We start from the raw sequence: 49,144 nt of genomic DNA, 5'->3' as shown, positions 1-49,144 counted from the left end.
CATGACAGGTGCAACAAGCATTTGTTTGGTGCGGTAACCAGAACGCTTGTCGACTTCCTGCAAGAAGCTCAGCTTCGGATGGATTGTTTTGAGCGCTACATCGTCATACACGTCGGCTATGTTGACCATCTGTTTCGAGAGGGCAACGTATCCTGCAATACTCTGCGGGCTGATCGGAAGCTTCAAATCGCGGCTGGTGTTCAGCCCTGTTTTCACCTTGGAAACAATAGAGGTGCGGTCTTCGTTCACCGCATACAGAGTCAACCGGTCCGCATTGAACAGCTTGCAGATGTCCTGACTGGCCTCCAGCATGATCTGGTCGATATTTTCCGTCTCATGAATTCGATTGGTGACCAGCTGCAGTTGCCGAAAGTACAAGGCCTCGAACGTTACGCCGCGCTCCTGCGGCGGCAACATCTGTGAGTCAAAAAACTCGTCTTCATGATCGCGTTCGACGACGGCATTCATAGTTCAAACTCCTGCCCCGCACGCAACCACCGGATGTCGTGCGTGACGTTGGGACCAAATGGTGCGGTCTGGTCGAAGCGCTGAATTTCAGCCATGATCATTTCAGTTTCAGCGGGTTTGGTGTGCGTGATGTAGATCGGATAATTGCGGCCCTTGTCAATGCAATCGAGCTCTGTTGCGAGGGCATGTGGCGACAAATGCAGACTGCGCTTCGCCAAGTCACGCTCCCGGTTGCTAAACGCCGTTTCGATCACCAGCATGGCGACATTGAGTTCATTGAGCCGCTCCCAAAGCGCGGGATTGCGTTCGGTGTCCCCCGTAAACACCCAACATCCCGAGCCCGTCGCCACTGCGTAGCCGACAGCAGGCACCGTATGCACGGCGGGAAGCACTTCGACGTACTTGCCCCCAATAAGCAAGGTCTGGCCCATTACAAGCGGATGAAAACTGATGAAAGGCGCTTCGGGAGTAGGGATCCGTGAAAAATCAGGCCATATGGTGTTGTTGAAAATATGTGCCCGCAGTGCATCTATGGTTCCCTGGAGTGCGTGGATCTGCAACGGTGTGGTTCGCCGTGACGCCGTCGCGTCGACCATCAGCGGCAAGGCGGCCACATGGTCAAGGTGGGAGTGCGTCAGCAGGACATGGTCTATGGCGCCCATCTCGTCCAGCGTGAGATCGCCCACACCTGTGCCTGCATCGACAAGAACGTCGTGATCAAGCAAGAACGACGTGGTGCGACAGTCTTTCGCGATGGCCCCTGAGCAACCCAGTACACGTACTTTCATGGAGTTTGCAACCCGTTCTTGAAACTTACTTGGTGACGAAGTTTGTGGCGCCGTCCCACTCAGGGTCAAACGGCAACAGTCTCATGGAGGCTACACGTTCCGCGTAGAGCTGGTAAAGGTATTTTTGTGCATTCATGCGCTGTAAATTGAGCAAATGCACGTCGCACTGGTCCCAGGACTGGTCCCTGTAGGCTTTGATCATCAAAGCCCACTCCTTCAACTCTCCGCTCACCTGCTTGTCGAGTTGCCCGGATAGTCCCACCGGATAGAAAATCGCCACAGCCTGCTCTTTGCCCTTGACCCTAACTTTGTCCAGTTCCTGCCAGGCAAATTCTGGCGAGAGTTTGCGCGTTGATTCGCTGACCACCGTATCAACCCCATACGTCTTGGACAGGCCCTCGAGCCTTGATCCCAGATTGACCGAATCGCCAATGACGGTGTAACTGCGACGGATATCGGAGCCCATGTCGCCCACACACATGGTCCCGGTGTTGAGTCCGATGCCAATGCCGATTTCTGGCAGGCCCTTGGCCTTGTGCTCCTCATTGAGTTTGCGGATGGCCAAAGACATCTCCATGGAGGTTTTGACAGCCAGGGCCGCATGATCGGGTGTGTCTACCGGGGCGCCCCAGAAAGCCATGACGCAATCGCCCATGTATTTGTCAATCGTGCCGCGGTTCCCGCGGATCAGGTCTGTCAGCCTGCTGAAGACGCTGTTGAGCAAGGCCTGCAATTGCGTTGGCTCCATGGTCTCTGACATCTGGGTAAAGCCGCGCATGTCGCAAAACATGACCGTCAACTCCTTGGATGACGCCTTCATGCTGTAGCTGTCCGGGTCCTTCACCATCTCGTCGACAAGCTCAGGGGGAACATAGGTACCAAACAAATGGGCAAGCTCCCGCTTGGACCGGCTCTCCACAAAATAGCCGTAACTCATGTTCAGCGCAAATGCGGTAAATGCCATCACCAGGGCGCTGGCCAGTGGCAACACGAGCCCTTCGGCCAAATACAACCAGAAATTAAGCCCCACCAGAGCAGCCATCACGCCTACGCTTGTGGCCACCGCCTTGGGCGCTGACAACAGTGGCAGCGCAAACGCAAGGGTCAATCCAGACAGCACAAGAACAAGCACCTCATAACCAAGGGCGTAGTCAGGTTTGACAAACACCTTGCCATCAAGAAAGCCCGAGATCACATTGGCGTGAGTTTCCACGCCGGGGTAAGTCTCACCAACCGGGGTAACGCGCAAATCAAGCAGACCCGGCGCCGTTGTGCCGAGCAAAACGATTTTGTCTTTCAGTTCGCCCGGTGCCACGCGTCTTGCGAGCACATCCGAGGCCGAGATATACCTGTACGAACCGCCACTTGCATTGCCGGGCCCACGAAACGGGACCAGTGTGGCAACCCGATGGTCCACCGGGATTGCGAGCGTCTTGCTTCCCTGTTTGAGCAAAATGCTTTCCAGGCCCTGGTAGTTCCGGGTGATGAATCGATCCTGCGGGAAACCTGGTTCAACGGCAGGCAAGCCGAGCAGCAGGCGAAACATGGCCAGCGAGAGCGACTCGTAATACTGCCCCTTGTATTCGGCCAACAAGGGAATGGACCGCACCACACCATCAGCCTCGGTGATGGAATTGAAAAAGCCGCCCATGGGAGCGGCTTTGGCAAGAACATCGATGTTGGAGCCGAAGCCGTTCCAGCTGGTGAAAGCGATGGGTCGGCCTTTCAGGGCATCATTGGTCATGACCGCCGCGGGCAAAGTGCCATTGGTCCGCCCATCGCGGTCACTGGTCATGTAGTACCCCAGGACCACCGGACGCTTCTCGATGGCTTTGGCAAATACGGCGTCGTAATCCAGACTGGACTGCAACTGGGCAAGCTTCTCGCTGAAAGCCGGTTGATCTTTCAGCTCGCCCTGAGCCAGCTGCTTGAGTCGCTTGAGACCTGAGCTGTCGTCGGCTTCTGCAAACACCACGTCAAAGCCCAGCATTGCAGCCTTTTGCCTGTCAATCAACTCCTCGACCAACTCAGCCAGCTTGTTTCGCCCCCATGGCCAGCGGCCCACTTCCGCCAGACTTTTTTCGTCAATATCCACAATGACGATGCGCTCGTCCAGCGTCTTGGGCATGGTGGCCCGAAGGCGTGCGTCATAAATGATGTCGTCAAGCCGCTGCAAGACCCCAATGCGAAGCACGCCACCGGCGTGCAGCAGCGCAAAAACAAGGGGGATCAGCGTGACGGCGATGCGGGGCCAGTGCCTGGAAACAAGTCGCATATGGCCTCTTGAGAGAGTTGCGCTGTTTGGGATTTTCAGGTCAGAGACCCAAAATCACCTGTTCTAGCGCTGCACAAATTGCATTTGGGTCCCCGCCAACTCGAGGACATCGCCATTTTTGAGCGTCACAGGCTCTGCACCGATAGGCACACCGTTAAGAGTTGGCTTGTTATCCCCTTCCACATGCGCCACCACAAAGCCCTGGGGCCGTTTGGTAATCGCCGCGACCGCTACGCCTGGCTTGCCGATGGTGGTCACTACCTTGACCAGCGCCACCTCGCGCCCAGCTGCAGCGCCCGACATAACCTTGATGGCGGCATTGGGGCCCGCGCCACCCGCCACCGGCGCCGCGACGGGCGCTGCACCGGCTGGAGGGACGAGCCCTGCCGAACCGGCCTTGATGATCATCGTTTTTTCAAATCCGGCGCCAACAACCTCGCTCACGTATTTGATTTTGTACTTGCCAATTTCGACGGTGTCGCCATTGCTCAACTGCTGCTTTTTGACGGCCTTGCCGTTGAGGTAGGTGCCATTGGTGCTGTTGAGGTCTTCAACAAAAACGTCGGTGCCCGACATTTGCAGAACGGCATGCTCGCCGCTGACGGCCAGGTTGTCGATGACGATGTCGTTGTAAGGCCTGCGACCCAGGGACGTGCGGTCCTTGGTGAGCTGAACCTCTTTGATCACAACACCGTCAATAGAGACGATCATTTTCGGCATGGCCGACTCCTGTCTGATTTTGTTTTAGCGCTCAATCCGGCTACTTGCCCAACATTTTGGACAGCAGCCCCCGCTTGACCGAGGCTTCCTTCGCTTGCGCCAGCAATACTGAAATGTTATCGCGACCGCCAGCATCGTTGGCCGCAACAGTCAGGCGACCCGCAATTTGTTCAAGCGACTGGGACCCCAATAGAATAGCCGCAATCGCGTCGTCGGTGATCATGTCAGACAGGCCGTCCGAACACATGAGGTAGATATCACCCGCCTCGACCCGATGTTCGTTGACTTCCAGCAACACCGCGTCTTCAACTCCCAGTGCCCGGGTCACCAGGTTTTTGTTCACGGAGGTGAAAGCCTGCTCCGGCGTGATCAACCCGGCGTCGATCTGCTCCTGTAACAAAGAGTGATCTTTGGTGATTTGCTGGAGCTGCCCCTCGCGAAGGCGGTAGCAACGGGAGTCGCCAATGTGGCCCAGCATCAGGCGCGTGTTCTGGAACACGCCCACCACCAGCGTGGTGCCCATTCCCGAATACTGGGGGTTGGAGTTGGCCGCGTTAAAAATGGAATGGTTGGCGTTTTCTACGCAAATCTCCAGCGCCCGCCGTACCTCTTTGGAGTTGGCCTCTTTTCCTGCCTGCGACAGCCAGCGCCCCATCTCCGACTTGATAAAGGCGGTGGCCATGCCACTGGCAATTTCGCCGGCGTTATAGCCGCCCATACCGTCCGCCAGAATACAGAGCCGCGTCGCTGCGTCAAACGTTACCGAGTCTTCGTTGTTATCCCGCGTTAAACCAGGGTCCGTCTGTGTGCAAATCTCGTAAATCATCGTCGGTTCTTATCGCTTCAAATCAGGATCGGAATCGGCTGCGGGCGCAAAAGGCGCACGTGCTGCAATCGTTTTCTCAAAGGCTGGATTGTCGCCCACGGCGAGGACAACGGTTTTTTCGTTCCCGTCTGCCGCGGCGGGGGGCGCTACAGGGGCCGGGGCAGGCGCTGAAACGCCAGCAGGGGCGCCCGCTAAATCCGCAATGACAGCCCGCAGATCGGCCGCAAATTGGTCGCCGTCCTGATACCGCGTTTCAGACCGTTTGCTCAAAGACAAAGCGACTACATCTGCAAGGCGTTCGGACAACTCGGCCCGGATAATTCGGATGTCAGGCGCCGGCTCGTTGGCAATTTTGTACATCAATTCGGCCATCGAGTCACCCCGAAAGGGCAAGACGCCAGCCAGCATCTGAAACAACATCACGCCCAGCGAATACAGGTCAGAACGCCCGTCAACTTTTTTGCCAGCAATCTGTTCAGGGGACATGAAGCTCGGCGTTCCAAGCACCAGCCCGGTTTTGGTCTTGCTTGAATCGGTGATGCGCGCAATACCAAAGTCGGTCACCTTCACGCTGTCACTGTCCAGGTCATACATGATGTTGGCTGGCTTGATGTCACGGTGCACCACGTTTTGTTTGTGCGCGTAAGCCAGCGCTTCTGCAACGCGGGCCACAATCGACAGCACCTTGGGGATGGGAAGCAACTGTCCGTCTTTGGTGACATCGGCCAGATCCTTGCCTTTGAGAAACTCCATCGCGATGTAGGCCAGGTCGTGTTCTTCACCGGCGTCAAAAATCGTCACGATATTCTGGTGCTGCAGGCGACCTGCGGTTTCTGCCTCACGGAAGAAGCGTTCACGTGCGTCAGTCAGCTCCTCGCCCTCAAATTCCTGGCTCAGCGCCATGGTCTTGATGGCGACCACCCGGCCGATTTTGGGATCCTTGCCCAAATACACCACGCCCATGGCGCCTTTGCCCAGCTCTTTTTCCACCTGGTAGCGGCCCAGCATGGGTTTTTCAACCCCGCCGCCGTCCAGCAGCATGGTGCCACCAGGGTGGGCGCCGCCACCGCCCAAAATAACGGTTTCAGACAGGTTTTTGGCGCGGTTAAGTTTGGACTGCAGGTCTTTGTGGTTCTTGTTGTAAGTAGCCATGTATTCATACACGGCCTGGGCCTTGTTGAACTGGCGTTTGCGCTCGAAATCCAGCGCAAGGTTGTTCATGTTGTCCATCAGCGCGTCGGTAAACGGCACGCGGCGGAACCGGTCAAACGCCATATCCAGCTGACCCTGCCCCTGCAGCGCCAGACCCATCATGCGGTTGGTTTCAGCCGACTCTTCATCTGATTTGAGTTTGCCGGCTTCGGTCATCAGGAAGCGCTTGGTGGTCAGCGCCAAATGCCCCATGACCAGCAAGGCCGCCGGAAAGACCAACTTCAGCCATATGGCCGCACTCGAGAGCAATCCGAATTCGATGACAAGCAGCACCACAAACAACGTTAACGTGACGATGGCAGCCTTGCCCGCCGAAAGCCTGGGCAAACCCGCAACAAGATAGCCGGCTACCACCAGCAGCACAGCCAGCGTTGCCCAAATACCCCAAGTGGGCTGCACGATGAAATGTTCGCTCAAAATGCTGGACGTGATATGCGCAATGGTCTCGGCGGGCGACAGCCCCGCCCCGGCCGGCGTGGGAAACTGCGTGCCAACCCCTGCGGCCGTTGCGCCGATGATCACGATTTTCCCGGCATATTTGCTGGCGGGAATCTTGCCGGACAACACGTCGTAAAAAGAGTCCACGGGGAAAGCCGGCCGGCCGTCCTTGCCCTTGTAGAACTGCGGCAACATCAGCGCTGCTTCGTCGGTGCCTATCCGCAGTTTGCCGATCTGCACCGACTCACCGGCATTGAGCTTGATATCAGCTGTGTCGAGGTTGAGACTTTTGGCCGCGACAAGCAGACTCATGGAGGGCACGGCTTTGCCAAAGTAGTTGATCAGTAGCGGTTCCTGCCGCACGGCGCCATCCACATCAGGCAATTGGTTCAAATGTGCAATCCCGACAGCTGCGTTGCCGATGATTTCAATGGGCTGCTGCCCCCGAATGGCAGGCAGCGAAAAATTATTGCGTTCTTCAACGGCACTTTTGAGTGCATAGGCAGGAAGAGGGTTGTCAGGCTTGCCTTGTGGCTCCCCCAGCACGAAGACTGACGGCACCAGCACATTGGCGGCTTTGCTCATGCTCGCGGCCAGCTTGGCGTCCGTATCCAGTGCCACCTCTGCTTCCGCAATCACTTTGCCTAACTGCTCCGGCAGGCCGCCCTGCGCCACTGCCGGGTCTGTCGCGGGACCCAGCGCCTCCTTGATTTTTCGGATAAACACCAACCCACGGTCGGTTTGCGGCTCAAAAAAGAAGGCCGTATGGGCGATGGTTTTGGCCTTAGCCGCCGCCAGCTGGTCAATCAGCTGGGCATGAACATCGCGCGGCCAGGGCCAGCGTCCGATGTTGGCAATACTCTGATCATCAATGGCGATGATGGCAATGCGTTCTGAAGGCTGGCGGGAGGTGCTGGTGCTGGCGAAGTCGTAGTACCGACGCTCCAGGGTTCCGAAAAAATCGGTTGCAGCGTGCAACACGAGGACCGCCAGAACGACCAGTACGCCCACAAACCAGTCGGCTCGCCAGAATTGCCCCCGTTTGCTTGATGATGATGCCACGTCCCGCCCTTTTGTCATGGTTCGCTGAAAACGCAGGCACTTGGCGCACCGGCTTCCTCTTGCGCTCCTGGCTCCTTCTGCCGCATTAGCAGGGAGTTACAAGTTTCACGTTTGTGGACATTACCAGAGGCGCCCAAGCCGGACAAGGGCCTTTTGCACGACCCGGCTGCCTTCTGTTGCAATTTGGTACCTCACGGAGCGGTACCAAATTGCTTTCGGACTATCCGGCTCAGGCCGGGTTGGCGGGAGGGGCCTTACGCGCCTGCAACACCTTGCCAGCCGCCAGCACCAAAAGAGCGCCTGCGGCGGCAGCTGCGTAGCTCCAATACGCGGAGGCTGGCAGATAGGGTTTGAGAGCGGGATCTGTGTAGGCCATCTGACCTGCAATCCAGCCGAGCAACATGGCGCCAGCGGTGATGATGATGGGGAAGCGTCCCATGAGCTTGAGAACGATCTGGCTGCCCCACACGATGATGGGAATGCTGACCAGCAGGCCGAAAATAACCAGTGGCAACTGATGCTGTTGACTGGCGCCCTGTGCCGCCCCAGCAATCGCCAGCACGTTGTCCACGCTCATCACCAGGTCGGCAATGATCACGGTCTTGACGGCACCCCAGAGCTTGTCGCTGGAGCTGATGTTGTGTGCGTCCTCGCCCTCGGGTTGCAGCAGCTTGACACCAATCCACAGCAGCAAAATGGCACCCACGATCTTGAGATAGGGAACGGCGAGAAGGGCCAGAGCAAAGGCAATCAGGATCACCCGCAGGACAATCGCGCCAAGGGTGCCGTAAATAATGCCTTGGGTACGCTGCTTGGGGGGCAGGTTACGGCAAGCCAGGGCAATCACCACCGCGTTATCGCCACCCAGAAGGATGTCGATCATGATGATCTGGCCCACTGCAAGCCAGAAGCTTGCCGTCATGAACTCTTCCATGGAAACCCCTTCGAGAATCAAAAAGACCGATTGTCAGCGATGACAACCGGCCTGTCTGTTGTGGCTAACCGCAATACGTGAAAGTTACAGCAATGCCTTGAGCAGCTTGGCCATTTCAGACGGATTGCGCGTGACGGTAAAGCCGCAGGCTTCCATGATTTCAAGCTTGGCATCGGCCGTATCAGCGCCGCCCGAGATCAAAGCCCCGGCATGACCCATGCGTTTGCCCGCGGGGGCCGTCACACCTGCGATAAAGCCCACGATTGGCTTTTTCATGTTGGCCTTGCACCACTCGGCAGCTTCAGCTTCGTCGGGTCCACCAATTTCGCCAATCATGATCACTGCATCGGTGTCCGGGTCGTCATTGAAGGCACGCATCACGTCGATGTGCTTCAGACCATTGATCGGGTCGCCACCAATACCGACAGCGCTGGACTGACCCAGGCCGATTTCGGTCAACTGTGCAACCGCTTCGTATGTCAGCGTGCCGGAACGGCTGACCACACCAATGCGGCCCTTGCGGTGAATGTGGCCGGGCATGATGCCGATCTTGATTTCTTCAGGCGTGATCAAGCCGGGGCAGTTGGGGCCCAGCAGCAGGGTTTTCTTGCCGCCTGCGGCTTCCTTGGCCTTCATGCGGTTGCGCACTTCCAGCATGTCACGCACGGGAATGCCTTCGGTGATACAGATCGCGAGGTCGAGGTTGGCTTCGACCGCTTCCCAAATGGCTGCAGCAGCGCCGGCTGGCGGCACGTAAATCACCGACACCGTGGCACCGGTGGCCTTGGCGGCTTCCGTCACGTTGGCAAAAATCGGAATGCCTTCGAAGTCTTCGCCGGCTTTTTTCGGATTCACGCCGGCCACAAAGGCTTCTTTGCCGTTCGCGTAGTCACGGCACATCCGGGTGTGGAACTGGCCGGTTTTGCCAGTGATGCCCTGCGTGATGACTTTGGTGTTTTTGTTGATGTAAATAGACATGGTGTGGGTTCCGCCTTATTTGACTGCTGCGACGATTTTTGTAGCCGCATCGGCCATGGTGTCGGCGGCAATGATGGGCAGGCCTGACTCGGCCAGCATCTTTTTACCCAGGTCTTCGTTGGTGCCCTTCATGCGGACCACCAGCGGAACTGACAGATTCGTAGCCTTGCAAGCCGTGATCACGCCTTCAGCAATCGTGTCGCACTTCATGATGCCGCCGAAGATATTGACCAGGATGCCTTTGACTTCCGGGTTCTTCAGCATGATCTTGAAGGCTTCAGTCACTTTTTCTGCAGTCGCGCCGCCGCCCACGTCCAAAAAGTTGGCTGGCTCGCCGCCGAACAACTTGATGGTGTCCATGGTGGCCATCGCCAGACCGGCGCCATTGACCAGGCAACCGATGTTGCCGTCCAGGCTGATGTAGGCAAGGTCAAACTTGCTGGCTTCGACTTCGGCCGGGTCTTCTTCGTCCAGATCGCGGAAGGCGACGATCTCGGGATGGCGGAACAAGGCATTCGCGTCGAAGTTGAACTTCGCATCGAGGGCGACAACTTCGCCCTTGCTGTTGCGGTTCAGCGGGTTGATTTCAACCAGCGATGCGTCGGTTTCCATATAGCACTTGTAGAGCTTTTGCAGGATGTCGACGGTCTGCGCAACAGAGTCGGCAGGCATGCCGATTCCGGAGCATATTTCCTTGGCCTGCGCGTCGGTCAAGCCGACCAGGGGATCAACAAACACCTTGATGATCTTTTCGGGATTTGTATGCGCCACCTCTTCGATGTCCATACCGCCTTCGCTGGAAGCAATGAAGGCAACCTTTTGGGACTCGCGGTCGGTCACGGCAGAGACGTAATACTCCTGCTGGATGTCTGCGCCGTCTTCAATATAGAGGCGGCGAACTTTCTGGCCTTCAGGCCCGGTCTGGTGCGTCTTGAGCTGCATGCCCAGAATCTCGCCAGCGATGCGTTTGACATCGTCAATGGTTTTGGCGACCTTGACACCGCCACCTTTGCCACGTCCACCGGCGTGAATCTGCGCCTTGACCACCCACACCGGGCCGCCAAGTTTCTGGGCAGCTTCCACCGCCTCTTGCACTGTGAACGCGGGGATGCCGCGCGGCGTCGGGACACCAAAGTTGCGCAAGATTTCCTTGCCTTGGTATTCGTGAATTTTCATGAAATTACTTCCAGGAGTCGGTAAAAAGGGGCGCCAGCATCAGCCTGATGTTTGTCTGCAACAGTGCGGCAGATTCACCAAAATGTAACGCCTTCGTTCACTGCAGGCAGCAGCGCAGAACTGTATCATGTTGCGATGCACAATTCTTGTGCGTGACTTACAACACAGTTATAAGCACCCTCCTCAGGATAAATACATGCCCAAGGTCTTTATTGACGGCGAAGCCGGAACCACAGGACTGCAGATTCGTGAGCGGCTGCAAGCCATGCCGGCGATTGAACTGGTCAGCATTGCGCCTGAGCTGCGCAAAGACGCCGCGGCCAAGCGCGAGCTGATGGGTACGGTCGACCTGGTGGTGCTGTGCCTGCATGACGACGCGGCACGCGAGTCTGTGGCCATGATCGACGACCTGGCGCGAACCAGCGGCAAAAAGGGTCCCAAGATCATTGATGCGTCGACAGCCCACCGCACCGCGCCGGACTGGGTCTTTGGTTTTCCGGAACTGGTAGCTGGGCAAAGCGAGGCTGTCGCCAGGGCCGATCGCGTATCCAACCCGGGCTGCTATTCCACCGGCGCCATCGCCTTGATTCGCCCATTGATCGATGCTGGCATCGTTCCGAAAGACCACCCCTTGGTCATTCCCGCAGTCAGTGGTTACTCCGGCGGCGGTCGCAGCATGATTGAGGCTCATGAGGCTGGCACGGCTGCGCTGTATGAAATCTACGGCCTCAAGCTTGAGCACAAGCACGTGCCCGAAATCATGAAATACACCGGTTTGACACGCCGCCCGGTGTTCACGCCTTCGGTTGGAAATTTCAAACAGGGCATGCTGGTGCAACTGCCCCTTCATCTGGATTTGCTGCCGGGCAAGCCGCAAGCCACCGAATTGCTTGAGGCTTTGAGCAAGCACTATGCAGGCAGCCCATGGGTCACCGTTGAAGCTGCTACCGACAACGGCACCCTGGATGCCCTCGCCTTGAATGACACCAACAAGATGGAGTTGCGTGTGTTCGCCAACGAGACCTATCGCCACGCGGTGTTGATTGCACGTCTGGACAACCTGGGCAAGGGCGCCTCGGGCGCTGCCGTGCAAAACATGAAATTGATGCTGGGGCTGTAACCAGCAGCGCAGCCACAAAAAAAAACCGCCCCTAGGGGCGGTTTTTTATTGAGCGTCACCAGACCTGATTAACGTCCATCACGATCTGCATCGCCAGGCAGGGCTCGCTCAACACGATGCCAGGCATCACGCGTAGCGTCACGGGCCTGGTCCCAGGTCAGACGCGACGAACCACGCGAGCGCTCCCAGTCACTTTGCAGCGCGCCTTCCACTTCGCCGAACTGTCGCTCGCCATAACGGCTGCGGCCCTCATAACCCAAACGATAAGCAGGCGAATAATCATCGGCGTAGGTATAGCCATTGATGTAGCCTGGGCGCGCCGTGTAGGTGTTGCTCCAGTAGGCATCTTCCACAGCAGGGTTGACCGCACTCGCCACCCCATTCCCTGCTGCGGCGCCAGCCAATCCGCCGACAGCAGCGCCTACCGCCATGCCGACTGGGCCGCCCACGGTGCCGAGCACGGCGCCTGTCGCAGCACCCGCACCAGCGCCTACGCCCGTGCCGAGGTTGTGATCACCAAGCTCATCCTGGCGTTTGGGGTTTACAACTTCACCGGCACCCTTGCCGGCCATATGGCCAGCAGCGGCGCCAACCGTCGCGCCCACAATAGCGCCAACCGGACCGGCCACGGAGCCGACTGCCGCGCCAGCAAGCGCACCGCCGCCCGTACCGGTGCCAGAGGCGAGATGATGTTCTGCGAGGTCATCACCGCGCTTGGGGTTGACCACTTCACCAGCGCCTTCCCCTGCTTTGCCGCCGGCGATCGCTCCTATTGCAGCACCCGCCGCCATGCCCACAGGGCCAGCCACTGCACCGAGGGCAGCACCCGCGACTGCACCGCTGCCAGCGCCAACGCCAGTAGCCAAATTATGATTTTCGAGGTCGTCGGTCCGCTTTGGATTGACCACTTCACCAGCACCTTCACCGGCTCTGCCGCCAGCCAGCGCACCTATGGCCGCACCGGCCACTATGCCTACAGGGCCACCCACTGCGCCGACTGCCGCGCCCGCCATGGCACCGCCCCCAGCGCCTACTCCAGATGCCAGGTTATGGTCACCAAGCCGATCCGTGGGGTCTGGATTGACGACTTCAGCCACGCCCTGGCCAGCCATCCCACCCGTCACTGCTCCGATGGCCGCGCCTGCGGCCATGCCGATTGGTCCGCCTACTGCGCCAATTGCTGCGCCTGCCACTGCACCGCCCGAGGCACCCACTGTCGTACCGATGGCGTGCTCTTCAGGCGCGCCGCCTTCTGTTGGATTCACGTTTTCGGCAACACCTTTACCGGCGAGTCCGCCAGCAACGGCCCCAATGGCTGCGCCGACGATGGTGCCCACTGGACCTGCGACCACCGTACCGATGGTTGCTCCGCTAACTGCGCCGCCCGCAGCGCCAAGTCCTGTACCGACGGGATGAGAGCCTGGTTCGCCAGTGAGTACGTCTTTATTACGTGGGTTGGAATCGCTCATTGTTATCTCCTTGGATGTACTGTTGATGGATACGGCCGACCACCTGGCTGGCTGCAAGCCGGCCAACAAAGCTGTTTAGATTTGGCTAAATGGCTGTGCGGACTCGGACACTTGCACTGTCGAGCTGCGCAAACAACTGCCATGTCAGACAGACGCTGATGCGCCTGTCGGCGATGCGGCTCGCCACCCGAAAGGCCGTACAGCGCACGGTCTGTCGCCCGCATGAGCGGAAATTTGGGGTGGGTTCAGCTGTCCTGATCCGACTCGCGCGCGTTGCGAAGAACCGCGTGTACCGCATCTCCTGAAAACCCGCGTGTCAGCAAAAATCGCATTTGTTTGCCATGCGCTGCAGCGTCTGTTGCAGCTTCGCCAAATTTCTTGCGCCAGACTTCACGGGCGCGATCAACTTCGGTGGCTTTGAGTGTGCTCACGGCCTCGGCCACTGCCTCGACGGCAAGCCCCTTGCCCATCAACTCCTGACGGATGCGCGTTGTACCGAAGCGCTGGGCACGCCGGTTGATCACGGATTCCACCACCCGCGCTTCGCTGATGAAATCTTTGGCCTGAAGCTCGTCCAGTACTTGCGCCAGTTGCTCGGGCGACTCAGCGTGCCCGGCAAGTTTGCGCTCCAGTTCGGCCCGGGAATGCTCGCGCTGCGCGAGGAAACGCAAAGCCCGACCTTTCAGTGAAAGGCCGGGGCCGGGGCCGGGGGGGCGGCGGCCACCGCTATTGTTTTGATAGCTACTCACGCTTGTAAAACAAGGGCAGGAGGCCGATTTGATACTAAACCGGCCATGCCTGCGTGCTTATTTAGACAGCTGCAACCTTGGGGGCTTTTTCGGCCTTTTCTGCTTTGTCCGCCTTCTCGGCTTTGTCCGGCTTGCCACCCACAGCGTCCTGAATCAGCGGAATGCCCAGTGACTCTCGCACCTTGTTCTCGATCTCGATGGCGAGCTCGGGGTTTTCTTTGAGGAATTCACGCGAGTTGTCGCGGCCCTGGCCGATTTTTTCGCCGTTGAAGGCGTACCAGGCGCCGGCTTTTTCAACAATATGTCCTGCCACGCCGAGGTCCAGCACCTCGCCAAGCCGGCTGATGCCCTCCCCATAGAGGATGTCGAACTCCGCCATCTTGAACGGCGACGCCACTTTGTTCTTGACCACCTTGACGCGGGTTTCGTTGCCGACCACTTCCTCGCCCTTCTTGATGGAGCCGATGCGGCGGATGTCCAGGCGCACCGAGGCGTAAAACTTCAGCGCATTGCCGCCGGTGGTGGTTTCGGGGCTGCCGAACATCACGCCAATCTTCATGCGGATCTGGTTAATAAAGATGACCATGCAGTTGGCCTTCTTGATGTGAGCAGTCAGCTTGCGCAGGGCCTGGCTCATCAAGCGGGCCTGCAGGCCGGGGAGCGAATCGCCCATTTCGCCTTCCAGCTCGGCCTTGGGCGTCAGCGCCGCCACCGAGTCAACCACGATCAAATCAACCGCGCCGGAGCGCGTGAGGGAATCAACAATTTCCAGGGCCTGCTCGCCGGTGTCAGGCTGGCTGATCAGCAGGTCTTGCAGATTGACGCCCAGTTTTTGCGCGTACTGGATGTCCAGCGCGTGCTCGGCATCCACGAAAGCGCAGGTGCCGCCCAGTTTTTGCATCTCGGCAATCACCTGCAGGGTCAGCGTGGTTTTACCGGACGACTCCGGGCCGTAGATTTCAACGACACGGCCGCGCGGCAGGCCGCCAACGCCCAGGGCAATGTCCAGACCCAGCGAACCGGTAGACACCACCTGGATGTCCTCGATCACCTCGCCGGCGCCCAGCTTCATGATGGTGCCTTTGCCGAACTGCTTTTCGATCTGGGCCAGCGCGGCCTGCAGCGCCTTGGCTTTTTCGGTGTTCAGTGCGGGGTTGGTGCGGTTTGGCATGTCCATGGAAAAACTCCTTGAATGTCAGTGAGGGAAAACTTTGGCTTTGGTTTCCAGCTCTGCTTTTAATCACAGTACTGGGTGCATGACCAGTACTTTATGGGTGCCATATAAATAAGTAAACCCCATATTTAGTCAGTTTGCCTGATCAATTGGCCGTATCATTTTGCGCATGGATTCCAAGCCCGCTGATCACGAAAACTGGCGCCTCACGCACTTGGGACGCCTGCTGGGCCACGCCCTGCGCCGCTTTGACGAGCGGGTTCTGGTGCTGATGGCGCGCAACATCGACGTGCCGCTGGCGCTTTCCAACCTTGCCGCCCGCGCCCAGGTTGGCGCTGCACACATTCACATCACCCGGCACTTGGCCGTTGGCGGCTCGCGCCTGACTGATCTGGCGCAAAGCGCCGGCATGAGCAAGCAGGCCATGGGCGACCTGGTGGACCAGTGCGAGGCCTGGGGTTTGGTGACGCGCGAGCCCGACCCGCATGACAAACGCGCCCGCACCGTGGTGTTTACGGCGTCCGGCTTGCTGTGGCTTCAGGCTTTTCGTGATGCGGTGAAGCAAGCCGAGGTGGAGTTTCAGCGTGCTGTGGGTGCTGATGTAGCCACCGTCGTCGCGCTAGGCCTCGAAGCTTATGCCGGTGCTTGAGTGCTGGAACCGTCGCGCGGCTGGTCCCCGACTTTTTCAGCAGGGGCCGCGGAACCGGCTTCGCCGGGCCGCAGGCGCAGCGGCCCCCTCGGGGGGCAGCGCATTACACGCAGTGAAAAGCGTGGGGGCGAGTCAGTCAGCAAACCAGAGGGGATAAAAGCCTAGAATTTGAAAAACAAGCCAAGAGCCGCGCCACCGGCCCGCCCATGGATCAGACACCGATCCTCATCAGGAGACAGCCATGCGTATATTGATTGCTGAAGACGACCAGGTTCTGGCCGACGGTTTGTTGCGGACCCTGCGCAACTCCGGCGCGGCTGCGGACCATGTGGCCAGCGGCACCGAAGCCGACGCCGCCTTGATGACCAACACCGAATTTGACTTGTTGATTCTGGACCTGGGCCTGCCGAAAATGCACGGGCTGGAGGTGCTCAAGCGCCTGCGTGCACGCGGCTCATCAATGCCGGTGCTGATTCTCACCGCCGCCGACAGCGTGGAAGAGCGCGTCAAAGGGCTGGACTACGGCGCTGACGATTACATGGCCAAACCGTTCTCGCTGCAAGAGCTGGAAGCCCGCGTCCGGGCTCTCACCCGCCGTGGCATGGGCGGTGCCAGCAGCACCATCAAACATGGCCCGCTGGTGTATGACCAGGCCGGCAGAGTCGCCACGATTGACGGCCAGATGGTGGAGTTGTCTGCGCGTGAATTGGGTCTGCTCGAAGTGTTGCTGCAGCGCGCCGGCCGCCTCGTCAGCAAGGACCAGCTGGTTGAACGCCTGTGCGAATGGGGCGAAGAGGTGAGCAATAACGCGATCGAGGTTTACATCCACCGGCTGCGCAAGAAGATTGAAAAAGGGCCGGTGCGCATTGCCACCGTTCGCGGACTGGGCTACTGCCTTGAGAAAATCCCCGGCTGACCGATTCCTCTCCGTTCGGGCTGAGCCTGTCGAAGCCTTCACCGGGACCCTTCGAAAAGCTCAGGGCGAACGGGCTCCCTTGACGCAGCCAGCGGAATAACCGATGGCCTTAAGACTCTTCCAGCGCGAACGCCGAAGCCTTTTCGGTGAAATCCTCGACTGGATGCTCACGCCGCTGCTGTTGCTGTGGCCCATCAGTCTGGCGCTGACCTGGCTGGTGGGGCAAAACATTGCGGGCAAACCTTTTGACCGCGCGCTTGAATACAACGTCCAGGCGCTGGCCAAGCTGATTGTGGTCAAGAACAAGCAGGTGCAGTTCAACCTGACTGCGCCGGCGCGCGAGATTTTGCGCGCTGACGATACCGACCTGGTCTACTACCAGGTGCGCGGCACCCACGGTGAACACCTCAGCGGCGAAGCGGATCTGCCCATGCCGCCCGAGGAAGACATGCCCACGAATGGCGAGGTGCGCCTGCGAGAAGACGTCATGCAGGGCGAAGACGTGCGCGTGGCCTACACCTGGGTCAAGGTGGATGTGCCCGGTGCATCACCGATGCTGGTGCAGGTGGCCGAGACGCTGGAGAAACGCAAAACCCTGGCAACCGAAATTGTCAAAGGCGTGATGGTGCCGCAGTTTGTCACCCTGCCACTGGCCGTGTTGCTGGTGTGGCTGGCGCTGGTGCGCGGCATCAAGCCGCTCGATCAACTCGAAAAGCGCATCCGCGCGCGCAAGTCTGATGACATGAGCCCTCTGGATGAAACCGTGGTGCCAGAAGAAGTCGCGCCACTGGTCTCGTCCATTAATGATTTGCTGAGCCGGCTCAAGGTGTCGCTCACGACTCAAAAACGGTTTCTTGCGGATGCTGCGCATCAACTCAAAACCCCGCTTGCGGGATTGCGCATGCAGGCCGACCTGGCCCAGCGCGAAACTGATGCGGAAGAGTTGAAGAAGTCGCTGAAGCACATTGGCCGCGCCAGCATCCGCGCGACGCACACGGTTAACCAGCTGCTGGCCCTGGCCCGCGCCGAGACCACGGGCCGCAGTCTGCCCAAGCAACCGCTTGATCTGGTGCAGGTGCTGTCTGAAGCGATTCAGGACTCACTGCCGCGCGCGCTCGAAAAACGCATTGACCTGGGTTACGAAGGCCCGCCGCCCGGCGAGCCGGCCAGCGTGCTGGAAGCCAACCCGACCCTGCTGAAAGAGCTGGCACGCAACCTCATCGACAACGCCCTGAACTACACACCCGAAGGCGGGCAGGTCACTGCTCGGCTGCTGACGGATCGCTTCAGTGGTGTGCTGGTGTTGCTGGTGGAAGACTCGGGCCCCGGCATCCCGGCGTCTGAACGGGAGCTGGTGTTTCAACCTTTCTACCGCGCGCTCGGCACCAACGTTGACGGCTCAGGCCTGGGGCTGGCTATTGTTCTGGAGATCGCCAAGCAGCACAACGCCACCGTAAGCATCGAAGACGCCAACCTGCCGGGCCATCCCGAGTCACCGGGCGCCCGGGTCACCGTTCGATTTGTCGGCATGGATACACCGTTTGATGCAGAACAAGACCTCAGAAGTGGAACCGACACGCAGGTTTGAGATCATTCAGGCATGAAATTACCATCCATGCCTTTCTCCTTTCCATTTGTCGCTGGAGCCGCCTGATGCCCAGCGCCCACCGCCTCAAGATTGGTTTGTCGGCCTGCTTTTCGCATGCCGATCCAACGCGTTCGCTGTTCACCGGCAAAACGCTTCAATACGTTGAGCAAACCATCGCCCACTGGCTGATGTCCACCGGCGCCATGGTGGTCATGGTGCCGTGCCCGACGGGCAGCACCCAGCGCGGCGACGTGACCTATGCGCACTATGCGCACTGGCTGGACGGCCTGGTGCTGCACGGCGGCGCGGACGTCTGGCCCGGCAGTTACGGCGAGGCGCCACTGGAAGAGCAATGGTCTGGCGATCGCGTGCGCGACGAGTACGACAAGGCACTGGTGGCAGCCTTTGAGTCCGTGGGCAAACCCATCTTTGGCGTGTGCCGCGGCCTGCAACTACTCAATGTTGCTTTTGGCGGAACACTTTTCCAGGACATTCAGACCCAGGTGCCTGACTCTTTTATCCACCGCGACGCCACGACGTATGAGCAGAACTTTCACAGCGTGGACATCGTGCCAGGCACGCAGCTCTCGCGCCTTTACCCTGGCGTAGAGCGGGTTCGCGTCAACAGCATTCACCACCAGGCGATCAAGGACCTGTCGCCCGAATTTGAGGCCGAGGCCTTCAGTGTGAGCGACGGCATTGTGGAAGCCATTCGCCGCAAGGACAGATCCAAGAGTTACATCGCGGCGCTGCAATGGCATCCGGAGTTTCACAAGCCCGATTCGGACACGATTGATGATGCGGCGGTGCTGGATGATTTTTTAGCGGCAGTGGCGGCTGCAAAAGGGGTTTCGTCTTAGGCTTTTGAATGAAATCGCCTGTTTGCCCTTTATTGACGGGGATAGTTTGCTATTAATACAGTAGCAATCTTGCCATTTTGTCTGTCATCCCGGACTTGATCCGGGATCCATGCCGGCTTCCTACTGTCTTGACTTCAGTTTTTATGGTCCGCCTGCTAGCCGGGTCTCGCCCCGGCAGGCGACTCACTTTCTCTTGCTTCGCCAAGAGAAAGTAAGCAAAGAGAAGGCGACCCGATGGTCCGGGTCCCTCCGCTTCGCTACGGGCAGCCTGTGGTGCTCGGTAAAAGCGGGGTCTCGCAGAACTCGCCTTCGGCTCAGACAGCTGCGAGCCCTGATCCGCTTTGACCTGCGCTCCTCGGCCCGGCCCGACGGGCTTGGGGTAGAAAGACAAACTCAATGACCATTCGGGAAGGCAAAGGACGCGCCAAGCGCGTCCTTGCCGGAGCCCGCTCCCGATTCCCTCCCTGCTCCCCACCCCTTCTGTATGCGCCGAGGAGCGGAGGTTCAGACGGATCAGGGCTGACACTTGTTTGAGCCGAAGGCGAGTTTGTGTCAGACCCCGGCTGAACCGAGCACCGCAGGTTGCCCCGCAGCGCAGCGCAGGGGACGCAGACAGCAGGGTCGCCTTTTCTTTTGCTTACTTTTCTTTTGGCGACGCAAAAGAAAAGTAAGTTGCCGCCGGGCAACCCCGGCTAGCTGGCACGCTACAAACGCAAAAAGCAAAGATGGCTTCGACAAGCTCAGCCCGAACGGTGGACAGTAGAAGATGAACATGGATCCCGGATCAAGTCCGGGATGACGAGTCCAGTAGGACAAGAGCCCCGGCAACTACTCCGCAGTCAAATGCTTTCCAACAATCCCGGCCAACTCAAACATCGTTACCTGCGGCTTGCCGAACACAGCAAGCAGCTTGGCGTCTGCATTGATAGCCCGTTTGTTGGCCGCATCCTGCAGACCTTCAGCCTTGATGTAATCCCACAGCTTTTTGATCACCTGCGTACGAGCCACCGGTTCGGCGCCGATCACCGCAGCCAAGGCGTCGCTGGGCTTTAAACCGCTGCCGGGCTTGGCCACGCGCGGGGTTTTCGGCTTGGCGGTTTTCGCAGCGGGCGCTTTCTTCGCCGCAACTTTTTTGGCAGCAGGAGCCGCCTTCTTCGCTGCCACGGTTTTGCCGAAGGGCGTTTTCACCGCGCCTGTTTTGGGAGGGCCAGCCGTTTTGCGCGGAGGAAATTTGGATGGCGCAAATTCAAAGTTGACCTTGCCAGCCTCAGCGTCCCAGGCCAGCATGGCTTTGAACGGCCTACGCGTGCGCATGGAGACAAACTTGTCGAGCAAATCGGTTTTGCCGGCCGTCAGCAACTTGACCATCTGCTCGCGCTCCACCGGCTGCTGCAGGATCACCTGGCCGGTCTTGAAGTCGCAGCTTGGCGTGGGCTGCGCATTCGTGGGCACGGATTTGTCGCACACATAATTTTTGCCGTGCTCGAAAACACCGCCGCCGCATTTGGGGCAGGCACCCAATGACTGCTGCGCACTGAAGTCGACAATCTCGCCGGTTTCGGCATTTTTGTCTTCGCCAAAGTCAAACTCGAGCTTGTAGTTTTTGGTTTCTTCATCAAACTTGATGACCATTTCGGCAGTGAAAGGCCAGCCAGCCTTTGAGCGGAAGCCGTCAAGCGGGCCAATCTTTTTGTCGCGCAGAAACTGCTCAACCTCCGCCACCTCAAACGTGCGGCCTGCCGGTGTTTTGCCAAACGAGAAACCGCAGCCTTCGCCTTTTTTGCCGGTACAGGTGTAGCGGCGGTAGTTTTCCTTGATGACGCCGCCGCAGTTAGGGCAGGGTGCGCTCAGGGTGGCGTAGTCTCCGGGGATGGTGTCCTTGTCATAACCCTTGGCCTTGGCGACCAGGTTTTTTGTCATGTCGGCAATCTCGGCCATGAAGGTCTCGCGGCTGAGCTTGCCCTTTTCCATTTGCGCGAGCTTGTGTTCCCAGTCGCCGGTCAGATCGGCGCGTGAAAGCTCTTCCACACCCAGGCCGCGCAACAGGGTCATCAACTGAAATGCCTTGGCGGTCGGGATCAGCTCGCGGCCTTCGCGCAGCATGTACTTTTCGTTGATCAAACCTTCAATAGTGGCCGCACGGGTGGCTGGCGTGCCCAGGCCTTTTTCCTGCATGGCTTCGCGCAGCTCGTCGTCGTCAATCGTCTTGCCGGCGCCTTCCATCGCGCCCAGCAAAGTCGCCTCGCTGTAGCGGGCCGGTGGCCGGGTCTTCAGGCCTTTGGCTTCCACCACTTCGGCGCGCACCATCTCACCCGGTTTGACGGCGACCAGAATCTTGCTGTCTTTCTCGTCGGTGTTCTCGTCTTCGGCTTCCTTGCCGTAGATGGCCAGCCAGCCCGGCTTGACCAGCACCTTGCCTTCGGTCTTGAAGCTGTGGGCCACAGCCTGGGAGATTCGCGTGGTGACCAGGTATTCAGCGCTCGGGAAAAACACCGCCATGAAGCGGCGCACCACCAGGTCGTACAGCTTTTGCTCGGCGTCGCTCAGGCCACTGGGCGCCTGCAGTGTTGGGATGATCGCAAAGTGATCACTCACCTTGGCGTTGTCAAAAATGCGTTTGCTGGGCTTGATGTAGTTACCCTTGATCGCCGTGGCCGCGTGCGGGGCCAGGTGCTTCATGGGGCTGCCGGCCAGCATTTCAAAGGTCTGCTTCACCACCGGCAAATAGTCTTCCGGCAGCGCGCGCGAATCGGTACGCGGGTAAGTCAGGGCCTTGTGCCGCTCGTACAGGCTTTGCGCAATCGACAGCGTGGTCTTGGCAGAAAAGCCAAACTTGCCGTTGGCCTCGCGCTGCAGGGAAGTCAAGTCAAACAACAAACCCGATGCCTGCGTGGTGGGTTTGCTTTCTTCCGTCACCGTGGCGGCCTTGCCGCGCACGGCCTCGGCAATGGCCAGCGCTTCACGCTCGGACCAGACGCGGTCTGCCTTCAGCTCGGCATCAGGTTCTGCGTTGTCCGCATTGGCAGCGGCTTTTTTCCACTTGGGGTCAAACCACTTGGCCGGGTACTCGCCGGCCTCGGCCAAAAAGGTGGCATGGATTTCCCAGTAGTCACGGCTGACAAACTTGCGGATTTTTTCCTCGCGCTCCACCACCACCGACAGCGTCGGCGTTTGCACCCGGCCCACAGTGGTCAAAAAGAAACCGCCGTCACGCGAGTTGAACGCCGTCATGGCGCGTGTGCCGTTGATGCCGACCATCCAGTCGGCCTCTGACCTGCAGCGCGCCGCGTCGGCCAGCGGCAGCATTTGTGCGTCGGTGCGCAGCGAGTCAAAGCCCTCGCGAATCGCGGCGGGTGTCATGGACTGGAGCCACAGGCGCTGGACCGGGTGTTTGCTCTTGGCGTACTGCTGGATCAGACGAAAAATCAGCTCGCCCTCGCGGCCCGCGTCACAGGCGTTAACCAAAGCGCCCACGTCCTTGCGTTTGGTCAGCTTGACGATGGCATTAAGCCGCGTCTTGGTCTTGTCCATCGGCTTCAGGTCAAAGTATGGCGGAATCACCGGCAGGTTGGCAAAACTCCATTTGCCGCGCTTGACGTCAAACTCCTCCGGCGCCTGGATCTCAACCAGGTGGCCCACGGCTGAAGTGATGACCCAGTCATCGCTCTCAAAATATTCGTCGTGCTTTTCAAACTTGCCCGCGCTGGGCGTGATGGCGCGGACGATGTCCTGTGCCACCGAGGGTTTTTCTGCAATCACCAGTGTTTTCATAAAAACTTCTTCAAACCTTGAACATCGTCGGGAAACATCTCCCCGGCTTCTGCAAACAATACTTTTCCGTCGCGACCATCGCGCGGGTTAACTTTCAAAACCACCACCACCGGCAAGCCGCGCGGCTTGGCCAGCAGCTGGGCGCCTTCCGGCAGAATCGCCGCCGGAAAGCTGTAGCCCTTGGTCTTCATATAGGTCTCTGCCGCGCCCGGCACGCGGTCAATTGACAGCGCCAGCACTTCCAGCCCCGATGCCTTGTGCGCCTGCCACAGTGCTTCTATATGGGGCGACTGCACCGCGCAAAAGGGGCACCAACTTGCCCACCAGTACACCACAAGCGTCTTTCCGCGTACTGAGGCAGGGGTCCAGACGCGTCCATCCAGCAAGGTCAGCGCCGGCAGTTTGAGCGTGCTTCCCACCTCAGGCAAGGGAGCCAGCGCGCCCTGAGCCCAGGCATGCGCAGCCAGGCCAGGCGCGGTGAGCGCTGGCACAAGCTGAATGACTTTTCTTCGGTTGAACATGGTCTGGGAGTCCCGGGGCATCACTACAATAGCGGCTCGCGCGCACATACGCGCGCACATGCATGAATTAACCATACCAAAAAAATTCGACGTGTCAAAAACCCAGGTCCCAGAACCCCTTTCCAGCGTGCCCGCCGACAGCCTGGCCGCCAATGGCCGACGCATCCAGACCCGCCGCTCCGGCGTGCATGGCAAGGGCATGTTTGCCGTGCAAGACCTGGCCGAGGGCGAGACCCTGATCGAGTACGTCGGCGAAGTTGTCACCTGGAAAGAAGCGCTGCGCCGCCACCCGCACGACCCCAAAGACCCCAACCACACGTTTTACTTTCACATCGACGAAAAGCATGTGATCGACGCCAAGTACGGCGGCAACTCCTCGCGGTGGATCAACCACAGCTGCGACCCGAACTGCGAAGCTGACGAAGACGGCGGACGCGTGGTTATCAAGGCGCTGCGCAACATCCCGGCCGGGCAAGAGCTGTTTTACGACTACGGCCTGATCATTGACGCCAAGTACACCAAAAAGCTCAAAGCCGAATACCCCTGCTGGTGTGGCGCGCCCAACTGCCGCGGCACTTTGCTGGCGCCCAAGGACAAAGACGACAAGAAGAAGAAAGACAAAAAGTCGAAGAAATCCAAAAAAGCAAAGAAGAGCAAGAAGGACTGAGGCTCTCCTGCATGGATCCCGGATCAAGTCCGGGATGACAAACCAAAAGACCGGGACCACGCAAACCCCATCGACATGAGTGCCACCCCGACCACCCCCATCCCCTGGCCCGCTGAGGCCATCTGGGAGGCTGTTGCGCCTGTGCTGCCAGGTTTCACGGTGGAGGTGTTGCCGCAAATCGATTCGAGCAACACGGAGCTGATGCGGCGCTTTCGTGCAACCGGCTCGCCTGATCCCGTCCTGCTGGTGGCCGAGCAACAAAGCGCTGGCCGGGGTCGCATGGGACGCAGCTGGCAAAGCCAGCGCGGCGACAGTCTCACTTTTTCATTAGGTATGCCCCTGCAGCCTGCCAGCTGGTCGGGCCTGTCCATGGCGGTGGGCATCAGCCTGGCCGAGAGCCTGGAGCCCAGCCCTGGCGCAGCACCGGCCATACGCCTGAAGTGGCCCAACGACTTGTGGCTGACCGACGCGCAGGGCGAGCGCAAGCTGGCGGGTATTTTGGTAGAGACCGCGAGCTGGGGATTTCTGCGCTACGTGGTGATTGGTGTGGGCATCAACGTGCGGCCGCTGCCCGCCCCGCTGCCCGAGAAACTTGTAGACCAGCCAAGCCCCCTGGCCCCTGCTTGCCTGCAAGACCTGCTGCCCGGGACCGATGTGGCGGATGCGCTGCTGCGGGTGGCTGCTCCTCTGGTTCAGACCGTTCAGGCCTTTGGCATGTTTGGTTTTGCGCCGTTTCAGGCGCGTTTTGCCCTGCGTGATGCGCTGGCCGGTCGGGCCGTGCAACTGTCTGACGGCACCCACGGCGTAGCCCATGGTGTGGGCGAAAACGGCGCGCTGCTGGTGCATACTCCGGCTGGCATGAAAGAAATCACCAGCTCCGAAGTCAGCGTCCGGCCCCTGCCATCCGCCGGTGCGCGCCCATGTTAAGGCTGCTGGTCCTGGTGCTGGTACTGGCCAACGCCGGTTACTGGGCCTGGTCAAACGGTGTGCTTGCTGACCTCGGCTTCACGCCTGCCGTGCAGTCCGAACCACAGCGCATGACCACCCAAATCAGGCCCGAGGCGATTGTGTTGCTGACCGCAGCCGAAGCCAGCAAGATTGAAAGCGGAGGCGCCACCAGCAGCGCAGCAGCCGCAGCAGCTGAGGCTTCCGAATGCCTGCAGGCGGGTCTTTTCAACGAGCAACAAACCGCCGCTTTGCGCACCGCGCTGGAAACCGGCTTGCCAGCGGGCAGCTGGCAGATCGAAAGCGCGATTGAGCCAGGTCGGTGGCTTGTTTATATGGGCAAATACGCTGGTGAAGAAGCGCTGGCGAAGAAACGCAGCGAGCTGCGCCAGCTTGGCGTGTCTTTTCGCCCTGTCACCAACCCGGCCCTGGCACCAGGGCTGTCGCTGGGCACCTTTGCATCCCAGGCCGAGGCTGATGCCGAGCTGGCCCGGGTGGCCACCAGAGGCGTGCGCACCGCCAGGGTGATGCAAGAGCGTGCCGAGGCACGCGGCCAGATTGTCAAGCTCGCTGCGGTAGACGCTGCCCTGCGCACGCGGCTGGATGTGCTGACCGCGCCACTCGAAGGCAAGCCCCTGCGGTCGTGCGCCTGAGCCCGGCCCTGCATTAGCCCTTGCGCCCAGGATGGCGTAGCTTTTATCGGCGACATCCTACGTTCAGCCGCGGATTCGGCGATAGGCGATTCCTTCCGCCTTCTCTATGCTCAAGTCGTCAGGCGGTCTGCGCCTGAAGGACCGGCATTTTGATCATCAACACCTTTCTCGTCGAAGACCAGCCCGACATTCGCACCACTGTGGTTGAAGCGATGGAAAGAGTGGCGCCCGTCAAGTTTGTGGGTCAGGCTGAGGGCGAAAAGGCTGCGCGTACCTGGCTGCGCGAGCACACCAGTGACTGGCAGCTGGCCATCGTTGACCTGGGCCTGGCGGACGGGTCCGGCTTTGGCGTGCTCAAGGAGTGTCAGGCACGCAAACCCGATCAAATGGTTGTGGTGCTAACCGCAAACGATGAAATTGACATTGCCCTCAGATGCCACCAGCTTGGCGCTGACAAGGTCTTCAACAAATGCTCTGAGCTGCTGAAGCTGGTTGATTTTTGCAAGCTGCATGCGGATAACCTCAGCCACGACTGCCCCGAGCCAGCCTATGCCTAGCTGCACGGCGTTCAACATCCCCCACTTTTAAGTTTCTGAATAGGGTCAGCCCCATGATTCTTCGTGCTTTTTTGGTTGAGGACCAACCCGACATTCGCGACACAGTCATTGACGCCATGGAAAACATAGCGCCGCTGAAATTTATTGGTTTTGCAGATGGCGAAACCGCCGCACGCAAGTGGCTCAAGGCCAACCAAAGCGAGTGGCAACTTGCCATCGTCGATCTGCGCCTGAAAGAAGGCACGGGCTTTGGTGTGCTGAAAAGCTGTCAGGCCCGCAAGCCAGAGCAAAAAGTGGTGGTGCTGACCGGGCATGAACAACAGCAAATTGCCGAGCGCTGCCTGGAGCTGGGTGCAGACATGGTGTTTAACAAATCGTCTGAGCTGGACCGCCTGGTTGAGTACTGCAAGATGCATGCAGAAGACCTGGACGCGGGCACGCTGTCCCTGCATTAGCGCGATACGCGCCCGGTTACGTGCTGCCGGCCTTACGCCACGCTATCGTTCTTATAGCAGGTGGCGCCCGGCGTCATTGGGCAAAAGGCCGTTTTTGCTCATAACTCCTTCCCCCTCAACCCTTCAGGGCGCCAAAACGTACACGCGTCATGCAATATCTGCCTGGTCCTACAGCAGCGGGGCAGGCTCTCCGATAGGGTGCCCCTAAAGCGCTGGATATGGTTGCTCTGTGCCTGGCGCTAATGGGAGCGTGGCTCAAATGAACTATCAACATCCACTATTGAAGGAAGCATCATGGGCATTATCTGGACCATTCTTATCGGTTTCATCGTCGGCATCGTTGCCAAATTTCTGATGCCAGGCCGCGATCCTGCTGGCTTCATCATCACCGTTCTGATTGGTATCGTCGGCTCCGTCGTTGCTACCTACCTGGGCCGCGCTCTGGGCTTTTACCAAGTCGGCGAATCTGCAGGCTTTATTGCTGCCGTCCTCGGCGCCATCATCCTGCTGTTTATCTACCGCATGGTCACAGGCCGCAAGGCGTAATGCCACAGTAGATTACTGAACGCAAAAAAGCCGCGCCGGTTACCCGGCGCGGCTTTTTTTATGGGCCTGGCTCATCTGGACGATTTCAGATACTTCTCAACCGCGTCGGCACGGCTGCCCGCGGCCTTGACAGCAGCGGCCAGCCCCCCCACGTATCAAGCTTTCGCAGGCACCGGCGTGCGCTGCGCCGGGTCATAGAAAAACGTTTCCTCGGCAATGCGCTCACCTTCCCAGCGCTGCCAGGCCATCTCTTCCATGCGGGTGGTGCTGCCATCTGCCCACACAAAATTGAAAATCCACCGGATGGCGACATGGTCACCGTTGATAAACACCGGACGCACGCATTCAGAAGTCAGCGATTTGGCGCGCGCCATGACCTTGCTTTCATGCGCCACCAGCGTGTCGCGCCCACGGCGCGGCGGTGACTGGTTCTCCTGCATCGTGGCGCCATCGGTATAAAACTCGGCGATAGCTTCGGTATGTGCGTTTTCTTCTACCCGGGCAATGAAGCGTTGAACGGTCTCAGCGGTTGGCATGTTGGGTATCTTCGGTTGAGAGCAACTGAACAGGGTTTGCAGTTTGCTCATGTTTTGATAGCTTCTACCGCACGTCAAATAAGGGCCAGACGCTGATTTGGCTTACAAATCACTCAGCATCAGCTTGGTCCTTGATGCGGCGGCGCTCCACAGCGCGCCTTTTGCGCTGCCGGTCCAGAAACCACGCCAGAAAAGGCAGCAACACCATGGAGCCCGGAATCGCCCAGACGAACAGGTAGGGGCTGACCGATGACGCCGAGCGCACCATGGACTTGAGCTGCACCTTTTCTTCCGGCGTCCAGGTGCCGCCCTTGCGCTGCTTCATCAGCAGCGGCCAAGCCCCCTTCATATGCGCCAGCTCTTCGCGAAAGCGGCGCGTCTCACGGTGGTTGCTGGCCACAATCGAGGCAACCCAAACCGGCGCCCGGCTCATCTTCGTCTGGAAATGCGCGGTGCTGTCAGGGTCAAACACCTGCTGCTCGGTGACCACCGTCATCTCCACAACCGTCACCTCCACCGTTGTCACGCCGGGCTCGTCCGGAAGCACGATGTCGGGGGCGGGGGTGGCGGGAAGCATCTGGGTCATGAGGCAATTATCGGGCCGGGTCATGTCAGCGCGTGTGGGAGAAAAGCTAGTCGTCGAAATTTGAAGGTTACCGAGGCGGGCGGATGACACAAACAGGTGCGCCACGAAAGTTCCGGCATTCCCGTTTGATTCGGCCCGCCGAAGCCTCCTCTGCATCGTTTGATTTATTTACCCCGCGCTTTAGCCCATCAACGTTGGTCACACACGTCAGACCAGCCCAAAGCCGCTGGCCTTGTGCAGCGTTAACAGCGAAGATCCGTGTGACAAAGTGTTAACGAACTGTGACTCCCCGGATGGCGACCCTTATCCCCTCATTTGGAACTTCTGCGTTTGACTCAACAGGCGAGCGGCGCCTGGCTGAACGGCTGGAGCAGAAACTCGACCCTGACTACCTGCTCTGGCACAACGTGCCCATTGGCCCCAAGCAAACCTACCCGGACTTTGTGGTGCTGCACCCCCGCCACGGCCTGCTGGTGCTGGAAACCAAAGACTGGCATCTGGACACCATTCGCGAGGCCACCCGGCAGTACTGGACGATTCTGGTCAATGGCCAGCTCAAGCCGGTCAAGAATCCGCTGGAGCAAGCGCGCCACTGCGCCATTCAGGTAGTGAACGCACTCGAGCGCGACTCCCAGCTCGTACACGCCGGCGGCCCGCACCAAGGCAAGCTGGCATTTCCCTGGGGCCACGGCGTGGTGTTCACCCGCATCACGCGCAAGCAGTTCGATCAAGCGGGCCTGGGCGAAACCATTGCCGCCAACTACGTTATCTGCAAAGACGAGATGGAAGAGTCTGCCGACCCCGAAGCGTTTCAAGAACGGCTTTGGAACATGTTTGCGCACCGCTTTGGCGGTGTCATGAGCCTGCCGCAGCTCGACCGCGTACGCTGGATCATGTTTCCCCAAGTGCGCGTACAAACCACCGGCAACTTGTTTGACGACAGTGACGAACAGGCCGAGCTGCCCGACATCATGCGTGTGATGGACATCCAGCAAGAGCAGCTGGCGCGCAGCCTGGGCGACGGCCACCGCGTGATTCACGGCGTGGCAGGCTCAGGCAAAACCATGATCCTGGGCTACCGCGCCGAGTATCTGGCCAAAGCCAGCACCCCCACCAGCAAACCCATCCTCATCCTCTGCTTCAACGAGCCGCTGGGCGTGAAGCTCGCCAGCGTGATGGAAGCCAAGGGCCTGAGCGACCGCGTGCATGTGCGCCACTTTCACAAATGGTGTCGCGACCAGCTCAAGACATATAACTTGCTGCCAACGGAAAAGATGGGCACAGACAAGCTTATGGAAGAGTTTGTTCTACGCGTCATCAAAGGCATTGACCAAAAGCAAATTCCATCCGGCCAGTACCAGGCCATCCTGATCGACGAAGGCCACGACTTCGCGCCCGAATGGCTGAAGCTCGTTACGCAAATGGTGGACCCGACCACCAATAGCCTGCTGCTGCTTTATGACGATGCGCAAAGCATTTACGAGCGCAGCCGCAAGAAAGATTTCAGCTTCAAGAGCGTGGGCGTGCAGGCGCAGGGCCGCACCACCATCCTGAAGATCAACTACCGCAACACCAAACAAATTCTGCAAACCGCCAATCTGATTGCGGCAGACCTGCTGACCGCCGACGATAAAGACGATGACGGCATACCGATGGTGAAACCCATCAGTTGCGGCCGTGAAGGGCAGGCGCCCATCATCATCAAACTGCCCAGCCTGCGCGACGAAGCGTTCGCCATTGCCGACCACCTGACCAGCGCTCACAAAGAAGGCTTCGCGTGGGGCGACATGGCGATCCTGTGCGCGGACTACGACACCATGTACCTGATGGGCCGCACGCTGACGCAACGCAAACTGCCACATCGCTTACGTGAACGGTCTGGAGACTACAACCCCGCTGCCAACGCCATTCAGGTGATGACCATGAAGGTCAGTAAAGGCTTGGAGTTTCCGGTGGTGGCGCTACCAGGGGTGGGGCACATGCCCGGGCCCGGAGAAGACGAGCAGGAGGCTGCGCGGGTGTTTTATGTGGCGGCAACGCGGGCGACGCAGAGGTTAGTGATGGGAGTAGGTGGGGGCGGGGTTTTTGGGGGCCGGTTAGACAAGTGATAGCGCATCCAACTGCGTACAGACAGCCATGCCAATCTCAAAAAAGTATCGCCAAATGAGTACATAGGAATAAACCATGCTCAAAAATATTCAGAAGATCAAAGGGCTGGGTGTCTACAGTGACTACACAAAGCCAGCCGGAACCCAAGACTTTGCAGTCAAAAATTTAATTTATGGTTGGAACTACTCGGGGAAAACTAGCCTTTCCCGCCTCTTTTCCCTTATCGAAGCCAAACAAAGTAACCCAGACCTTGCTGGCTGTGCGTTTACGTTTGAAACTACGAGTGGCTTAGTCACAGAGGCCAACTTTGACAAATCCCCCCTCATTGTTCGGGTCTTCAATTCAGACTTCATCGCCAAAAACTTGAACTTCGCAGGTGGTGGCTTTGAACCGATTCTGCTGCTCGGCGCTGATTCTGAGACCGCTCAAAAAGAAATTGATCGTTGCGAGGCGATGACTAAACGAGCTATACAGCGATCGCAAGAATCCAAAGTTCAGTCAGATTCGTTAGAAAAGTCATTACGCGATGCCAAGACCTCAGAGGCAGCCAAAATCAAGAAGAACCTCGCCTTAGTTGCCGCTTATACGGCAACTCACTTCCAAGCGGACATCGTGACAGTTCAACTCTTCGATGAGTCGCAACTCCTCTCTGCTGATTCCTATCAGGCAGATCTAAAGCTGGCGCTGACGTCAGACCAAGACCGACCAACAAAAGTCGACGAAGTTTCACTGTCCCTTGAATTAAATTCACTATATGCCGACATCAAGGCAGTCATGGCAAAAACACCAAGCCTTGCAACCACTATCGATAACTTGGTGAAGAACCCTCTAATAGAACGCTGGGTGGAGAGTGGCCTTCCAATTCATAAAGATAAAGAAATCTGCGAGTTTTGTGGGAACACTTTGGATGAGCATCGGCTGGCCGAACTGAAAGCCCACTTCTCAAAAGACCTGAGCGATCACAAAAAAATGATCGATGCGCTACTTGTCCGTGTTCAAAATGCAATCATTAATTTTTCGATGCCAACGGAGGCTGAGCTCAACGCAAAGTTCCGTGCCCGCTTCAAAGCCGGTCAAAACATCGCGAAGGCGGCAATTAGCGAATATAACGACGCGATTAAGGCCCTCGCAGCAGACTTGAAAAGAAAAATGGATTCGCCCTTCGTCGTCGCGGATCCTGGACCCATTACCGATACTTTAGAGCTCAACGTTCGCGAATCACTTAACGAAATCAATCAAGCAATAAGGAGCCACAACCTAATCGTTGACAACTTTCTCACGGAAAAGAATGCTTCGATTGCACGTCTCAAAAAGCACTTCGTCCAGCAGTTCCTTGACGCATTCAACATGGAAAGTCAGAACGCAAAACTTGCGCGCCTTGAGCGGAACATTAAAAAATTCGACTGGTGCAGTCAAAAGTTACAGGCGGAAGTTCTGAAGCTAAAAGCAATTATCAGCAAAGCGCAGCAGGGTCGCGAAGAGATCAATCAACGTCTTGAAACCCTTATGGGCGCGGAGGGAGTGCAGATCAATGTAATAAAGGTGGGGGATCAAGAGCGATTCCAACTCGTTCGTCGCGACGGCGCGATTGCGAAACACCTTAGCGAGGGCGAAAAGACCGCGATCGCATTTGCTTTTTTCCTGACAAAACTTAAGGAGCTCAAACCAGAGGAGCTGAAAGTTGCAATAGTTTATATAGATGACCCCATATCCAGTCTCGACAGCAATCACATCTTTCAAGTCACGGCGATGATCAAGGAAGCTTTTTTTCATCAAGAAAGGGAAGGCGGGCCTTGGACCACCCGCTGCGGCCAGACATTCTTTTCGACCCACAACTTTGAATTCTTCTCGCTACTTCGTGAGCTCAACCCTCAAAAGGAAAATTTAGCCAAGCATTTCTTGGTCAGGCGCATTGCGCCGAACAAATCGAGTTTTGGAAATATGCCTAACTCCATGTTCCGCTACTCGTCCGAATACCATTTTCTATTCGACGTTCTTCACCAGTTTCAAAAAGCGCCAGACAAAACTGAATTTAATGTTTTGATGTTGCTTCCAAATGCAGTTAGACGATTCGTTGAGCTCTATACGTTTTCCAAATACCCCGGCGCTCGCGGTCTAACTGTCGACCAGCGTGCCGACCGAATTTTTGGGCCTGAGAAATCCAAACGAATTTTGAAAGTACTTCACTACTTCAGTCATGCAAACAATATTGAGAGACTGGCCGAGAACAACGAGTTGATTTTCGACATAGAAGCGGCAGTGAACGAGCTGATTAACACCATCAGGACTACCGACCCGCTTCACATGGAAGCGCTGGAGGCCGCTGTGGCTCAGGCTTAGCAGAGCTACGCGCATTTCTCGCTACCAGTCCAACCAAAAAGAAGAGGTCTCGTCGCCATGCATGAAATCATCTGCCCACACTGCAGCAAAGCCTTCAAGATCGACGAAGCGGGGTACGCCGACATCCTCAAGCAGGTGCGCGATAGCGATTTTGACAAGCAGTTGCACGAGCGGCTGGAGCTGGCCGGGCGGGAAAAGCGCGATGCGATTGCCTTGGCTGAGGCCAAGGTCGCCAATGAGCTGCAAAAAGCTGCGGCCGTCAAAGACTCGGAGATTCAGGCGCTGAAAGCCCAGCTAGACGCGGGCGAAGTGGCAAGCAAGCTCGCGTTGGCAGAGGCCTTGGGCACGGTGGAAAAGCAGCGCGATGCCATCGCTAACGAACTGGCGCAGGCCAAGCTGGACCAGCAGGCGGCGCTCAAGCTGGCCGAGTCCCAGCTGGCCTGTGAACTGCAAGGGGCTACGGCGAGCAAAGTTGCCGAGATTCAGGCCTTGCAGGCCCAGCTTGCTGCCGGTGAGGTAGCCCGGAAGCTGGCGGTGACGGAGGCTTTGGGCGCGGTCTGCAAGGAGCGCGACGGGCTAGTGAACGAGCTGGAGCAAGCGCGCAACGCGCGCAGCAAGCAGCTGCTCAATTGGCCGAGGCCAAGCTGACCCAAGAGCTGCAAGGGGCTGCCGCCAAAAAAGATGCCGAAATTCAGAGGCTGCAAGCCAAGCTGGAGGCCGCTGAAGTGACGCGCCAGCTGGCCGTGAATGAAGCCGTGGGTGTGATCGCCCAGGAGCGCGATGGGTTAAAGAATGACCTCAACCTCATCACCGTAAAAAATCAGCTGGAAGAGAAGGCCATCAAGGAAAAATACGAGGTGCAGATCAAGGAGCGCGAGGGAGAGATTGTGCGCCTGCGGGACTTTAAGGCGAAGTTATTGACCAAGATGGTCGGTGAAACCCTGGAGCAGCACTGCGAAATCGAGTTCAACCGCATCCGTGCTGCCGCCTTTCAACGGGCGCATTTTGAGAAAGACAACGACACCCGCAATGGCAGCAAGGGCGACTACATTTTTCGCGACTCGGACGAGTCGGGCGCCGAGATTGTCTCCATCATGTTTGAGATGAAGAACGAGAGCGATGAAACGGCGACCAAGAAGAGGAACGAAGATTTTCTGAAAGAGTTGGACAGGGACCGCACTGAAAAGGCGTGCGAATACGCGGTGCTGGTGTCTCTGCTGGAACCGGAGAGCGAGTTGTACAACAGCGGCATCGTCGACGTCTCGCACCGCTATCCAAAGATGTACGTGGTGCGGCCGCAGTTCTTTGTGCCCCTGATCACGCTCTTACGCAATGCCGCTTTGAACGCGATGAAGTACAAGTCCGAGCTGGCGCTGGTGCGCTCGCAGAACGTGGACATCACGAAGTTTGAAACCCAGCTCGACGAATTCAAGACGGCGTTTGGGCGCAACTGGCGCCTGGCATCCGAAGGCTTTGAAGAAGCCATCAAGCGCATCGACGAGGCGATAAAAGACCTGGAAAAAACCAAGGAAGCGCTGCACAAGTCGGCGAACAACTTGCGTCTGGCCAACGACAAGGCCGACGACCTGACGATCAAGAAACTGACACGGGGCAACCCTACGATGGCGGCAAAGTTTGCGGAGCTGCCGGGCACCATGACCTCGGCTGAGACGGAGTAGGATCCGCTGGATTGCCCATCGTTTCAGCGATCGGCCGGGTAGATAACTCGGCCAGGGCGTTGAAGACCGGGCCTGGGTCATGTAGTCGCGCAGGTCCTGGCTGCTCAGGCCGTGCGCTTACGCTACAACCGCAGCTACGAGCGGTTAATCGAAATGCCTCCATCCACCAACAAGGCCGAGCCGGTAGTGAATGATGAAGCGTCTGATGCAAGGTACAGGGCTGACTTGGCCATTTCCTCCGGCGTAGCAAGGCGCTTCATTGCGTACAGACCTTCGATGAAAGCTTTGGCCTCGGGCGTGCTGGCAAACTCTTTGCCCATCGGCGTATCCGTGCCACCCGGCAGCAAGGCATTGACACGAACACCCTGCGTGCCAAACTCCACAGCAAGTGCCTGCGTCAGGCCGATCACTCCGGCCTTGCTGGCGGCGTAGGCGGCCACACCCGGGAAACCGACCGTGTAGCCGACAAATGAAGACGTGAAGATAAGCGAGCCGCCGCCCCGGGCCACCATGGCGGGTAGCTGGTGCTTGGCACCGAGAAATGCGCTCGTCAAGTTGGTGCTGACGGTCTTCTCCCATCCCTCCAAGGTCACCTCGGGCGTGGCACCCATGGCGCCGAGAGTACCGGCGTTGTTGAACGCCACGTCCAGTCCACCAAAGCGCGCCACGGCAGCGTTGACAAGGGCGCGAGCGAAGCCCTCTTCGCAGACATCGCCGTCCATCGCTAACGCCTCACCACCGGTGGCATGGATCTCTGCGACCAAGTCGTCCAGTTCAGCGCGGCGTCTGGCAGCAAGGACCAGCCTTGCCCCTTCGCGTGCAAACAACTTGGCGGTTGCATGACCAATGCCGGAGCTAGCCCCGGTGACGATCGCAATCTTGCCTCTCAACGCTCCCATACGAGTCCTCGATGTAATAGAAGAAGGGAGTGTTGCCCAGGCTGCACCTGCCGTCTGGCCACATTCGGACATCTGGGTCGCCGGTCTTGCTTGAGCGGGAACGCCATCGGGGCGCGCATTTTCAACATGGCGAATCCTGCTTCTTAGACAGTATTCAGCATCTAGCTATGGAATGCCAATGCTATGTTATTAATAGCTATCTGCGCCCATGGTTATGGGGCCAACGCCCTATTTGATCACTAGCCGGCGTGTGCCTGGCCCGTCATCCCGGTTTGCGCCACAGCAGCTCCTGCAGGTCGTTGATGCCCCGCAGCGTGTCGGGCCGAGAGCTGCTCAAGTACCATGCCAAAGTTACTTTCCCCCGATACCCGGGTACAACACGGAGACAAAAAAATGTTCAGCCACGTCATGGTCGGTGTCAACGACCTCGAAGCCTCGAGAAAGTTTTACGACGCACTGCTCGGCACGATGGGCGTTCGTCCCGGCGTCGCCAACAAGAACCGCTATTTCTACCGCAGCAAGACGGGCACCTTTGGCATCACCACGCCCATCAATGGCGAGCCTGCTTGCCGGGGCAATGGCAGCACCATCGGGTTTGACATGCAGTCGCCGGAGCAGGTTGACGCTTTTCATGCGGCGGGCATCGCCAATGGCGGCACCACATGCGAAGACCCACCCGGCTGGCGCGATGGCTCAGTGGGCAGGCTTTACCTGGCCTATCTGCGCGACCCGGACGGCAACAAGATTTGCGCGCTGCACCGGCCTGCTGCCTAGGCAGAGCCAAGGGGCGCGGCGAGTAGCTTGCGCGTGGCGGGACGGCCGGGCCGCGCCTGATTGTTGTTGAAAGTGGAATTCACTTACGCTTTACGCGAGCTTTCAAAGCAAGCATGGCGGCCTTACCTTCGTTGCACATCATCAACCGAGGACCCGTCAATGACCACTTCTGCCACCCTTACCGCCCCAACTACCCTTACAGCACCGCCGGGGGATATGGCATCAGACCCGCTGATGGAGCGCCTGCAGTGGCGTTATGCCGCCAAAAAACTGGACCCGGCCCGCGCGGTGCCGCAGGACAAGGTGGATCGGATTCTGGAAGCAGCGCGGCTGGCGCCCACCTCCAGTGGCTTGCAACCCTACGAGATCATTGTGGTGAGCAACAAGGACGTGCGTGAGCGGATCAAACCGATTGCCTGGAACCAGGGCCAGATCACCGATGGCTCGCACCTGCTGGTGTTTGCTGCCTGGGACAACTACACGGCTGAGCGCATCAACATGATGTTTGACCTGACGAACACCGTGCGCGGCACAAAAAACGAGGGCTGGGAAAACTACCGCAACATGCTGCTGGGTATGTACCCGCAGCGCGAAGCAGGGGTGAACCATCAGCACGCTGCGCGCCAGGCTTACATCGGCCTGAGTGCCGCGATGATGGCTGCCGCCTTTGAAGAGGTGGACTGCACGCCAATGGAAGGTTTTGATCCGGATGCGCTGGACGAGATTTTGAATCTGCGCGCAAGAGGCCTGCGCAGCGTGGCCATTTTGCCGCTGGGCTACCGCGAAGCCGACAAGGACTGGCTGGTGAACCTGACCAAGGTGCGCCGCCCACGCGAACAGTTCATCACGGAAGTCTGACCGGCGGGGAGCATGACGAGGCAGTGGGCCTGAGCGGCGCGGCTGCGGGGGCCCGCTGCTACAGTCCCCTGCATGCGCCCCCTTCACAATCCGCACGCGCAACCTCATGCGGTCAGCCGCCTGCGCAGCGCACGCCTGGCGCGCAGCTCAAAGCCGTTCCTCGCGCGCGGCGGCCCGCGCGGTGAGCGCTGCCCCGGTTGCCGGCTGCTGCCCAGCCACTGCCTGTGCGCACTGCGCCCGCAGTTGGCCGTGCGTGCGGGCGTGTGCCTGCTGATGGCGGACATTGAGCCACTTAAACCCAGCAACACCGGCTGGCTGGTGGCTGATGTGGTGGCCGACACCTTCGCCTTCGGTTGGGCACGCACCGAGGTTGATCCTGCGCTGCTGGCGCTGCTGCTTGACCCGCAGTGGCAGCCGTTTCTGGTGTTTCCCGGAGAGTTTGTGGCGGCTGAGCGCGTGGTGACAGATGTGCAAGCTTGTGATGCCAGCGGCGGCAAACGTCCATTGTTTGTACTGCTCGACGCTACCTGGCCCGAAGCGCGCAAGATGTTCCGCAAAAGCCCCTACCTGGACCAGCTACCTGTGCTCAGCCTGCAAAGCGATCAACTCTCCAGCTACAAGCTGCGCCGCTCGCAGCGTGACGAGCACTTTTGCACGTCCGAAGTAGCAGCGCTATGCCTGGCGCTCGCAGGCGAGGCACATGCGGCGCAAACGCTGGAGGCTTATCTGGATGTGTTTACCAGCCACTACCTGCTGGCCAAGCAGCAGTTGCCGGTGGATGTGGAAGACGCTGCGCATGTGCGGCTTCGCAGTTTGCGTATGCAGGCGCAAGGAGATGGTGCCGCTTAGGGTTCGCGGTAAGCGGGCGTTGATGGCCCGCCGTTAGCGCTTCGACTTGACGAGGGGCTTGCCTCACAGCGCTAGAGGCAGCCAATGCCGAATTTGTGATCCTAGAACTACAAGACCAACCACATTGAAAAGAACGGTTGCCCGGAACACCTGCCGGAATTTTTGTTTGGTCGATTTGTGGCGAAGAAACTGCTGCGCCAACAGTGCGCCCGGCCAACCACCTGCAAGTGCCATCGCGTGCAGTGTGCTTTCAGGTGTGCGCCATGAGGCACTTGCCGCCGCGGACTTGTCGATGGCATATGCCACAAAGGTGGCTGCGCTAAGCGCGACGTAGAAGCCAGCAACCCACAGAGGCAGCCGCCACACCGCTGCGACGATGGCATAAACAACCAGGAACGCTGGTATGACAAAGAGTGTGGCAGTGCCCCATTGCGCCTGGCCGGCGCGCTCACTCTGTCTGCTTGGGCCACGCGCCTGCTTGATCTGAACGTTGCGTGCTCTTTTGCCCTTGTGCCCCAGTTCGACTTCGAAAGTTACGGGCTGGTTTAGCTGCGGGCGTCCACCTCCGCGCGGCCATGCAGAGACGTGTACGAATATTGGCTCGCCTCCCTGGCTCGACTCGATACGTCCAAAGCCGCGTTCGTCGTTCCAGGAGGTGAGGGTGCCTTCGAATCTCATGTCTCAACTCACTTGGCGATCAAATGAAAGTGCAGGTACGTGACATGTTGGAGCGCGGGGCCGTTCGTTACGAGGCGCCAGTTGTGTACGTTCCCTTCCCGAACTAGTTCGCGCGCAAGAGCAAAGCAAGCAATCACAAACGGTTGATCCTCGAGAGTCAGTTCGAGAATGTTCTTCGAGTCGCGCTTCGGAAACAAGACAAAGTGCATTCGACCCTCTGGTTGAGGGTGACGGATGGCAAGACACTCATTCGACTCGCGCTCGACTCCCGGAAGAGCCGACGAAAGAGTTTGTATGCCGGCTGAAGCAAGCAGGCCTGCGATTTCATTCGGCTTGTAACAAGTACCGCCGCAGCTTGAAACCGCAAGAAACGACCTGGGGATTGAACGTGAGAAGAGGTAGCCCCCGAGGAGGAGGCCCACGATGAGGAATGTGATCGGCAAAAGGAAACGTCGCATGCTCGTTGAGATCTAACGTGAAGATGACAGGCTCACAACACCTTGCGGCAATGCGGCAGTCAGCTGTTGTGGGGCCGTGTCAATTGGCAAGCCAAGGCTCACTGCCGCTCCAGCCAGGGCAGACCTTGGTCCACCAATGCCTTTGTCACCTTCTCAAGGCTTCGGCGGGTAATTTGCTCCGCGCCCGAGATTGGCCACCAACGGTCAACAGAGCCAAACAAGACGCCGAGGACTGGCACTTGCCTCAGACCTGCAAAAGCGGGAGCACGTAGCTCACCAAGGCGCTTTCGCCTTTCGCTTGGGCAGTGGTGCTCCATGACCTTACCAAGTTCGACCTTGGTGTCATGGATGGGGTCACCAGGTCGATATACGCCCAGATTCACCGTGAACTGTCCCTCCATCGAACGCTCGCCCACCTGAAAGTTCACAATCTGAATTGCACCATCTGGCCCGGCCCGACGAAAAGTCCGCCGGCGATCGAACTCGAATCCTTGCTCCTTCAGAGCAGGGAGCACGACCAAGCGAAGTTGCTGATCAAGAGCGCGCGTCGCATCAGACATGATGCTTCAACGCTGGAGGCCAAGCGGGTCCGCAGGCCGTCGCCCTTGGGCCGACCTGTTCGCCCTGCTTGAGAGACGACATTTGGAAAGACGTTTCACGTGCGCGACCTCCGACCGATAACCACCAAAATGACAGCAAGCAAGAAGCTAGCGAGGCCAAGGAACCCCGCGAGAGACGGCTGTCGGCACCGTGCATTCTCCGCAGGAAGCGAGTAGGCGCCATTGCAATCCGCGAACGCCATGCTGCTCGAAGAAACTAACCAGAGCAAAAAGTAGAGCCCCGCAAGGATGAACAGCACTGCCAGCGAGTAGCAACTTATGCGAACCAGCTGCGCTTGTTTCATGCGGGCTAACGCAATGTAGCCCGCAAAACTTGCGGGATATTCTGGCGTCTGCGGGATAAGCTGGACATGACAATTGGTCTGAAGTGGCGCTGGTGTTGGTTTCCGGGGTAGGTGACTATAAATCTATACAGGTATAAAAATCCGCCAGCCCCCGCAGCTGATTGCTTGGAGTTTAAACATTTCAGTGACAACGGGCACCCAGAGTTGCTGGTTGCAGCGCGATGCCGACGCCGTACTGCATACGCGATTGGACGCTACTAATTAAATAGCAAACTTTGCCCGTCATCACTGGGTTCAACTGCCTTCTCATCACTGACGACACGCAAAAAACCATCGACCTGCGTGCTTTCAGACAAGGTGCGATTAAACAATGGCGTAGATCGCCCGACCCGCCCTTCCCATCAACCCTACGCGTTCACCGACCCCAAAAATGCTTCCGGGTAGCGCAGACCAGCGGCCGCGTCTCGCGGGAAGGCCTTGTCAAGATCAGCCAGCTCTACGGCGCTCAGCACCACGTCAATGGCGGCGATGTTCTGGTCCAGATAGGTACGGCGTTTGGTGCCAGGGATGGGAATGATGTCGTCCCCCTGAGCCAGTACCCAGGCCAGCGCAACTTGTGAGGCGGTGACGCCCCTGGCCTGCGCCATCTCCTTCACCGCATCCACCAAAGAAAGATTGCGGGCGAAATTTTCTTCGGCAAACCGTGGCGAGAAATTGCGGCGGTAGTCATCGGCCGGCAGATCTTCAGGCTTGCTGAAGGTGCCGGTTAAAAAGCCGCGGCCCAAGGGGGAATAGGCCACGAGGCTCACGCCGTGCTCGCGGCAGGCGGCCAGCGTGCCAGTGGCTTCTGGGTCTCGCGTCCACAACGAATACTCGCTTTGCAGTGCAGCGATGGGGTGCACTTTGCAGGCGCGCGCAATGGTGGCGGCAGACGCTTCAGACAGGCCCAGATAACGCACCTTGCCGGCTTTCACCAGCTCGGCCATCGCTCCCACGGTGCCTTCAATCGGCACCGTCTTGTCTACCCGGTGCTGGTAGTACAGGTCTATTTGCTCAATGCCAAGACGCTTGAGGCTGGCCTCGCAACTTGCCCGCACGTAGTCCGGGCTGCCATTGACGCCACGCATGGCAGCGTTGGCCGGGTCACGCATGATGCCGAACTTGGTGGCGATGAACACGTCTTTGCGGCGCGAGGCTATGGCCTTGCCAATCAACAGCTCGTTGGTGTACGGGCCATAAATGTCAGAGGTGTCGAGGAAGTTGATGCCGCGGTCCAGCGCATGGTGAAGGGTGGCGATGGATTCCGTGTCATCGCGGTTGCTGTAGAACTCGCTCATGCCCATGCAGCCGAGGCCGATGGCGGAGATAGCGGGGCCGTTGCGGCCAAGGGTGCGGGTTTTCATGATTTGCCTTGAGAGATGGGTTGGGGAGTGGGTTGGGAATGGGTTGAGAGAAAAAGGGGATGCGGGCGGGCTTGAGGAAAGGCTTTCACGCGCGCTTGGGCACGGCGCGCAGTTCTTCGTATAGAGCGATCTTCTTGCGGATGTATTGCAGGGTTTCACGCTGGGCGCGCAGGCCGGCTTCAAGGCGATCGGCGTGTTCCTCCAGCAAGGTTTGCCGCTCAGCCAGGCTGCTGGTGGTGTTGCCTTCACGCAGCAACTGCGCGTAGTTCTGCATGCTCTGCATAGACATACCCGTCGCACGCAGGCGCACCAGAAATTCCAGCCAGCGCATGTCGGTGTCGCTGTATCGGCGCGCACCGCTGCGCCGGTCAATCGGGGCGATAAGGCCAATCTGCTCGTAATAGCGCAGGGTGTAGGCGCTAAGCCCCGATGCTTTTGCGGCTTGGGCAATGCTTAAAGAGACGGTAGGGGCGTTGGTCATGGCTTGACTGTAAAACTTCGAGCGCGCTCGAAGTCAAGCCCCTTTTTGCGCAGGGTGGTGCGCGGCAGCGGCGTTGCGAGAGGCGCGTGCCGCGGAGAAGCTGGAGGCTTGGCTGGATGTGTCCACCAGCCTCCACCTCCTGACCAGCAGCAGAGCCGGTGGCCTCACTGCGGCCCGCCGGATTTACGCCTGCGGCAGCGGATGCGCTTTGTCGTACTCGGCCGCAAAGCGCGCGCCGGGGCGGTCCATGCAGCGGTCAACCCAGGCGTCAATCACCGGATTGCCCGGTTTGCCAAACCAGGCATAGGGCGAATGCAGCAGCAGGTCGGCTGCGGTGAACTGATCGCCCAGCAGATACGGCTGGCGCGCCAGGACGCCCTCCAGCCTCGCGATGACTTCTGCGCTGCTGCGAAAGGTCGACGTGATGTACGGATGCTTCAGCCCGGCGGCCTCGAGCGTCAGGATGGGCTCGACGACACCGGAATACCAGGCGAACCAGCTGAGATAGGCGCCGCGCTGCGCATGCCCTTGCGGTATGTGCAGCCCGGCCTGGGGATACAGCTCTGCCACGTACAGCAGAATGGCGCTGGACTCCCACACGGCGACGCCGTCGTGCACAAGCAGCGGGACCTTGCCCTCGGGGTGCGGGTTGCGCGCGTCACGGGCGCCGGCGCCGTCCACGCGGGGGATGGTCACGATTTCGATCTTCACGTCGTCAAGCGCGTCAAGCTCCTTGAGCAGGGCAAGGACCCGGGTTGAACGGCTGTTGGGGGAATGGAAAAGGGTAAGCATGAGGGTTCCTTCAAGTGGTTGATGGTGGCCGGTTTGCGAAAAAACCGATGAATGACAGGTGTTACTCTAGCCAACCCTCCTGCCAGTTTTTGTCAGTTGCCCAATGTCGCGATCCGATCGCCTTTTCCGTCTGCTGCAAGCGCTTCGTTCCCTGCCTGCGCCGGTGACGGCCGCGCGGCTGGCAGACGAGACGGGGGTATCCGTGCGATCAATCTACCGGGACATTGAAAGCCTGCGCGCCGCCGGCGCCGAGATTGGCGGTGAGCGCGGCTACGGTTATTGCCTGATTGAAGACGGTACGCTGCCGCCGCAGATGTTCAGCCGCATCGAGATTGAGGCGCTGGCGCTGGGGATGGCCGAAGTCAGCCACATGGGCGACCCGGCCTTGGCCAGGGCGGCTGCCGCAGTGCTGGGCAAAGTCACCGCGACGCTGCCCTCGGTGGGGCAGCAGCACCTGCTGCATGCGGTCACCCAGGTGTACCGGTTTGAAGAGCGCTTTCCCGAGCTGCCAGACATGCACCTTATTCGCGAGGGGTGCTGGCGCGAAGAGGCTGTGCAGATTCGTTATGCGGACGGGAAGGGTGCGGTCACAGACCGGCAGATCTTGCCGCTCGCCATCGTCTATGCAAACAACATGCTGGTCGTGCTGGCGTGGTGCTGCCTGCGTGAAGACTTCCGCATGTTCCGCGTCGAGCGCATCAAGCAGATGGGGGCTGCAGGCGTGAGCTTCCGGCCGCGGCGGGTCGCGCTGCTGCGCACCTATCTGGCCCAGCTTGCAGGGGGACGGGATGCGCCCGCGACATAACTGAACGCAGGCGAAGCGGCGAAGGCGGTGGTGGGGCGCTAGCGCATGCCAGCGCAGCGACGGGTCGGCGCGCCCTCGAAGCGCTCATAAAAAAAGACAGGTCTGGCCTGTCTTTTTTGTTCGGTAGCCGGGGGATCAGCGCATTACTTGCTGTCGGCAGCCTTCACGTCGGCTTTGGCTTCGGCTTTCACCGCGTTGGTTTCAATCTTGGCCGCGGCCTTGTCGGCTGCCGCGTCGACCTTGGTGGTGTCGAGCTTGGCGTTGGCCTTGAGGATGTACTTGTCTGCCGCGGCGTCTGCCTTCAGGCCAGTTTTTTCGGCCTTGGCCGTGGCCTGGGTTTTGTCCGCTGCGTCAGCGCTGGCGGCCTTGGCGTTTGCCTTGGCTTTGGCGTTGGCCCGCCAAGCGTGGGCCTTGGTGGTCTTGGCGGCCGCTTTGACTTGTGCTTTTTGAACCTGCTCGTCGGCCTTGGCATCAACCTTGGCTTCACTCTTCACGGCGGCGGCGACGGATTTGTCTGCCTTGGCTTCTGCCTTGACCACCGCCGGCGTGGCAGGTGCCACGGGCGCCGGAGCTTGCGCAGAGACAGCGCCCACAAACAGGGTGGCGAGCAGGGTAGCGAGCAGTTTGTTCATGAGAGTCCTTTGAGGCGGTTGGTGAAAGCGCGCAATGTCACGAGAGGTTAATGTTTAACGACCTGCGCCGCCCGACCGTTGACGCGCCACATGCCGTTGCAAGACCCTGGCAGACTGAATCAATGAAATTCACCGATTGAGCTTACCAGGGGCACTTTACACGCCGTCGCAACTGCAGCGCACATGCGCGCCGGGGGTTTGCCCGCAATAAAAAGGCATCACGCCGATTTTCTTCACCCATTGGCGCAAGCACGGCCGTGGGGGACAATGGGCCACCCACCCACAAGATCTGACCGATGACCGAAGACACCAGCCCACCCAAAGTCGCCCAAAAATCAACGCTGTGCGAATCGTGCGCAGGCGTTCAGCAAAACTGGCGCAAGGCTCCGGGCCATCCGGAACTGGTGCAGGGCGACAGCCGGCCCGAAAAGCGGCGCGGCCATCTGGCCACCGTGACGCGCTACAGCTGCGCGCGCTGCGGCACCAACTGGGACTATGAAAACGACAAAGCCAACCTCAAAGCGGGTTGGTCGGTGGTGGGGCGGGCGCGCAACTGAGCGGAATAGGCAAAAGGTAGCGCAGCGAGCGGCCAATCAGGGCAGGCATGAGAGGCTTCCATTCTGTGGATATCTGCATGGTCGCCCTTCGGCCGCGGGGTGTCGATTACCCGTGAGGTCATGCGCGCGGCCCACCCACCGTACTTTGCGTCGCCCATAAAAAAGAGGACAGGTTTCCCTGTCCTCTAAAAGGCGTCACAGATGGTCTGTGATTCCTTGGAGCAATTACTTGGTGGCAGCAGCTTTCACGTCGGTCTTTGCTTCTGCCTTGACTGCATTGGTTTCAACTTTGGCAGTGGCCTTGTCAGCAGCAGCTTCGGTTTTGACAGTAGCTACGTTGGCATCAGCCTTGATAACGGCCTTGTCTGCTTTGGCTTCAGCCTTGACGCCTGCGGTGTCGGCTTTGGCTTGTGCCTTGGCTTTGTCTTCAGGGTCAGCCTTGGCGACTTTTGCTTTTGCATCGGCTTTGGCCTTGGCGGACTTTTTGACGGCCTTGGTTTTCTTTTCAACGGCATTGGCTTCAGCCTTGGCAACGCTGGCATCGGCCTTGGCGTCTACCTTGGCTTCGCTTTTGACAGCGGCCGCCACTGATTTTTCAGCCTTGGCTTCTGCTTTCACGACAGCCGGTGTGGCGGTCACTGCTGGAGTGGCAGGGGTAGCAGGTGTGGCGGGTGCAGTCGCTGTTTGAGCGAAAGCGGCGCCGGTAACCAGGGTGGCGATCAGTGTGGCGAGGAGTTTGTTCATGGATGTCCTTTGAATTCGGTATGGTTGTCACTTGAATGGCGCATGGCCAGGTGTTTAACGGGCCGCCTCGCGGGTTGTTGACCGGTTAACAAATCTTTGCAGATTGCCATGCCCGCTTTACATGAATTTTCAACGCCATACCGCCAGCTCAGCGGCGATGTGGATGTCACGCGCACGGGAAGAAACAGTACGCCACAAGGCTGAATGTTGCAGCACCATGGCGGTCTGACATGCTGGCTTTTATAAGGAATTCGATGAAACGCAGACAGTGGATCACGATGCTTGCCGGCGCGCTGGCACTTGCCACAACGCCAGCGCAGGCGCAGCCCAGCTACACCGTCACCACGGCTCAACTCCAGGAGGCCGTGGTCAAAAAATTTCCGATGCGTTACCCCGTGGGCGGTCTGATTGAGCTGACATTGCAGCCGCCCAACCTGCGCCTGCTGCCCGAGCAGAACCGTCTGCGCACACAGATGGTGGTAGATGCCAATGGCCCGGCGCTGTCACGCAGCACCACCGGCAACTTCGATGTGGACTTTGCGCTGCGTTACGAGCCGAGGGACCAGTCGATACGCGCGCACATGCTAAAGGTCAACAGTCTGAGCCTCTCGGAGCTGGCGCCGGTCCCGGCGGCCCTGCTGCAAGCCTACGGCCCGTCGCTGGCCGAGCAATCGCTGCTGGAGGTGGAGCTGCACAAGCTGGAGCCCAAAGACCTGATGCTGGCCGACGGCCTGGGGCTGGAGCCCGGCAAGATCACGGTCACCGCGCGCGGGCTGGTAATTGGGTTTGTGGCGAAGAAGGTGCTCTGAGTGCCTCGGAGCCTGTCGGACTTGGGAGTCATCAGCGGCAACCTTCGCTCGTCATCCCGGACTCGATCCGGGATCCATGCACGCGATCTACCATTGCTACGCTATTTATAGCTGTGCGCGCTCGTCCGACGTGGGCTAGAGGCCGATTTGACCTATAGATTCCCACGCAGACGCCTACAGTCCCTTTTCCACCATGTCGAGCAGGCGCTGGCCTATTTGCGGGAGTTGCGGGCCGATCACCGGTCCAAGCGGGCCGTCTACCACCAGCATGGCCAGGCCATGCACCGCTGACCATGCCAGAAATTCTGCACCTGGCCGGCGTTCGGCCGGCATCACCCCCGCCTCAACCAGCCTGTCCAGCGCGGCGCCCAACAGCTCAAACGGATTGAGCCCACCGGGACCGGCAGTTGGCGCCTCCGGGGTGGCCTGAATCAAAACGTCCGAACGGGCAAACGCCGTGCGAAACAGCCCCGGCTCTGCCTGGGCAAAGCGCAGGTAGCCGGTGCCCACAGCCCGAACGCTCGCACGCGCCATGTCTGCTGGTTTGAGGCCAGCGGGCACGGCGGCCAGTTCGGCCTCCATGGCGGCGGCGACTGCAGACAACGCGGCCGCGCGCACCGCGTGCAGCAGCGCCTCGCGGCTGGCGAAGTGGCGATACGCAGCATTGGGCGCCACGCCGGCCCGGCGTGTGGCTTCACGCAACACCACGGCGTCCGGACCACCCGTGCGCGCCAAACCAATACCGGCGTCCAGCAGGGCACGCCGCAAATCGCCGTGGCGATACGTGGCGCGGGCCGGCGGGGTGATCGCGGGGAAAGTCATGTCTTGTTACTCTTTATGTGGACAGCATCCATTATCTTTGCTATTCTCTTGTGGACGCCGTACACAATATCCTTGATTCGCGGCTTTGGCAATTTATTCAACAAGCCCTCAAGGAGTGCCCCATGCAGAAAATCACCACCTTCCTGACCTTCAAGGACCAGGCCGAAGACGCATTGAAGTTCTACACGTCGGTGTTCAGCAATACCAAAACCGGCGAAACCCAGCGCTACGGCGAGGGTGCACCGTGCCCCAAGGGGATGTTCATGACTGGCAGCTTCGAGATTGCTGGGCAGACCTTCTTTGTGCTGAATGCTGGCCAGGACTTCGGCTTTGCGCCGGGCATGTCGCTATTTGTCGACTGCCCGACCCAAGAGGAGGTGGACCACCTCTGGGAAAAACTATCCGAAGGCGGCAGCGTGCAGGCCTGCGGCTGGCTGACGGACAAATTTGGCGTGTCCTGGCAAATCGTCCCTAGCGTGTTGCGCAAGGTGCTGGCGGACAAGGACCCGGCCAAGGTCGAACATGTCATGAAAGCCATGATGCAAATGGTCAAGCTCGACGGCCCCAAACTGCAGCAAGCCTACGAGGCCTACGAAAAGGCCGGAGGCCCGGCATGAAGCTTTATTACTTCGACGTACTCAACCCGCGCAAGGCGTGCGCGCTGGCACGCCACCTGGGGCTGCCGGTCGAGTTTGTTCATGTGAACCTGGGCAAGAGTGAACACAAGACGCCGGCCTTCCTTGCGATGAACCCGAATGGCAAGGTGCCGGTGCTGGTGGACGGCGACACCACGCTGTGGGAATCGAACGCCATCATGTGTTATCTGGCGCGCAAGGCGGGCTCGGACCTGTGGCCGCAGGACGCGCGCCAGTTCGACGTGCTGCGCTGGCTGATGTGGGACGCCACCGAATTTGCGCCCAAGGCCGGCACGCTGTACTTCGAACACGTCATCAAGGCGCGGTTCGGCATGGGCCCACCTGACGCCGCCGAAGTGCAAAAGGCCACCGAAGGTTTTCTGCGTTTTGCCGCCGTGCTGGAGGCGCATCTGCGCGGCCGCCGCTACCTGGTGGGCGAAGCCCTGAGTGTTGCGGACTTTGCCGTGGCTATCACGCTGCCCTATGCGCAGCAGGCGCAGCTGCCGCTGCAGACCTTTCCCGAAATCCGACGCTGGCATGCGCAGATGAATGAACTTCCGGCCTGGCGCGAGCCCTTCCCTGAACTGGCCGGGACGCCTGCTATGACCAAGGCTGCATGAACCCATGGCGCCGGAGACTTTGCGCCTTTATGCCTGCCTGCGGCGCCACCTTGATTTTTCCACCCCCATCCACCACCAGGAGAATTTGATGCAAGTACAACCCTATCTTTCCTTTGAAGGCCGCTGCGAAGAGGCGCTGGAGTTCTACAAAAAGAACGCAGGCGCGGAAGTGACCACGCTGATGCGCTGGAGTGACAGCCCAGACCCGGACATGAAGGCCCCGCCGGGCTACGAAAACAAGATCATGCATGCCGCCTTCAAGATAGGCGACACCACCCTCATGGCGGACGACGGCATGGGGCCAGGAACCGCAGAATTCAAAGGCGTCACGCTGGCGCTGACCGCAGGCGACGACGCGGAAACAAAACGGCTGTTTGACGCGCTCTCCAAAGGCGGCAGCGTACAGATGCCCTTGAGCAAAACCTTCTGGACCTCATCGTTTGGCATGCTGCGCGACAAGTTTGGCGTGCCATGGATGGTCATGACTGAACAGTCGACCTAAGTGTGAAAGCACCGCTGTGATTCAGACCCGACACGGAAGTTGCCATTGCGGCGCGGTCCGGTTTTCGTGCGAGATTGACCTTGCACCCGAAGGCCAACGCTCACCTCAGATCCGGCCCGGCCCGTGGTTCGCATCCACGTTGCGCTGCAATTGCT

General features: G+C 59.0%; 48 protein-coding genes and 1 pseudogene. 23 read left to right on the top strand and 26 right to left on the bottom strand.

Going from position 1 to position 49,144, the window contains the following annotated elements; translation table 11 throughout:
- The 9 genes from VE934_RS03055 to sucC form a co-directional block, all read right to left on the bottom strand.
- Positions 1-468, bottom strand: a 468-nt coding sequence (locus tag VE934_RS03055; protein ID WP_414693803.1) for a GAF domain-containing protein, incomplete at its 3' end; no start/stop codon positions are given.
- Complete coding sequence (locus VE934_RS03050; RefSeq protein ID WP_324884204.1) at positions 465-1,256, bottom strand: 3',5'-cyclic-nucleotide phosphodiesterase; 792 nt, start codon at positions 1,254-1,256, stop codon at positions 465-467. The genes VE934_RS03050 and VE934_RS03055, both read right to left, overlap by 4 nt.
- Before the next feature lie 25 nt (positions 1,257-1,281).
- Positions 1,282-3,531, bottom strand: a complete 2,250-nt coding sequence (locus tag VE934_RS03045; RefSeq protein WP_324884202.1) for an adenylate/guanylate cyclase domain-containing protein — start codon at positions 3,529-3,531, stop codon at positions 1,282-1,284.
- A 63-nt stretch (positions 3,532-3,594) separates the two neighbouring features.
- Complete coding sequence (locus VE934_RS03040; RefSeq protein WP_324884200.1) at positions 3,595-4,251, bottom strand: FHA domain-containing protein; 657 nt, start codon at positions 4,249-4,251, stop codon at positions 3,595-3,597.
- A 40-nt stretch (positions 4,252-4,291) separates the two neighbouring features.
- Positions 4,292-5,077: a Stp1/IreP family PP2C-type Ser/Thr phosphatase gene (locus tag VE934_RS03035; protein WP_324884198.1), complete on the bottom strand. Its 786-nt coding sequence runs from the start codon at positions 5,075-5,077 to the stop codon at positions 4,292-4,294.
- Between the two features lie 9 nt (positions 5,078-5,086).
- The gene (locus tag VE934_RS03030) at positions 5,087-7,789 is read right to left on the bottom strand and encodes a serine/threonine-protein kinase (protein WP_324884196.1); all 2,703 of its coding nucleotides are present in this window, start codon (positions 7,787-7,789) and stop codon (positions 5,087-5,089) included.
- 229 nt (positions 7,790-8,018) lie between these two features.
- Entirely contained in the window at positions 8,019-8,723 is a 705-nt protein-coding gene (locus VE934_RS03025; RefSeq protein WP_324884194.1) for a TerC family protein, read from the bottom strand.
- An 84-nt stretch (positions 8,724-8,807) separates the two neighbouring features.
- Positions 8,808-9,701 carry a succinate--CoA ligase subunit alpha gene (sucD, locus tag VE934_RS03020; protein WP_324884192.1) on the bottom strand — a complete coding sequence of 298 codons (894 nt, stop codon included), beginning with the start codon at positions 9,699-9,701 and terminating at the stop codon, positions 8,808-8,810.
- A gap of 15 nt (positions 9,702-9,716) precedes the next feature.
- Positions 9,717-10,877: an ADP-forming succinate--CoA ligase subunit beta gene (gene sucC / locus VE934_RS03015; RefSeq protein ID WP_324884190.1), complete on the bottom strand. Its 1,161-nt coding sequence runs from the start codon at positions 10,875-10,877 to the stop codon at positions 9,717-9,719.
- Between the two features lie 196 nt (positions 10,878-11,073).
- Here sucC and argC point away from each other — a divergent pair, with 196 nt between their 5' ends.
- The gene (gene argC / locus VE934_RS03010; RefSeq protein ID WP_324884188.1) at positions 11,074-11,997 is read left to right on the top strand and encodes an N-acetyl-gamma-glutamyl-phosphate reductase; all 924 of its coding nucleotides are present in this window, start codon (positions 11,074-11,076) and stop codon (positions 11,995-11,997) included.
- A gap of 68 nt (positions 11,998-12,065) precedes the next feature.
- Here argC and VE934_RS03005 read toward each other — a convergent pair whose 3' ends face one another.
- From VE934_RS03005 to recA, 3 genes are all read right to left on the bottom strand, one after another.
- Positions 12,066-13,466: a hypothetical protein gene (locus VE934_RS03005; protein ID WP_324884186.1), complete on the bottom strand. Its 1,401-nt coding sequence runs from the start codon at positions 13,464-13,466 to the stop codon at positions 12,066-12,068.
- Positions 13,467-13,711: 245 nt separating this feature from the next.
- Positions 13,712-14,215, bottom strand: coding sequence for a recombination regulator RecX (gene recX, locus VE934_RS03000; protein ID WP_324884184.1), 504 nt, complete (start codon positions 14,213-14,215; stop codon positions 13,712-13,714).
- Between the two features lie 61 nt (positions 14,216-14,276).
- Positions 14,277-15,392, bottom strand: coding sequence for a recombinase RecA (recA, locus tag VE934_RS02995; protein WP_324884182.1), 1,116 nt, complete (start codon positions 15,390-15,392; stop codon positions 14,277-14,279).
- A 166-nt stretch (positions 15,393-15,558) separates the two neighbouring features.
- On the opposite strand from recA, the gene VE934_RS02990 reads away from it, so the two are divergent.
- From VE934_RS02990 to VE934_RS02975, 4 genes are all read left to right on the top strand, one after another.
- Positions 15,559-16,038 (top strand): helix-turn-helix domain-containing protein, encoded by a 480-nt coding sequence (locus tag VE934_RS02990; protein WP_324884181.1) that lies wholly within the window; start codon positions 15,559-15,561, stop codon positions 16,036-16,038.
- A gap of 241 nt (positions 16,039-16,279) precedes the next feature.
- Positions 16,280-16,954 carry a response regulator transcription factor gene (locus tag VE934_RS02985; RefSeq protein WP_324884179.1) on the top strand — a complete coding sequence of 225 codons (675 nt, stop codon included), beginning with the start codon at positions 16,280-16,282 and terminating at the stop codon, positions 16,952-16,954.
- 103 nt (positions 16,955-17,057) lie between these two features.
- Positions 17,058-18,542: a sensor histidine kinase gene (locus tag VE934_RS02980; RefSeq protein WP_324884177.1), complete on the top strand. Its 1,485-nt coding sequence runs from the start codon at positions 17,058-17,060 to the stop codon at positions 18,540-18,542.
- 65 nt (positions 18,543-18,607) lie between these two features.
- Positions 18,608-19,402: a type 1 glutamine amidotransferase gene (locus tag VE934_RS02975; protein ID WP_324884175.1), complete on the top strand. Its 795-nt coding sequence runs from the start codon at positions 18,608-18,610 to the stop codon at positions 19,400-19,402.
- An 828-nt stretch (positions 19,403-20,230) separates the two neighbouring features.
- On the opposite strand, the gene VE934_RS02970 is transcribed toward VE934_RS02975, so the two are convergent.
- Positions 20,231-23,173, bottom strand: a complete 2,943-nt coding sequence (locus tag VE934_RS02970; RefSeq protein WP_324884173.1) for a DNA topoisomerase III — start codon at positions 23,171-23,173, stop codon at positions 20,231-20,233.
- Positions 23,170-23,694 carry a TlpA disulfide reductase family protein gene (locus VE934_RS02965; protein WP_324884171.1) on the bottom strand — a complete coding sequence of 175 codons (525 nt, stop codon included), beginning with the start codon at positions 23,692-23,694 and terminating at the stop codon, positions 23,170-23,172. The genes VE934_RS02970 and VE934_RS02965 overlap by 4 nt, the downstream gene beginning before the upstream one ends.
- Before the next feature lie 127 nt (positions 23,695-23,821).
- Here VE934_RS02965 and VE934_RS02960 point away from each other — a divergent pair, with 127 nt between their 5' ends.
- The 6 genes from VE934_RS02960 to VE934_RS02935 all read left to right on the top strand — a co-directional run bounded on the left by VE934_RS02960 (position 23,822) and on the right by VE934_RS02935 (position 27,517).
- Positions 23,822-24,361, top strand: a complete 540-nt coding sequence (locus tag VE934_RS02960; protein WP_414693804.1) for an SET domain-containing protein — start codon at positions 23,822-23,824, stop codon at positions 24,359-24,361.
- Positions 24,362-24,436: 75 nt separating this feature from the next.
- On the top strand, positions 24,437-25,288 hold the full coding sequence (locus tag VE934_RS02955) for a biotin--[acetyl-CoA-carboxylase] ligase (protein ID WP_324884167.1): 852 nt from the start codon (positions 24,437-24,439) through the stop codon (positions 25,286-25,288).
- Positions 25,282-25,959, top strand: coding sequence for an SPOR domain-containing protein (locus VE934_RS02950; RefSeq protein ID WP_324884165.1), 678 nt, complete (start codon positions 25,282-25,284; stop codon positions 25,957-25,959). Before VE934_RS02955 ends, VE934_RS02950 begins: the two co-directional genes overlap by 7 nt.
- A gap of 149 nt (positions 25,960-26,108) precedes the next feature.
- Complete coding sequence (locus VE934_RS02945) at positions 26,109-26,516, top strand: response regulator (RefSeq protein ID WP_324884163.1); 408 nt, start codon at positions 26,109-26,111, stop codon at positions 26,514-26,516.
- 53 nt (positions 26,517-26,569) lie between these two features.
- Entirely contained in the window at positions 26,570-26,971 is a 402-nt protein-coding gene (locus VE934_RS02940; protein ID WP_324884161.1) for a response regulator, read from the top strand.
- A gap of 294 nt (positions 26,972-27,265) precedes the next feature.
- Positions 27,266-27,517, top strand: a complete 252-nt coding sequence (locus VE934_RS02935) for a GlsB/YeaQ/YmgE family stress response membrane protein (RefSeq protein ID WP_324884159.1) — start codon at positions 27,266-27,268, stop codon at positions 27,515-27,517.
- A gap of 155 nt (positions 27,518-27,672) precedes the next feature.
- Here the strand turns inward: VE934_RS02935 and VE934_RS02930 are convergent, their stop codons facing one another.
- Together VE934_RS02930 and VE934_RS02925 are read right to left on the bottom strand one after the other, a co-directional pair.
- The gene (locus VE934_RS02930) at positions 27,673-28,053 is read right to left on the bottom strand and encodes a nuclear transport factor 2 family protein (RefSeq protein WP_324884157.1); all 381 of its coding nucleotides are present in this window, start codon (positions 28,051-28,053) and stop codon (positions 27,673-27,675) included.
- 109 nt (positions 28,054-28,162) lie between these two features.
- Positions 28,163-28,639, bottom strand: coding sequence for a hypothetical protein (locus tag VE934_RS02925; RefSeq protein ID WP_324884155.1), 477 nt, complete (start codon positions 28,637-28,639; stop codon positions 28,163-28,165).
- Positions 28,640-28,932: 293 nt separating this feature from the next.
- On the opposite strand from VE934_RS02925, the gene VE934_RS02920 reads away from it, so the two are divergent.
- The 3 genes and pseudogenes from VE934_RS02920 (at position 28,933) to VE934_RS02910 (ending at position 34,767) form a co-directional block, all read left to right on the top strand.
- A complete protein-coding gene (locus tag VE934_RS02920; protein WP_324884153.1) occupies positions 28,933-30,747 on the top strand; it encodes an NERD domain-containing protein/DEAD/DEAH box helicase in 1,815 nt (604 codons plus the stop codon).
- Between the two features lie 76 nt (positions 30,748-30,823).
- Positions 30,824-33,088: an AAA family ATPase gene (locus tag VE934_RS02915; RefSeq protein ID WP_324884151.1), complete on the top strand. Its 2,265-nt coding sequence runs from the start codon at positions 30,824-30,826 to the stop codon at positions 33,086-33,088.
- 57 nt (positions 33,089-33,145) lie between these two features.
- Positions 33,146-34,767 (top strand): annotated as a pseudogene (locus VE934_RS02910) (DUF2130 domain-containing protein).
- Positions 34,768-34,901: 134 nt separating this feature from the next.
- On the opposite strand, the gene VE934_RS02905 reads toward VE934_RS02910, so the two are convergent.
- Complete coding sequence (locus VE934_RS02905; protein WP_324884149.1) at positions 34,902-35,666, bottom strand: SDR family oxidoreductase; 765 nt, start codon at positions 35,664-35,666, stop codon at positions 34,902-34,904.
- A 393-nt stretch (positions 35,667-36,059) separates the two neighbouring features.
- Here VE934_RS02905 and VE934_RS02900 point away from each other — a divergent pair, with 393 nt between their 5' ends.
- The 3 genes from VE934_RS02900 (at position 36,060) to VE934_RS02890 (ending at position 38,147) form a co-directional block, all read left to right on the top strand.
- Entirely contained in the window at positions 36,060-36,440 is a 381-nt protein-coding gene (locus tag VE934_RS02900) for a VOC family protein (RefSeq protein WP_324884147.1), read from the top strand.
- A gap of 216 nt (positions 36,441-36,656) precedes the next feature.
- Positions 36,657-37,298 (top strand): nitroreductase family protein, encoded by a 642-nt coding sequence (locus VE934_RS02895; protein WP_324884206.1) that lies wholly within the window; start codon positions 36,657-36,659, stop codon positions 37,296-37,298.
- 72 nt (positions 37,299-37,370) lie between these two features.
- Complete coding sequence (locus tag VE934_RS02890; protein ID WP_324884145.1) at positions 37,371-38,147, top strand: tRNA-uridine aminocarboxypropyltransferase; 777 nt, start codon at positions 37,371-37,373, stop codon at positions 38,145-38,147.
- 63 nt (positions 38,148-38,210) lie between these two features.
- Here VE934_RS02890 and VE934_RS02885 read toward each other — a convergent pair whose 3' ends face one another.
- From VE934_RS02885 to VE934_RS02860, 6 genes are all read right to left on the bottom strand, one after another.
- Complete coding sequence (locus VE934_RS02885; protein WP_324884143.1) at positions 38,211-38,825, bottom strand: cold shock and DUF1294 domain-containing protein; 615 nt, start codon at positions 38,823-38,825, stop codon at positions 38,211-38,213.
- Positions 38,826-38,833: 8 nt separating this feature from the next.
- Positions 38,834-39,283, bottom strand: a complete 450-nt coding sequence (locus tag VE934_RS02880; protein WP_324884141.1) for an HIT domain-containing protein — start codon at positions 39,281-39,283, stop codon at positions 38,834-38,836.
- A 98-nt stretch (positions 39,284-39,381) separates the two neighbouring features.
- On the bottom strand, positions 39,382-39,843 hold the full coding sequence (locus tag VE934_RS02875) for a DUF4304 domain-containing protein (protein WP_324884140.1): 462 nt from the start codon (positions 39,841-39,843) through the stop codon (positions 39,382-39,384).
- Positions 39,844-40,594: 751 nt separating this feature from the next.
- A complete protein-coding gene (locus VE934_RS02870; protein ID WP_324884138.1) occupies positions 40,595-41,590 on the bottom strand; it encodes an aldo/keto reductase in 996 nt (331 codons plus the stop codon).
- An 85-nt stretch (positions 41,591-41,675) separates the two neighbouring features.
- Positions 41,676-42,071 (bottom strand): MerR family transcriptional regulator, encoded by a 396-nt coding sequence (locus tag VE934_RS02865; protein ID WP_324884136.1) that lies wholly within the window; start codon positions 42,069-42,071, stop codon positions 41,676-41,678.
- Between the two features lie 183 nt (positions 42,072-42,254).
- Positions 42,255-42,863 carry a glutathione S-transferase family protein gene (locus VE934_RS02860; RefSeq protein ID WP_324884134.1) on the bottom strand — a complete coding sequence of 203 codons (609 nt, stop codon included), beginning with the start codon at positions 42,861-42,863 and terminating at the stop codon, positions 42,255-42,257.
- Between the two features lie 103 nt (positions 42,864-42,966).
- Here VE934_RS02860 and VE934_RS02855 point away from each other — a divergent pair, with 103 nt between their 5' ends.
- A complete protein-coding gene (locus VE934_RS02855) occupies positions 42,967-43,668 on the top strand; it encodes a YafY family protein (RefSeq protein ID WP_324884132.1) in 702 nt (233 codons plus the stop codon).
- Positions 43,669-43,811: 143 nt separating this feature from the next.
- Here the strand turns inward: VE934_RS02855 and VE934_RS02850 are convergent, their stop codons facing one another.
- Positions 43,812-44,300, bottom strand: a complete 489-nt coding sequence (locus tag VE934_RS02850) for a hypothetical protein (protein WP_324884130.1) — start codon at positions 44,298-44,300, stop codon at positions 43,812-43,814.
- 296 nt (positions 44,301-44,596) lie between these two features.
- On the opposite strand from VE934_RS02850, the gene VE934_RS02845 reads away from it, so the two are divergent.
- Positions 44,597-44,857: a hypothetical protein gene (locus VE934_RS02845; protein ID WP_324884128.1), complete on the top strand. Its 261-nt coding sequence runs from the start codon at positions 44,597-44,599 to the stop codon at positions 44,855-44,857.
- A gap of 225 nt (positions 44,858-45,082) precedes the next feature.
- On the opposite strand, the gene VE934_RS02840 is transcribed toward VE934_RS02845, so the two are convergent.
- Entirely contained in the window at positions 45,083-45,601 is a 519-nt protein-coding gene (locus VE934_RS02840; RefSeq protein ID WP_324884126.1) for a hypothetical protein, read from the bottom strand.
- Positions 45,602-45,855: 254 nt separating this feature from the next.
- On the opposite strand from VE934_RS02840, the gene VE934_RS02835 reads away from it, so the two are divergent.
- Positions 45,856-46,410 carry a DUF1439 domain-containing protein gene (locus VE934_RS02835; RefSeq protein ID WP_324884124.1) on the top strand — a complete coding sequence of 185 codons (555 nt, stop codon included), beginning with the start codon at positions 45,856-45,858 and terminating at the stop codon, positions 46,408-46,410.
- Positions 46,411-46,584: 174 nt separating this feature from the next.
- Here VE934_RS02835 and VE934_RS02830 read toward each other — a convergent pair whose 3' ends face one another.
- A complete protein-coding gene (locus VE934_RS02830; protein WP_324884122.1) occupies positions 46,585-47,232 on the bottom strand; it encodes a TetR/AcrR family transcriptional regulator in 648 nt (215 codons plus the stop codon).
- Between the two features lie 122 nt (positions 47,233-47,354).
- Between VE934_RS02830 and VE934_RS02825 the strand changes: the two genes are divergently transcribed.
- The 3 genes from VE934_RS02825 to VE934_RS02815 all read left to right on the top strand — a co-directional run bounded on the left by VE934_RS02825 (position 47,355) and on the right by VE934_RS02815 (position 48,989).
- Complete coding sequence (locus tag VE934_RS02825) at positions 47,355-47,849, top strand: VOC family protein (RefSeq protein ID WP_324884120.1); 495 nt, start codon at positions 47,355-47,357, stop codon at positions 47,847-47,849.
- Positions 47,846-48,487, top strand: coding sequence for a glutathione S-transferase family protein (locus VE934_RS02820; RefSeq protein WP_324884118.1), 642 nt, complete (start codon positions 47,846-47,848; stop codon positions 48,485-48,487). Before VE934_RS02825 ends, VE934_RS02820 begins: the two co-directional genes overlap by 4 nt.
- Before the next feature lie 88 nt (positions 48,488-48,575).
- Entirely contained in the window at positions 48,576-48,989 is a 414-nt protein-coding gene (locus VE934_RS02815; RefSeq protein WP_324884116.1) for a VOC family protein, read from the top strand.
- Positions 48,990-49,144: the final 155 nt, after the last annotated feature.

It is taken from the genome of Polaromonas sp., from assembly GCF_035638815.1.
Classification (GTDB): domain Bacteria; phylum Pseudomonadota; class Gammaproteobacteria; order Burkholderiales; family Burkholderiaceae_C; genus Polaromonas.
This window is presented reverse-complemented; position numbering and strand designations above follow the sequence as displayed.

Coding starts and splice junctions, on each gene's coding strand:
- VE934_RS02855 (WP_324884132.1), top strand. CDS start 42,967: ATGTCGCGATCCGATCGCCTTTTCCGTCTGCTGCAAGCGCTTCGTTCC.
- VE934_RS02920 (WP_324884153.1), top strand. CDS start 28,933: ATGGCGACCCTTATCCCCTCATTTGGAACTTCTGCGTTTGACTCAACA.
- VE934_RS02830 (WP_324884122.1), bottom strand. CDS start 47,232: ATGACTTTCCCCGCGATCACCCCGCCGGCCCGCGCCACGTATCGCCAC.
- VE934_RS02885 (WP_324884143.1), bottom strand. CDS start 38,825: ATGAGATTCGAAGGCACCCTCACCTCCTGGAACGACGAACGCGGCTTT.
- VE934_RS02930 (WP_324884157.1), bottom strand. CDS start 28,053: ATGCCAACCGCTGAGACCGTTCAACGCTTCATTGCCCGGGTAGAAGAA.
- VE934_RS03045 (WP_324884202.1), bottom strand. CDS start 3,531: ATGCGACTTGTTTCCAGGCACTGGCCCCGCATCGCCGTCACGCTGATC.
- VE934_RS02895 (WP_324884206.1), top strand. CDS start 36,657: ATGGCATCAGACCCGCTGATGGAGCGCCTGCAGTGGCGTTATGCCGCC.
- VE934_RS02915 (WP_324884151.1), top strand. CDS start 30,824: ATGCTCAAAAATATTCAGAAGATCAAAGGGCTGGGTGTCTACAGTGAC.
- VE934_RS02890 (WP_324884145.1), top strand. CDS start 37,371: ATGCGCCCCCTTCACAATCCGCACGCGCAACCTCATGCGGTCAGCCGC.
- VE934_RS02970 (WP_324884173.1), bottom strand. CDS start 23,173: ATGAAAACACTGGTGATTGCAGAAAAACCCTCGGTGGCACAGGACATC.
- VE934_RS02815 (WP_324884116.1), top strand. CDS start 48,576: ATGCAAGTACAACCCTATCTTTCCTTTGAAGGCCGCTGCGAAGAGGCG.
- VE934_RS02900 (WP_324884147.1), top strand. CDS start 36,060: ATGTTCAGCCACGTCATGGTCGGTGTCAACGACCTCGAAGCCTCGAGA.
- VE934_RS02950 (WP_324884165.1), top strand. CDS start 25,282: ATGTTAAGGCTGCTGGTCCTGGTGCTGGTACTGGCCAACGCCGGTTAC.
- sucD (WP_324884192.1), bottom strand. CDS start 9,701: ATGTCTATTTACATCAACAAAAACACCAAAGTCATCACGCAGGGCATC.
- VE934_RS02865 (WP_324884136.1), bottom strand. CDS start 42,071: ATGACCAACGCCCCTACCGTCTCTTTAAGCATTGCCCAAGCCGCAAAA.
- VE934_RS02940 (WP_324884161.1), top strand. CDS start 26,570: ATGATTCTTCGTGCTTTTTTGGTTGAGGACCAACCCGACATTCGCGAC.
- VE934_RS02975 (WP_324884175.1), top strand. CDS start 18,608: ATGCCCAGCGCCCACCGCCTCAAGATTGGTTTGTCGGCCTGCTTTTCG.
- VE934_RS02965 (WP_324884171.1), bottom strand. CDS start 23,694: ATGTTCAACCGAAGAAAAGTCATTCAGCTTGTGCCAGCGCTCACCGCG.
- VE934_RS02985 (WP_324884179.1), top strand. CDS start 16,280: ATGCGTATATTGATTGCTGAAGACGACCAGGTTCTGGCCGACGGTTTG.
- VE934_RS02990 (WP_324884181.1), top strand. CDS start 15,559: ATGGATTCCAAGCCCGCTGATCACGAAAACTGGCGCCTCACGCACTTG.
- VE934_RS02845 (WP_324884128.1), top strand. CDS start 44,597: ATGACCGAAGACACCAGCCCACCCAAAGTCGCCCAAAAATCAACGCTG.
- VE934_RS02880 (WP_324884141.1), bottom strand. CDS start 39,283: ATGCGACGTTTCCTTTTGCCGATCACATTCCTCATCGTGGGCCTCCTC.
- VE934_RS02850 (WP_324884130.1), bottom strand. CDS start 44,300: ATGAACAAACTGCTCGCTACCCTGCTCGCCACCCTGTTTGTGGGCGCT.
- VE934_RS03040 (WP_324884200.1), bottom strand. CDS start 4,251: ATGCCGAAAATGATCGTCTCTATTGACGGTGTTGTGATCAAAGAGGTT.
- sucC (WP_324884190.1), bottom strand. CDS start 10,877: ATGAAAATTCACGAATACCAAGGCAAGGAAATCTTGCGCAACTTTGGT.
- recA (WP_324884182.1), bottom strand. CDS start 15,392: ATGGACATGCCAAACCGCACCAACCCCGCACTGAACACCGAAAAAGCC.
- VE934_RS02860 (WP_324884134.1), bottom strand. CDS start 42,863: ATGCTTACCCTTTTCCATTCCCCCAACAGCCGTTCAACCCGGGTCCTT.
- VE934_RS03025 (WP_324884194.1), bottom strand. CDS start 8,723: ATGGAAGAGTTCATGACGGCAAGCTTCTGGCTTGCAGTGGGCCAGATC.
- VE934_RS03050 (WP_324884204.1), bottom strand. CDS start 1,256: ATGAAAGTACGTGTACTGGGTTGCTCAGGGGCCATCGCGAAAGACTGT.
- VE934_RS03035 (WP_324884198.1), bottom strand. CDS start 5,077: ATGATTTACGAGATTTGCACACAGACGGACCCTGGTTTAACGCGGGAT.
- VE934_RS02840 (WP_324884126.1), bottom strand. CDS start 45,601: ATGAACAAACTCCTCGCCACACTGATCGCCACCCTGGTTACCGGCGCC.
- VE934_RS03005 (WP_324884186.1), bottom strand. CDS start 13,466: ATGAGCGATTCCAACCCACGTAATAAAGACGTACTCACTGGCGAACCA.
- VE934_RS02925 (WP_324884155.1), bottom strand. CDS start 28,639: ATGACCCAGATGCTTCCCGCCACCCCCGCCCCCGACATCGTGCTTCCG.
- VE934_RS02935 (WP_324884159.1), top strand. CDS start 27,266: ATGGGCATTATCTGGACCATTCTTATCGGTTTCATCGTCGGCATCGTT.
- VE934_RS02820 (WP_324884118.1), top strand. CDS start 47,846: ATGAAGCTTTATTACTTCGACGTACTCAACCCGCGCAAGGCGTGCGCG.
- VE934_RS02835 (WP_324884124.1), top strand. CDS start 45,856: ATGAAACGCAGACAGTGGATCACGATGCTTGCCGGCGCGCTGGCACTT.
- VE934_RS02825 (WP_324884120.1), top strand. CDS start 47,355: ATGCAGAAAATCACCACCTTCCTGACCTTCAAGGACCAGGCCGAAGAC.
- VE934_RS02980 (WP_324884177.1), top strand. CDS start 17,058: ATGGCCTTAAGACTCTTCCAGCGCGAACGCCGAAGCCTTTTCGGTGAA.
- argC (WP_324884188.1), top strand. CDS start 11,074: ATGCCCAAGGTCTTTATTGACGGCGAAGCCGGAACCACAGGACTGCAG.
- VE934_RS02875 (WP_324884140.1), bottom strand. CDS start 39,843: ATGTCTGATGCGACGCGCGCTCTTGATCAGCAACTTCGCTTGGTCGTG.
- VE934_RS02870 (WP_324884138.1), bottom strand. CDS start 41,590: ATGAAAACCCGCACCCTTGGCCGCAACGGCCCCGCTATCTCCGCCATC.
- VE934_RS02955 (WP_324884167.1), top strand. CDS start 24,437: ATGAGTGCCACCCCGACCACCCCCATCCCCTGGCCCGCTGAGGCCATC.
- VE934_RS02905 (WP_324884149.1), bottom strand. CDS start 35,666: ATGGGAGCGTTGAGAGGCAAGATTGCGATCGTCACCGGGGCTAGCTCC.